Source organism: Marinomonas sp. ef1, assembly GCF_002806845.1.
Classification (GTDB): domain Bacteria; phylum Pseudomonadota; class Gammaproteobacteria; order Pseudomonadales; family Marinomonadaceae; genus Marinomonas; species Marinomonas polaris.
Map to the genome: position 1 here is coordinate 1 of NZ_NHTT01000010.1, position 57,671 is coordinate 57,671.

The window sequence follows — 57,671 nt, forward strand, 5'->3', positions numbered from 1 at the left end:
AAAGAAAATTTAAATTAATGTCATTTAATTCAATTGTGGATCACTTATTAATCCCCCCCCTGAAGCTGACTATTTTATAATCTAAAACTTTAAATATCCTGTTTTATAACGCTCCAATCTATGTTCGGAGCACGCATACCATGAACTCCTTTATAAGCAGGACTCTTTGGCGACTGCCAATTTTCTAGGGCTACAGGATCTAAACGATAAATATCAACTTCCAATGGATGGCATGTTGATAAAGGGTCTATACCGTCTCGTCCTAAGAAATCCACAGATAGATCTCCGCCCGGACAGCAAGACATCGCACACAACAAATCGATCTCCGCAAAAAATTCGAGATAATCTCCTTTTTGGGCAGGACACGGCTTCATAAAATACTGATCATCTTCGTTTAAACCAGTACATTGAAAGACGTTCAACACATCATGTACATCAAACTCTGTTAATCCATGAGGAAGTACTGCACGAACCAAATTAGAATGACAGTGAAAATCAAAGTCTTCCCCAGTTAATAGGTAGTTGATATAAGGATCACAACGCGTACCGAGTAAGTCATGTACTCGCCCGCCATCTTCATCCTTACCATAATCTTCTAGTGTGTCTTCTATAATAGTTGCCATTGGGCGTAAGAAAGGTAGTGTCGACCATAGTCTGTCATGTGTACTTACATGTGCACGCTGTAGTTGGCGAGTTCTGGAAGCCCACATCCGCTCCCTTGGATCATGTAGATTCCACATATTAAAGTCACCAACCTGCGGCCCATCTGAAACGCGGATACGAAATACATGCCCCGCTGGCACTTTCCAAGCTTGACCAAATCGCATTGGAACCTTGATAGTTTCGACCAAAGTTCGCTTCGCCTGACCTTCTTTTAAAGAATCGTAAAACACTTTATCAACAGCCAATTTTGAGCCTTCACCTGACCTGTACGCTGCTTCTACATTCGCCATATTGTCTCTCCAAATTAAGTTTCTATTTGACTTAGACTAGAGAAAGCGGAAACTCAAAAAAATGGACATTTATTTTAAGTACATGACAAATATTCAAGAGTGAGTTATGAGCCTCCCCTACACAGCATTACACACTTTTCATTTAGCGGTTCGCTTCGGTAGCCTAAAACAAACGGCAGATTATCTGAGCTTGACCGAATCTGCCGTTAGCCATCAAATCAAACGCCTTGAAGCGCAGCTAGGTTACGCCCTCTTTTATAAATCCGGCCGACAATTAAAAGTCACACCAGAAGGCATAAAACTCTCAACAGAATTAGCTCAGCCCTTCGATCATATTGACAAAGTACTATTGACGAAAAAGCAAAACACGCACACCATTACTCTATATTGCCTACCTTCACTTCTCGAATCTTGGTTATTACCAAGATTACTCGCATTCAAAAAAGCTAATCCTAATTACGATTTAGCAATTCGATATTACTCCTCCGCACCTGACTATCTAGATGAATACAGTTTGCGCATTGGCAGCCATGAAAACTCTGACTCCACCCCCCATTCACTCACACCAATTTTTTCGGGTGAAACGCTACCAGTCTGCAGCCCGATATATTTAAGCCAGCATCCAAATCTCCTATCTCTTAATGGGTTATTAAAAGCAGATCTCTTACATGATCACTCAGATGCTAGCTGGCAAGATTGGTTCTCCCTGCAAAGCAAGCAACTGATTCAACCAGCAAAAGTGATTTACGAAGATTTTCACTTACTCAAAATGGCTACGCTGGCGGCACAAGGAGTGGCCTTGTGTCCTGAAACACTCATCCAGCAAGATCTGTTAAAGGGGACATTAGTCTCACTTTCTCATCAGAAGGGTAATATTGGCCGTTATTATGCTATCGAACAGAATCGTTACGCTCATGCCAATACCCATTTACTTATTGAGCACTTGCTCAAATCATAGACACAAAAAAAACCCTTTAGCTTTTCAGCTAAAGGGTTTCATCAGTACTAATTTATCGAATTAGCCTAACCATTTACGTGCGTTCTGGAACAAACGCAACCATGGTGCTTGCTCTTGCCATTCGCTTGGATGCCAGCTGTGCTGAACCGTACGATAGACACGCTCTGGGTGAGGCATCATAATAGTCACTCGACCATCTTCAGATGTTAAACCCGTTACACCTTGCGCAGAACCATTCGGGTTAAATGGATAACGTTCGGTTGCTTGACCGTAGTTATCAACATAACGCAACGAAATCTGATTCGCAGAAGCCAGTGTCGCCATATCTTGGTCATCACGGTATTCAGTTAGACCTTCACCATGAGCAACCACGATAGGCATACGAGAACCTTCCATACCAGCAAGCAAGATAGAGTTCGATTTTTGAACTTCTACTTGTACAAGACGAGCTTCAAACTGAGAAGATTGGTTACGAACAAATTTCGGCCAATGTCCCGCTCCAGGTATTAATTCGTATAAATTCGACAACATCTGACAACCATTACACACGCCAAGCGTGAAAGTATCAGGACGAGTGAAGAAGGCTTCGAATTGCTCACGAGCTACTGGGTTGAAAAGGATAGACTTCGCCCAACCTTCACCAGCACCCAATACATCACCGTATGAGAAACCGCCACAAGCTACCAAACCACTAAACTGATCCAGCGTCGTACGACCAGACAAGATATCACTCATGTGAACATCCACTGGAATGAAGCCAGCTTTATGGAAAGCAGCTGCCATTTCAACTTGACCGTTTACGCCTTGCTCGCGCAAAACAGCAATCTTAGGCTTAACACCAGAGTCAATAAATGCAGCAACAATGTTTTCATTTTGATCGAAACGAACGTCAGCAGATAAACCTGGGTCTTTCGCATCCAACAGACTATCAAATTCTTGCTGTGCTGAATCAGGATTATCACGCAATGATTGAATACGGTAACTGGTTTCAGACCAAACACGCTGCCAATTAATACGAGATTCTTCAAGCACAGTTTCACCTGCGAAACGAACACAAATGTTATCGTCACCAGACAAAGTAGCAATAGAAGCAACAGCGACACCTACTTTTGCATAAGCAGCAATAATAGCAGCAACATCTGATTCATTAACTTGAATCACTGCACCCAACTCTTCGCTGAATAACACAGGCGCCACTTGAGCACGATTAGAAACAACTTCATCAAGGTCGATATTCAGACCCAAATGACTCGCGAATGACATTTCAACCAAAGTTGCAAACGCACCACCGTCAGAACGATCATGGTAGGCCAACAATTTGCCTTCAGCATTAAGTGCTTGGGTTGTATCGAAGAAACCAGCCAATGTAGCCGCATCATCCACATCTGGCGCTTGTTGACCCAGTTTGTTGTAAACCTGAGCAATAACAGAACCGCCTAGACGATTTTTACCAGCACCCAAATCAATCAATAACAAACGCGTATCGGCTTTGTTTTGTAACTCTGGTGTTAATGTCTTACGAACATCTGTCACTGGTGCAAACGCTGAGATAACCAAAGAAAGCGGAGATATCACGGCTTTTTCTTTGCCATCTTCTTTCCATACGGTCTTCATCGACATAGAGTCTTTACCAACTGGAATGGCAATATCCAATGCTGGACACAATTCCATACCTACTGCTTTTACAGTTTGGTAAAGCTTTTCATCTTCGCCTTCGTGACCTGCAGCGGCCATCCAGTTTGCAGACAACTTAATACTACTACGCTTAGTAATGTGAGCTGCAGCCAAGTTAGTTAACGCTTCACCAACGGCCATACGACCAGATGCAGGTGCATCTAACAGCGCAATTGGCGTACGCTCACCCATTGTCATAGCTTCACCTGTGTAGCCTTCTAAAGAGGACGTTGTTACCGCCACGTCTGCTACAGGCACTTGCCATGGACCAACCATTTGATCACGAGCAACCATACCCGTGATTGAACGGTCACCAATGGTGATCAAGAAGTTTTTGCTCGCTACCGTTGGCAAACTCAATACGCGATTTGCAGCCTCAGCAAGGTCCACGTCAACAGCAGTAAAATCATCACCAGCAATAACCGCTTTTGTTGCTTCACGGTGCATTTTAGGTGGCTTGCCAAATAAAACAGACATTGGCAAATCAACTGGATTGTTATCAAAATGTTCATCAGCAACTTGCAGATGCATTTCTTCTTTCGCCTCACCAACGATGGCAAAAGGACAACGCTCACGCTCACAAATCGCGGTAAATTCTTCAACTCGATCTGGAGAAACCGCCATAACATAACGCTCTTGCGATTCGTTACACCAGATTTCTAGTGGAGACATGCCAGGTTCGTCGTTTAGGACCTTACGCAGATCAAAATTACCACCGCGCTCGCCGTCTTTTACCAATTCAGGCAAAGCGTTAGACAAACCACCAGCGCCCACATCGTGGATAAAGCTGATTGGGTTTTTGTCGCCAAGCTGCCAGCAACGGTCGATCACTTCCTGACAACGACGCTCCATTTCTGGGTTGCCACGCTGTACAGAAGCAAAATCAAGATCTTCATTGCCATCGGCAGAAGCCATGGAGGATGCCGCACCGCCACCAAGACCGATCAACATTGCAGGGCCACCAAGTACGATTAACTTAGCGCCAACTTTGATCTCTTGTTTTTCAACGTGTTCACGACGAATGTTACCGATACCGCCCGCCAACATAATTGGTTTATGGTAACCACGCACTTCTTCTTGAGAGGCACCTTGAATTTTTTGTTCGTAAGTACGGAAGTAACCCAATAGGTTTGGACGACCAAACTCATTGTTAAATGCCGCACCACCAATAGGACCTTCGATCATAATATCCAAAGGCGTTACGATACGAGACGGTTTGCCGTAATAGCTTTCCCATGGCTGTTCAAAACCTGGGATTTTAAGATCAGATACTGTGTAACCACTCAAACCAGCTTTTGGTTTGGAGCCAATACCAGTCGCGCCTTCGTCACGAATCTCACCACCAGACCCCGTCGCCGCACCTGAGAAAGGCGCAATGGCAGTTGGGTGGTTATGGGTTTCTACCTTCATCAAGATATCGATGTGCTCATGACTAAAGCCGTATTCACGAGTCTCAGCTGATGGGAAGAAACGACCACCAAAGTGACCTTCCATCACAGCAGCGTTGTCTTTATAAGCAGACAAGGTGCCATGAGGATTATGTTCGTGAGTGTTCTTGATCATTTTAAACAAAGAGCGCTCTTGCTCTTCGCCATCAATTGTCCAAGACGCATTAAAAATTTTGTGACGACAATGCTCTGAGTTTGCTTGTGCAAACATCATTAGCTCTACATCGATTGGATTACGACCCAACTCAATGAAAGACTCGACAAGATAATCAATTTCGTCATCCGCAAGAGCAAGACCTAGCGTTTGGTTTGCCTCAACCAACGCGGCACGGCCGCCACCTAACACATCAACACTTGTCATTGGTGCCGGTTCTGCATGAGAAAACATGTCAGTAGCGTCACTCAATGCCGGAAGTACGCTTTCTGTCATGCGGTCATGCAACATAGCAGACAACAAATCTAGCTCTTCAAGCGCCAATGGCGCCGAGCTATGAATAAAGTATTCCACGCCACGTTCAACGCGGGATACGGCCGCAAGGCCACAGTTATGAAGGATATCGGTTGCTTTCGATGACCAAGGTGAAATAGTTCCTAAACGAGGAACCACTAAAACACTTTGATCAGATGAACTGACTTGGGAGGATTTAGGACCGTAGGCCAAAGCGCGTTGTAGAACAGTTTCCTGTTCAGCAGTAAGCGTTTTATTATCAGCCAGCTCCACAAAATGGAGAAATTGAGCATCAACATCTGTGACAGATGGGATAGATGCTTGCATATTGGCTAATAACTTTGCCTTGCGAAACGCTGATAGCGCTGCGGAACCATGCAGAGTTAGCATGTTGAGTATTGCCTCACTTGGTAGTTTTGGGGAAATGGTGCGGGTATTTTAAATCAATGAGGCAAATAGAGGCCAGCAGAGTATGAAATTTCTACACAAAATGATGGAATTAATTGCCTAAGTAGCCTTTTTTGCCTGTTCCTTGAGCTTCTTTTTTTGTTCACGGCGATATTGAAAGAACTGGGTAAGCTGAAGAGAAGCCATTTCAGCCAATACGCCAGACTCAACTTTCACTTTGTGATTAAGAAATGGCGCTTCAAAAAAATGCCCCTGACTGTCCACAATACCGCTTTTGGGTTCCGTCGCAGCATAAACCACTCTATCAATACGTGCATGAACCATAGCGCCCGCGCACATAGAACAAGGCTCTAATGTGACATATAAAGTCGCACCAGGCAGCCGATAGTTATTAATGGTTTTACAGGCCATACGAATCGCCTGAATTTCAGCGTGAGCGGTAGGATCACAAAGCGAAATCGGTGCATTATAGCCTTCACCGATAATTTCATCATTGAGTACGACAATAGCGCCAACCGGAATTTCATTTTCTGATGCCGCTTTTGCAGCCAGTGCTATCGCACGCTCCATCCATTCTTGATCTGTCATTATTGATCTACCTCAAGGCTGCTATGCTTTATCTAAGACATAATCGCCTTTTATACATAATTGCCTTTCATACCTGATCCGCTCTACACTGAGCATTAACGCTGAAATAGATATAGGGAGACTTCTTCATGCGCACTGTAGCTGATTTGATGATTACTAACTTAATTACACTGAGAGAAAACGATTCTTTAGCGAAAGCCAAAGCATTGATGCAAGAAAAAAATATTAGAAACATCCCCATCGTAAACGACGAAGGGGAATGTGTTGGCATGCTAACGCAGCGTGAATACTTACGTCATGCCTTTCACCTAGTTAGCCAATTTGGCACCCAGCAAATATCTAAGAAAGAACAACAAACGCCAATTGCAAACGCCATGAACAAGGACATACTAACAGTAAGCCCTGACACAGATTTAGACATGGCTGCCGAGTTCTTTATTGAGAATAAATATGGCTGCCTACCAGTAACTCAAGACAACAAACTCGTTGGCATCATTACACCAGTCGATTTCGTCAAACTTGCGCACAAGATGCTAACTGAATCTAAATAAATTAAGCACTTTCAAGCTGTTGATTAGAACCAGAGGATGCAACTTGCGCCTCTTTTTCTAAACGCACTTCCATCGCTTGCAAGCCAAAATCCGTAGTAGATAACACAAAACTAACCGACTGGCCTTTTCTTAAGCTTTTATGACCATCACAAGCAATCGACTTGTAATGAACGAACACATCGCTGTCTTCTTCTCTCTTAATAAAACCCACGCCTTTAGCGTCGTTAAACCACTTAACTTTCCCAGTTAATCTTTCCATCTCTATCTCGCCTCTTTTTTATTTTTATTAAGTAAGCGCAAGGTCAGAAGCCAAAATAGACTTCCAACCTTATGTTTTTACAACGCGAATTTACAAAGATCCAATACTGATCTTTTGCTCTTCCAACTTAGTTACCGCAAGTTGCAAGTCATCACACTTAGCTCGTTCTTTCTCAACCACTTCAATAGGCGCTTTCGCCACAAAGCTGTCATTAGAAAGTTTTCCTTGAATGCGTTGCAATTCTTTTGACGCTTTATCAATTTCTTTTTGCAAACGCGCAAGCTCAGCCTCTTTATCAATCAAGCCAGCCATTGGCACTAGCACTTCCATATCACCAACTAACGCAGTCGCTGACATTGGCGCTTCATCACCCGCATTCAACCAAGTGACAGACTCTAATTTAGCCAGTGTTTGTAAGAAGGTTAAGTTCGCATCTAAACGTGCTTTATCTTGCTCAGAACCATTACGGAACAAAATAGTAAGCGGCTTAGAAGGAGAAATATTCATTTCACCACGGATATTACGAATGCCTTCGATAACACCTTTTAGCCATTCAACATCAGCTTCTGCTTGTTCGTCTTTTTTTGCCTCATTAGCCGTTGGGTATTCACCCAACATAACCGTCTCGCCTTCAACACCTGCAAGCGGCGCAACACGTTGCCAAATTTCTTCGGTCAAGAATGGCATCATTGGGTGAGCAAGACGTAGGAAAGCTTCCAATACTCGAACCAAAGTACGACGCGTGCCAGTCAATTGCGCTGCAGTGGCATTTTCATCCCAAAGTACAGGCTTAGACAATTCCAAATACCAATCACAGTATTCGTGCCACATAAATTCGTACAATGCCTGAGAAGCCAAATCGAAACGATGCGTATCGAAAGCGCGGTTTACGGCATCTTCTGCATGCTGCAAGCGAGAAATAATCCACTTATCAGCAAGAGACAACTCAACCTCTGAGCCATTCTGTCCACAATCTTGATCTTCTGTATTCATCAAGACATAACGCGTAGCGTTCCAAATCTTGTTACAGAAGTTACGGTAACCTTCAAGACGATTAAGATCGAACTTAATGTCTCGGCCGCCAGACGCCAATGAACAAAGCGTAAAACGCAGTGCATCAGTACCGTAGGCTTGAATACCTTCTGGGTAGGTTTCACGAGTATTCTTTTCGACTTTTTCAGCCAAGCGTGGCTGCATCATGCCGTAAGTACGTTTTGCAACCAAAGATTCGATATCAATACCATTGATTAAATCCAATGGATCGATAACGTTGCCTTTGGATTTCGACATTTTATCGCCGCGTTCATCGCGAATAAGGCCAGTGATATAAACCGTTTTGAAAGGTACTTTGTCAGTAAATTTCAAGGTCATCATGATCATTCTGGCAACCCAGAAGAAAATAATATCAAAGCCGGTTACCAACACGTCCGATTCACTAAACTCAGCAAAATCTTGCGTTTCTTCTGGCCAGCCTTGTGTTGCAAAGGTCCAAAGTGCAGAAGAGAACCAAGTATCTAGTACGTCTTCGTCTTGAGTTAATTCAACATCAGCCGCTAGGCTGTATTTGGCACGAACTTCCTCTTCACTCTTACCAACGTAGTGTTTGCCATCCGCATCGTACCAAGCTGGGATCTGATGTCCCCACCACAGCTGACGAGAGATACACCAATCCTGAAGATCACGCATCCAAGCAAAGTAAGTGTTTTCCCATTGCTTAGGCACAAACTGAATATCGCCATTTTCAACTGCTTCGATCGCAGGCTTTGCCAATGACTCAACAGCGACATACCACTGCTGTGTTAGGTAAGGTTCAATAACCGTATTACCACGTTCACCGCGTGGTACTTTTAATTTGTGATCAACGACTTTCTCAAGCAAGCCAAGCGCATCAAAATCAGCAACAACGGCTTTACGTGCATCAAAACGATCCATACCGCGATATTTTTCAGGCGCTACATCATTAATGGCCGCATCGTCGGTCAAAATATTGATCAATGGCATGTCGTGGCGTTTGCCTACTTCATAGTCATTGAAGTCATGGGCTGGTGTAATTTTCACACAACCCGTACCAAATTCTTTATCTACATATTCGTCAGCAACGATTGGAATACGACGACCAACCAATGGCAATTCAACAAACTTGCCAACAAGGTCTGTAAAACGCTCGTCATCTGGCGCTACAGCAACAGCAGCGTCACCAAACATGGTTTCTGGACGCGTCGTTGCGACAACAATGTAATCTTTGCCATCTGTTGTTTTCACGCCATCAGCAAGTGGGTAACGGAAGTACCACATGAAGCCATTTTCTTCTTCAGAAACTACTTCAAGATCAGAAATTGCCGTATGCAATACTGGATCCCAGTTTACAAGGCGCTGACCACGGTAAATGATGCCTTCGTCAAACAGACGCACAAACACTTCTTGAACCGCAGCAGACATGCCTGGGTCCATAGTGAAACGTTCTTTATCCCACGCAACAGAATCGCCTAAGACACGCATCTGGTCAGAAATAGTGCCGCCAGACTGACCTTTCCATTCCCAAACTTTTTCAAGGAACTTTTCACGACCAAGATCATGACGAGTAATATTTTGAGCCGCTAATTGGCGTTCAACCACCATTTGAGTCGCGATACCCGCATGGTCACAACCCGGCTGCCATAAAGTACGACTGCCTTTCATACGCTCACGGCGAATCATGGCGTCCATCAAGGTATGCTGAAACGCATGCCCCATGTGCAAACTACCAGTGACGTTTGGAGGTGGAATCATGATAGAGAATGGAGAACCGTTGCCCTGAGGGGAAAAGTATCCGCCCTCTTCCCAACGTTTATAAATAGGCTGTTCAATACTCTGAGGTTGGTAGGTCTTTTCCATTATGATGTCTTAAGGCTCTTATGTAGCGATCAATTGTAAGTTGAGGAATTATAACGTGTCATAACAAGATAAAGAATAACACGTGGGTAATTAAGCCGTCTGCAAACACATTAGACAGCTATTAATTTGTATTACTCTTTTTGAGTTGTACCGGCTGCATGCAATGCCTGCATCACTTCCGACACCAACTCTGGTAAACGTTTTTCAAGTACATCTGCAATAGTTTTAGCAATCAACTCTTGCGATAAAGCCGATTCAGCAACCACTTCGTTCAGCGTAACGACTTCATCTAGTGACGGATTTGACGATTCATCTTTAAAATCATTCTGATAGGCTTCCTGCGAAACACTGCCATCAAGTATATCTTGCGGCTTAGCATCCTGCTCTTTATGCTCACTAAAAGACTGTTCTAAATGCGCTTCTTGGCTAGAGGAAAGTGACTCTCTCTCAGCGACAATATCCATCAAAATAGGAATGTCATCTTGATTCCGCAGAGCAGACATCAAGGTTTCTTCATCTGGTTCAAGAACACCATCATCATAATGAGTGGCTAAATCTGACATAGGAAAAACCAATATTAAGAAAGCAAAATACAAGAGTTAAGCGACATTACATACTTAACCCATCATTTGAAGCCCTCAACTTTCGCATTGAAAAACACAAAAGTCCACCCTCTCCAAATGAAGATAATGAACACAACACAGAGCGAACAAAAATAACACCTTGATCGGACTAATCTTTCCCCTTAGAAGACTGCACAAAAAAAGCAGCAACCATTAATGATTACTGCTTTTATAAACGCTATGCGTTAGTAAGAAAACGAGTTAGTTACACTTTACCGAGCAAATAACGAGTCAACAAAGCAACTGGACGACCACTTGCTCCTTTACTTGCGCCACCAGCCCAAGCTGTACCAGCAATATCCAAATGCGCCCAAGGATAAGAACCAGTAAAGCGAGACAAGAAGCAAGCAGCTGTTACAGAACCCGCTTCTGGACCACCGATATTACCGATATCAGCAAAGTTGCTATCCAGCTGCTGCTGATACTCTTCATCAAGAGGCATTTGCCAAATTTTATCAGCTGATACTTGGCTTGCTGTTTTCAGTTCTGATGCTAGATCATCATTGTTCGCGTACATACCAGAGTTAACGCTACCCAAAGCAACCACACAAGCCCCCGTCAGAGTTGCAATATCAACAACCGATTTCGGCTTGAAGCGCTCAATGTAAGTCAAAGCATCACAAAGCACTAAACGACCTTCGGCATCGGTATTCAAGATTTCTACCGTTTGACCAGACATAGTCTTCACAATATCGCCAGGTTTAGTTGCACGACCACTTGGCATATTTTCGGCTGCAGCAATAACAGCTGTGAAATTAAGCTTTGGTTTTAGCTCACAAATCGCCTTCATTGTGCCAAAAACGCTAGCAGCACCACACATGTCGTATTTCATCTCATCCATTTTCGGACCAGGTTTCAAGGAAATACCGCCTGTATCAAAAGTAATACCTTTACCTAGGAGAACGTGAGGCGCTTCACCTTCTTCACCACCGCGGTAGTTCATAACGATTAAGTAGCTTGGCTGATCACTACCATGACCAACTGACAACAAGCAATGCATGCCTAGTTCATCCATTTTACTTTCGTCTAGTAACTCAACACCGATACTGTATTCTTCACCTAGCTGCTGCGCTTTAGATGCTAAGTAACTTGGCGTACACACGTTACCAGGAAGATTTCCTAGTTGACGAGCAAAGGCAGAACCTTTCGCCGTAGCCGTACCAATTGCTAAAGCCGCTTCATCTGTGCCCTCTAACAACAAAGATGTTACTTTTGTCGCTTTCTCAGCATCGTCTTTTTTGAAGCCAAGGAAGTTATAAAAACCTTCATTCAACCACTGAGCAACCAAAGCCAACACATCAGCCTGAGAACGGTTTTTCAATACTAAACCAGCACTTGCAACCGCAACCGAAGCGAATGGCAAACCTTTAATTTGAGCTGCTACGGCTGCAATGACTTTACGAGCTTGCATATCACTCAACTGAGCATCTTTACCAATACCGACTAATAATACTGCTTGAGCGAAGTCTTGCGACATACCAGGCAATAATAGCGTTTGCGCCACACTACCTTTAAATACACCAGTTTCACGCAATTGAGAGACTTGCCCATTGGCATTCTCATCAACCCAAGCGGTTGACTCTGAAAAGTCACCTTCACTTGGAACAAATGCAACAAGCAAATCTGCTTGCACTGTGGATAAGCGATCAAATAACGCCATATTCATGAAAAAACCCTCAATAAAATAACTTCAAGACATTTACACAAGGTCACCAGCTAAGCAAAGACAAGGCAAAAATACGATTTATTAGCCATAAATCGACACTTTAAGACCATTTTTAACGTTCTATATTACAAGTAGCGTTGTCGTGCAAAGGTCTCATTTTAAAAAAAACTGGATAATATACTTCTTACCACGAGATAATGGGGGCTTTAGATGTGTAATCAACTCTACGCTTAAAAAGCAGAATCCATCCAGAGGTGACTTTGAGACTATTCAGATACTTAGCGAAAGAAGTGCTGGTGTCAACAGCTGGCGTTACGCTAATTTTACTACTCGTCATTCTAAGCGGTCGATTTTCCTTTTATTTGGGCCGTATCGCCGACGGAAAAATGACCTTCGAGTTTCTATTCGTGATTCTAGGCTATCATGTTCCCAGTTTCGTCCAGATGATCTTGCCATTGGCTTTTTTCTTGGCGTTATTACTTTCTTTTGGGCGCCTTTATATAGAAAATGAAATGTCGGTACTTTTTTCCAGTGGCATCAGCAAAGTAAAACTTGCAGGTTATACTCTTGGTATCGCCTTTCTTGTCGGTTTAGTCAGTGCCTCCATTAATTTTTGGCTCGCGCCATACAGTGAGTACAAAGCAGCTGAAGCATCGCAAGCTCAAAACCAACTATCAGCTTTTGATTTTCTCATCCCCGGCCGCTTTGAAGGCAGCGGCCAACGTACAACCTACATCGATAGCTTCACTAAAGAAGGTTGGATGAATCAAATATTCCTTTCTGATGTAGTACGTAAAAAAGACACAAACATTCCAATACAAACATTCGCAGCCAATGCAGAACAAATCCGCATTAGCTCTGAAGGCAATCAAAACTACCTTGTGTTCAAAAACGGCACTCGCTACGAGGGCAAACCCGGCACAGCAAATTATCGCATCACACAGTTTGATACCTACGCAATACGCATGGAAAGCAAAGATGAAAGCATCATTGATGACCCTTACACCCAAAACACTCTCAGCTTAATTAACAGCGATAAACTCTTAGAAAAAGTTGAGCTCCAATGGCGTATTTCGTTGGTTCTCATTATTCCTATTCTTGCTATCATTGGCCTCTCACTAAGCCAAGTAAATCCAAGGCAAGGTCGCTTTTTCAAAATGCTACCCGCAATTCTTTTGATGATATTGTACATCGCTCTCCTCATTTGGGGGCGAACATCACTGGAAAAAGGCAAACTCCCCATCCAACTTGGCTTATGGTGGATACATGGCATATTCATACTCATCGCTGCCGTGCTTTTTGCACAGTACAATCAAGTATTTGAGCGTCGCAAGACCAGACAACCCAACGCAGCGGACTCAAGCGAGTAACCAATATGACTAAAATAGATAAATACATTGCTAGCAGCGTTTTATGGGCCTTTTTAATTGTCGCAGTGGTACTACTTGGATTGGATTTTGCGCTAACTTTTATAGAGCAAATCAAAAAAGTAAACGATAACTACACCATACAATCGTTATTACAGGTCATCCTATTTCGCCTACCAGGAAAACTAGCGGAATATATTCCAGTTGCCTCATTGATCGGCACTTTAATGGGACTAGGCACATTAGCTGCAACATCTGAGTTAACCGTGATGCGCGCCGCGGGGATGCCGATTTGGCGTATTGGCTTTGCGGCATGCCAACCAATATTGCTGGTCTCTCTACTAGGAATGGGGATTTCAGAATTTGTCGCCCCCATGGCCGAACAAAAAGCCAACTTGATCGAAAAATTCAAAGGCCAAGAAAGCGGAACCTTCTCACTAACGGGAGGCGTCTGGTTAAAAGCGGACAACAGTTTTGTCTACATTGATGCCGCAGACGATATGGGTAAGCTATATGGCATACAAATTTTCTCGCCTGATGGCCAGAAACTGAAAAACATAATAACAGCAAGTAGCGCACAACATACTGAAGGTTCCCAATGGCAATTAAATAACGTGACAGAAACAATCTTCGCATCCGATCATGTAGAGAAAAAAAGCATGGAACACGCGAACTGGAACGTTAGCATTACACCAGAGCACTTGTTTTTGGCATCACAAGAACCAGATGCTTTGTCTTTAAGTCAGCTTAAAAACTATCAAACTTACTTAAAGCAGCAAAAGCTCGATGGCGCTCAGTATGAATTGGAGTTTTGGATTACGGCATTGCGGCCAATCGCCTCGTTGGCACTAGTGCTAGTTGCACTATCGAGCGTCTTCGGACCACTTAGGTCCTCCACAATGGGTGGTCGAATATTCACAGGGGTCATAATAGGCCTGGCATTTCAAAATGCGCTCAACCTATTTGGTCGTATGAGTGTCGCCATTAACTTCCCACCAGTCATCGGTGTTAGCATTCCAATTGTTATCTGCTTACTAGCAGGCATCATATTAGTAAGGCGCAGAGGTTAGTTAGACTCGGCACCTTACTCTTAAATAAAAAAACAATCTCAAATCAAAACGTCATATCTGTAACTAAGAAGCCATGAAGCGAGCAATCCTCGCTAGCGCTTCTTGCAATCTAGCCTCATCACAAGTGTATGCAAAGCGCACGTATTTATGAGCGTCTTTGATACCAAAGTCAGCCCCTGGCGTGAGTGCCACTTTTTCCTGCTCAAGTAGTGCTAAACACCAAGCCATAGCATCCTGCGTCACGCTCGACACATCAACATAGATATAAAAAGCCCCATGCGCTGGCGCAACTACTGGCAAACCTATCGCCTCTAAGCCTTCCAGCAAAACCAATCGGCGAGCATTCAATGTTTGTCGACGTACTTCGCACACAGCTAACACATCTGGAGAAAACGCTCGCACTGCTGCATATTGAGAGACACTTGGCGCGGCAATAAATAAGTTTTGCGCCAGTTTTGTCGCGCCTTCAATTGCCCATTCAGGCACAACTAACCAGCCCAATCGCCAGCCAGTCATAGCAAAATACTTCGAGAAGCTATTAATCACAAAGATATCGTCAGCAATAGACAATGCAGAAAAATCCTCTCCCTCATAAACTAAACCTTGATAGATTTCATCTACCAATAAATGGCCACCAAGCGCACTAACCTTTTCCCAAGCTTCCGATATATAAGACTTACTGAGTACCGCGCCGGTCGGATTAGAGGGAGAAGCAAGCCAAAGCCCAGTCGTATTTTCGCCCCAATGATCAGCTAAAGTGCTCAAATCCATTTCAAAACCCTCTTCAGGTTTTGTTTCGATCAACTTTGCTTTTGCGCCAGCCTGAATCAAAAAATGTCGATTACATGGATAGCATGGATCAGGCATCACCACTTCTTCACCGGAGTCCACCATCAACGACGCCATTAGTAGCAAAGCCCCTGAGGCTCCGGGTGTAACAATAATTCTCTCTGGCGAGACAGTAACCTGATAGCGACTAAGGTAATAATCACTAATAGCGCGCTTAAGTTCAGGCAAACCAGTTGCCGAGGTGTAACCTGTTTTACCTTGCTGAATCGCTTCCACACCAGCGTTAGCAACAGCTTCCACAGCAACAAAATCTGGCTCACCAACTTCAAGGTGAATAACATCTTCACCTTGAAGTTGTAGCTGTTTGGCCCGAGCCAATACTTCCATCACCTGAAACGGCGAAATTTGCCCAACTCTTGTTGCTAACTTATGCTTTTCCATCCCGTTTTCTCTACCTTTATCGACCTGTTTCAAAAATATCGCGACATTTTGCGCAAAAAATGTGGTTAACGAACACATTATCTGGTAAGTTTCCGCCCGAAAATAAATCACCTAATTTTATTGGTTACAGGCTACCACAATGGAAACCTGCGAAGTGAGGCAATGCGTATGCCAAATATGAACCCTGAGTCATTAATGAAAGACTTCACTCCTTATGTTGCTAAGGATGGCGAAGAATACATGAACGAGAACCAGTTGGCGCACTTTAAAAGCATCCTACTCAACTGGAAGCAAAATCTTATGGAAGAAGTTGATCGTACTGTTCATCATCTTAAAGAAGAAGCTGTGAACTATGCCGATCCAAACGACCGTGCTAGCCAAGAGGAAGAGTTTAGCCTAGAACTTCGCGCTCGAGATCGCGAACGTAAATTGGTTAAAAAAATCTCTCAAACTATCGAGCTTATCGATGCTGACGATTATGGCTTTTGCGAAGAATGTGGCATCGAAATCGGCATTCGCCGCCTAGAAGCTCGCCCGACAGCAACAATGTGTATTGACTGCAAAACACTAGCTGAAATCAAAGAGAGACAAATCGGCGGCTAACACTGTGTATTTAAGAACAGTGCTTAAAAACAGTGCTTAAAAACAGTGTCTAACCACGACAGCGCCGTTTCGAATATCTATCGTGGCCGTTTTGCACCTTCGCCAACCGGCCCACTCCATTTTGGCTCGCTAGTCAGCGCATTAGCGAGCTATTTGGATGCAAAAAAACAGCAAGGCAGCTGGATTATTCGCATTGAAGATGTGGATGGCACACGCTGCAAGCCTAGTTTTTCCGAGCAAATCACCGAGACACTCAACAGTTATCAGCTTTTTTCCGACGAACCAATTCGAATTCAAAGTCAGTACATTCATATTTACGAACAACTACTGTCTGAATTAAAAAAGCAACAGATCATATTTCCATGTAATTGCACACGCCAGTCTCTCGCTCAATATAATGGTAACCACCCACTTGAATGCCAAAGCTCGACTAGCAAACCTCATTCATGGCGACTAAGAACCAGCACGGCTGTTTATCAATGCCAAGATAGCATTCAAGGCACTTTACTGTTTACGGATGATCTAAAAAACAATTGTCCGATTTTAAAAAGAAAAGACGGCTTTTTTTCTTACCAACTTGCCGTTGTAGTTGACGACCACTTACAAAAAATCAGCCACCTCGTAAGAGGTGCAGACTTAATAGAAACCACAGCACAACAACTTTACCTTTACGATTTATTTGGCTGGACGCCGCCAAAAATTTGCCACATCCCGCTAATTACTAATCATTCCGGCGATAAAATCAGCAAACAAAATCATGCTAAAGCAATTGAAAACAACCATCTTCCAACACTATTACGCGCACTCCACTATCTAAAAATTGATTTAGTGTCGCCCTCTTCCATCACGGAGGCGTTATCGCTAGCCATCGAAGCATGGGACTCAAGCAAATTAAAAGGAATAAAGGACCTACCACTCGAAGAGCAAGACCTGCATTTCATCTAACGCCCCACAGCCATCACCTAAACAAATGCCATTTAGTTCGCCTTGATTCAGATAGAAGTGCTCTCGACCAATAAGCTTGCATGTGTATAATCGTTACACTAGTTACAAGAGGTGACAATTCATGCACAGCATTATGATCATTTGCCCAGACAACTCACCACTCAAAGAATCAGAAAAATGGTTGTCTCGATATGGCTTTCAGGTAAATACCAGCAACACATTAGAGCAAGCCAACCGATACTACGAGCTGTCTGAATTCCATCTATTGCTGATCGACCAAGAAGCCATTAACCACCTTGCCGAAAGTAATATAGAACTCCCTAGCATGCCACATCGCATCGTACTTGATGCAAAAGCCAGTTTGAGCACAGGTGTTAGCAGCATGGCGCAAGGGGCGCTTTATTACCTCCCCCTACCAACTGACTCAGAAACACTACTAAAACACGTAGTAAACGCACTAGAACAAAACAAACAACCAGCGCAGCCATCAAAACAGACAACCCATGTACTTTTCGCCAACACAGCAGAAGAGGCCAAAGAAGAATCAGTTGCACTAGGTTCAGCTGGCAGCGGCATCATCGGTCGATGCCCACCAATGCAAGAACTCTTCAGTGACATGTATAAAATTGCAGGAACCCATGTCACCGTTCTTATCAGAGGGGAGTCAGGGACAGGTAAAGAGCTAGTTGCCAAAGCGTTGCACAACCTAAGCCAACGCCACAACCACCCAATCATCAGTGTAAACTGCGCTGCCATCCCAGAAAACCTAATAGAATCAGAGCTTTTCGGTCATGAAAAAGGCGCCTTTACCGGAGCAAACTCATCTCATGATGGCCTCATTTTCGCCGCCGACAAAGGCACATTATTTTTAGATGAAATCGGTGAATTGCCGCTAGAAGCGCAAGCAAGACTATTGCGAGTCTTACAAGAGGGCGAGATACGCAAAGTAGGCGCAACGCAGTCGACCAAAGTAAATATCCGACTTATTACCGCAACACATAGGAACCTAATAGAGATGGTCAAACAGGGACTTTTCCGGGAGGATTTATACTATCGTCTTTACGTGATGGAACTGCTTCTACCGCCGCTGAGAGACAGAGATGATGACATTTCCATGTTGGCGCAGATCCTTCTTGAGAAAGCTTGCCTGAAACACAACAAGCCAATTTACAAATACAATCAAGCTTTCGACAAAGCCATCCGCGCCCATAACTGGCCTGGAAACGTACGAGAGCTAGAAAATGCTATAGAAAGAGCCGTAATTCTTAGCCCTCTTGAAAGAGTCGAAGCAGCCAACCTAAAACTAGCTGACCAGCAGAAGCAATCAAGCACCACAAACATTTCGCGATTGACAGAACACGACTTAATGGCCGGCACAACGCTAGATGACTACTTCAAACATTTTGTTCTTACGCACCAACACAAGATGACCGAGACACAGCTTGCACATTCTTTGGGCATATCAAGAAAAAGCTTGTGGGAAAGAAGACAGAAACTGGCAATACCCAAAAAAGTAACAAACTAAAAGTAACACTTGCTACCAAAATACCCAAAAAATAAACACGAAATTGTAAGGAAAGTGTACAAAAATATATCAAAACCCAACAAAATCAGCACTTTATTGTTTTTGGCACAACAAATGCCTTATATATGACACAACGATAAGAAGATTGACCAAGAATAAAAATAAGTTAATCGTCGTATGTAGGTTCTTAAAAATAATAATAAAATCTAGGAACACTGTAGCCTCTTCAAATAAAAATAAAAACTTGAGGCTATGGATGGAAAATCGCTTTGGATAATTGATCTTTTTAGATATACAAGCCTTCGGGCAATGAAAACAATGCAATAATAAAAATAAAACCTGAGTAGAACTGCAGAAGCAGCACCCACTTTGTTTTCGGAACTAGTATCTTCATGTATCCAAAGCGATTATTTTATTTACTGATTAGTAAATATTCAATCGCTTCAGTTATCTCTTCTATATCGACATACCCATTTTGCTCAAACAATACCATTATCCGTGTAACTTTAGTTCATCACGTGTAGAATGCCCTTTTCGTTAACTTTAAAATTTGTTGTCTAATGCTTACAGGATTAAAATCTCTGGTACGTAAAGCTACCTCACTGTTTGCCTCTCCAAAGGCACAGACTTACCCTATTATCATCCCTCGCAGCGATCATAGCTTATCTCGACAGAATTTAAGCCCAAATGCCGTAAAAGTATTGTATCGCCTAAATAAAGCGGGTTTCGACGCCTTTCTTGTTGGTGGCTGTGTTCGAGATCATCTTATTGGCATTGAGCCAAAAGATTTTGACGTTGTTACTAATGCCACTCCCGAAGAAGTTCACACCATTTTCTCAAACTCAAGACTCATTGGCCGCCGCTTCAAATTGGTCCATGTAACGTTTGGGCGCGAAATCATCGAAGTCTCAACATTCAGAGCAAATTCAGCTCAAGACGACAATGACGATGACGATACACAAAACACTTCTTTAAAAGGCAAAGACTCGGCACGATCCGCTCACGGTATCGTATTGCGTGATAATGTCTACGGCAATATTGAAGAAGATGCAGAACGCCGCGACTTCACATTTAATGCCTTATATTACAATGTGCAGGACTTCAGTATTCACGATTACTGTGGTGGCTTAAAAGACATTGAACACAAACAGATTCGCATTATTGGTGACGCTCGTCAGCGTTATCAAGAAGACCCAGTTCGTATGCTGCGCGCAATTCGTTTTGCTGGAAAACTAGGATTTGAACTAGAAGCTGAAACCGCAGCCCCTATTAAAGAAATGGCACATCTGCTGGATCACATTCCACCAGCGCGCCTATTTGAAGAAGTATTAAAACTTCTTGGTAGCGGCAATGGTATTGAAACATTCCACTTGCTGCGCCACTACGGCTTGTTCCGTTATTTATTTCCAGACACTGACGCATTACTGCAAAGCGGCTGGAAACGTAATGACATCGACCCAGAAGCTTTTATCCTTCAAGGTCTAAAAAACACCGACGATCGCATCCAAAGCGGTAAAACCACAGCGCCTTATTTCTTATACGCCGTATTACTGTGGCCAAGTGTGGCTCTTCGTCATGAAGAATTCCAAGCGCAAGGCATGCCTGCAACGCCCGCATTGCACCAAGCTGCCAATATGGTATTAGACAACCAAGTCGCATCAACCGCTATCCCACGCAGATTCTCAACTCCAATGCGTGAAATCTGGGACATGCAGTACCGACTACCAAAACGCTATGGCAAACGTGCTTTCTTATTGCTTGAACATCCTCGCTTCCGTGCCGGTTTCGACTTCTTACTTATTCGTGAATTAAGTGGTGCAAACCTAGATGGACTAGGCGATTGGTGGGAAAAATTCCAGCATGGAACAGAAAGCCAGCAAAGAGAGCTCATCAAAAGCATAGACTTATTTACTAAAGACAACGAAGGCCCGAAGAAACGCCGCCCTCGTCGTCGTAGAAAGAGTAATGGCAACGCGACAAGCACAGCTCCACAAAGTGAAACTTTTGACGAGTAAGAGGATGCGTCTTGATACACGCTTATATTGGCCTCGGCAGTAATCTTGAAAATCCAGTGGCGCAACTTGATCGCGCCATTGACGCCCTAAAGAAACACGACGATTTAAAAAATCTTCGTGTTTCTTCTATTTATGGCAGCAAACCCGTTGGCCCACAGGATCAACCGGACTATATTAATGCCGTTGCGACATTCGAAACTAATCTCCCCCCTATCATCCTACTTGATTTATTACAAAGTATAGAACAGTCACAACGTCGAGTAAGAGAACGCCATTGGGGACCGCGCACCCTAGACTTAGATCTGTTATTGTACGGACAAGAAACAATACTGTTACCAAGGCTAACCGTGCCACATCCCTTCATGCTAGAACGAGGGTTTGTCATAAAGCCGCTTAGCGACCTAGCGCCTGATATGCTCTTAGCGAATGGAAAAACCGTTACCGAGCAATTACAGCAACTTGATACCAACGATTTGGTCTTTATCAAAGAAGAATAAATTATGTATTCAGATAACTCTCAAAGAAAACTCACCAAACCAGTTACTTTATCCACGCTTAAAAAAATGAAAGCAGATAAAGAAAAAATTACCTGCCTAACAAGCTATGACGCATCATTTACCAACGTCATGAATGTCGCGGGGGTTGAAACTATCTTGGTTGGGGATTCTCTAGGCATGGTCATACAAGGCCAAGACAGTACATTACCCGTTACCATCGAAGACATGTGCTACCACACCGCGGCAGTAAAACGAGGCAACACCAACGCTTTCATCCTCGCGGATATGTCTTTTATGAGTTACAGCAAGCCAGAACAAGCGCTTGATAACGCAGCAAAGCTAATGCAAGCTGGTGCCAACATGGTCAAACTTGAAGGCGGCAGCTGGTTAGCAGATACCGTGAAACTGCTCAGCCAACGCGGTATTCCTGTTTGTGCACACTTAGGTCTGACACCACAGTCCGTACATAAATTCGGCGGCTACAAAGTACAAGGCAAAAGCCAAGACGCCGCTGACTTATTACTACAAGAATCTTTAGACCTTGTTGCTGCGGGAGCCGATATTCTTCTGTACGAATGCATCCCAACAGAACTCGGCAAAACACTGACAGAAGCCGTTTCTGTGCCGACAATCGGCATTGGTGCTGGACACCATACCGATGGCCAAGTCCTGGTCATGCACGACATGCTCGGCATCAACCTCGGCCATACACCAAAATTTGTTAAAAATTTTTTAACTGACGGTCGTAATGTAACCCAAGCCTTTGAAGCCTACGTACAAGAAGTTAAAGACGTCACATTTCCAGGACCAGAGCACGGATTCAAATCATGAAAACATTCCATACCGTGGCTGAGCTTCGTACCGCACTTAAAATAGAACGCTTGAAAGACAAAAGCATTGTGTTTGTCCCAACCATGGGCAACCTGCATGACGGCCATATGTCACTGATTCGCAAAGCGAAAGAAGAAGGTGAAATCATTGTATCTTCTATCTTCGTTAACCCAATGCAGTTTTCGGATCAAAGCGATTTAGAACGCTACCCAAAAACCTTGGAAGAAGATAAACGCGTTCTTGAAGCCAACGGCTGCAATTACCTGTTTGCACCAGATGCACTAGAAATGTACCCAGACGGCAAACGCAGTCAAACACAAATCGAAGTGGTCGGCATTTCCGACATTCTTTGTGGTGCTTCTCGCCCAGGGCATTTTGTTGGCGTTTCCACAGTTGTGACAAAATTATTTAATATTGTTCAGCCAGACTGCGCCATATTTGGTAATAAAGATTTTCAACAGCTTAAAGTCATTCAAGACATGGTACGTGACCTAAGCTCTAACGTACGTATCATAGGTGTTGACACAGCTCGTAACGAAGATGGCCTTGCCATGAGTTCGCGTAATGGCTACTTAACAGAAGAAGAAAGACGCATCGCCCCAACAATTTATCAAACCTTGTTATGGGCAAAAGAAGCGCTAATTGAAAACCGTGCGAGTCACGAGGACATTTGCGAACAAGCTCAGCAGAAGCTTGAAGCAGCTGGTTTCCGTCGTGATTATTTCGAAATCCGCGCACAAGAAAATTTACAAACACCATCAGAAGAAGAGAAGCGCCTCGTCATATTGACGGCGGCATATCTAGGTAAAGCACGCTTAATTGATAACTTGCGTGTAGAGCTATAACTTTGATTTCTAGGGAGATTGTAATGGGCTCACCCACAGAATTGACAGCTTGGCAGAAATTAACAGAGCACAAACAAGAAATGGCATCTGTTAACATGAAGTCCTTGTTTGCAGCAGATCCAAAACGTGCCGAAAAATACACCACACAAGCGGCTGGCTGGACATTGGATTACGCAAAAAACCGCGCCGATGAAAAAACTCTTGGACTACTAACAGACTTAGTAAAAGAAGCGGGCTTAGAAAAAGCAATTAAAGGCATGTTCAGCGGTGCGCACATCAACAACACCGAAGATCGCTCTGTATTGCACATCGCCCTACGTGCTAGCCAAGCGCAAGACTCACTAATGGTCGACGGCGTTAACGTACTAGAAGAAGTTCGCAGCACTCTTAAGCAAATGGAAAAATTTGTTGCACAGCTACACAGCGGTGAATGGAAAGGCTACACAGGCAAACGCATTACCGATGTCATTTCTATCGGTATCGGCGGCTCTTACCTTGGCCCTAAAGTTGTCGCTGAAGCCTTAACGCCATACGAAAAAGACGGCATTAAAGTACATTTTGTGGCGAACATCGATGGCTCAGACATCACTGGCAAACTGAAGCTAGTGAACCCTGAAACCACCATTTTTGTTATCTCGTCTAAAACCTTCGGTACCTTAGAAACCTTATCTAACGCTAACGCGGCGCGCGATTGGTTCCTAAGCAATGGCGGCTCACAAAGTGACGTTAGCAAGCACTTTGCTGCTGTTAGCTCCAACGTGAAAAAAGCTGTGGACTTCGGCATGGCGGAAGAAAACATCTTCCCTATGTGGGACTGGGTTGGCGGACGTTACTCTCTTTGGTCGGCAATTGGCTTGCCAGTTGCTATTGCCGTTGGCATGGACAACTTCTACGAATTGCTAGACGGTGCTCACCAAATGGACGAGCACTTCCGCACAGCACCGTTTGAAGAGAACCTACCGGTTATCATGGCCGCACTTGGCGTGTGGTACATCAACTTCCACAACGCACAAACTCACGCCTTAATTCCTTACGATCATTACCTACGCGCCATGCCTGCTCACATCCAGCAGCTAGACATGGAAAGTAACGGTAAATCGACGCTATTGAATGGCGATGGTGTAGAAACAGACACAGGCCCAATCATCTGGGGTGGCGCTGGCACCAACGGCCAACACGCTTACCACCAGTTATTGCATCAAGGCACACGTCTTGTGCCTGTGGACTTTATCGTCCCATTGGCGTCTCACAACCCAATTGGCGAACATCACGCACAATTGTTTGCTAACTGCTTAAGTCAGTCACAAGCTTTGATGGTTGGTAAAACACTTGAACAAGCGCAGCAAGAACTTCGTGATTCAGGTGCGACAGACGAGCAGATAGCCACTATCGCGCCACACAAAGTGATTCCTGGCAACCGCCCAAGCAATACTCTACTAACGGATAAAATGACACCAGCGACCATTGGTGCCTTGATCGCCCTCTACGAGCACCGTACTTTTGTACAAGGCACGATTTGGGGCATCAACTCATTCGACCAATGGGGCGTAGAGCTAGGCAAAGTATTGGGAACAGACATCTACAACCGCCTTGTTAGCGACAGCGACAACAGCGCACTAGATGCTTCTACTCAAGCACTGATCAAAGCGTTCAAGAAAGCTCAGGCTTAACCGCTAAACTTTCTGCAGTTGAACTAAAAACACCAGCCTCGGCTGGTGTTTTTGTTTTCTTAGTACCAATAAACAAATCGTAGGGCATCATAAGCGACAGCGTAATGTGCCGAAGAAAGCGAAGCTTTCATGTAAGTCGCGGTTTCAGCCCGACACAGAATTTGGCTCATGACACCAAATCGTAGGGCATCATAAGCGCAGCGTAATGTGCCGAAGAAAGCGAAGCTTTCATGCAAGTCGTGGCTTCAGGCCGACAACCTCTCTACATGACACCATCATCAGCCCGACACAGACTTTGGCACATGACACCAAGCCAAGCGGCGTTTCTCTTCACTTTTCAATTCTAGGTAAGGCCGCCTACCTCATCAAAACATCACTTGGCTTTCTTATGTCTCTAACTCATCTATAGAGTCAAGCAGTGCTTTAGCATTAGCTCGTGAACTCAGCAAATAGGTCGTTTCTTGCATAGACTGATAATCCGCCAATGACATCATCACAACCGACTTACCACTTTTATGCGTAACAATAACTGGCGCGTGATCATCACAAACCTTCTTCATTATTTTCGCTAAATTGGCTTGCGCTGCTTCACAATCCATCGTATCCATACTCAACACCTACTATTAATCAAACCCAATCGAATGTAGTCAAACACCAAAAACAAATCAACAACCGCCTGAGAAACGGGCATTATTGTAGGTCGCGGCGGCTTCGACCCGACAGGAACTCACATAACACCGAGCCAAGCGGCGTTTCTCTTCGAAACTACCGCCTACCTCATCGAAACGTCGCTTGGCTTTTTCTTATCTGGTCATTGAAAAATGATTAATAGAATAAGCCTTATCCTGGAAAATCCAATACAATATCTACAAAAAGATTAAACTTAAGCCCCTGAGGTTGCATGCTATTGATGAAACACTATATTTATGGTCGTCACATCGAACGACATAAATAACACTCAAAAATTGATACCACAATAACAATAGATTCAGATGACGCCAATAATACTGAGTGAAAAGTCTCAACCTGCACATAAATTCAGATGAAATTTTATTAAAAATAGAAATATCAAATAAGTTATTAAAGTGTAAGAAATAATATACAAGGATGATCATGACAACAAAGCTAGTCAAAAATAAATTTGCCAGAAAAATATCTTCTAGACTAAGGCTTCAGCTCAAACGAAAGCATATAGACAAAAAAAGTGCACCAAACAGAAAAAGCCCATGGTCTACAGGCCTGCGCCACGCGAAATCACGAATCATAAAAGTAACAGCTCCTAGAAGAATAAACATATACAATGATAAAGATGCAGTTAAAACCATTCACTTTATTAATGAACTAAAATCTTCTGTAAAAGAAGCCTCTAAGAACCCAGATACAACCAAAGTCATGGTCTGTTTTGAGCAATCATATGGCACCGAAGCAGCTGCTGCAGTTTACTTATACGCTCAACTCAGTAGACTGACAATGCGCTACCCAAATGTAAAGTTCAGCATCCAACGCCCCAAACACACCAGCAAACCTGAGAAAATAAAATCAACATTAGATGAAGTGCTAAACAGATTAGGAATATATAAGCTATTAGGACTCAGCCTTGGCAGACTAAAAGAAGGTCCAAGCGTAAAATGCTGGAACATATTCAGCAGCGACAAGGTTGACATGGAAGGTGTCATGGAAATTCTCGACTATACTCTAGAAAATCATGACAAAATAGAAGACAAAGTATATCGAGGCTTGAGTGAAGCCATCAGTAACGCTGCTGATCACGCATACTCGTCAAACATAAAAAGCGATGCAGACCTATCACTACAAAAATATTGGTTTTTATCTGCTGTTTATGACAATGAGCTGTATGTTATTGTCTGTGATCTTGGACATGGGATCCCCTATACACTCGGACACACGCAAACGACAAAAAACAAAAACATATTAAATAAGCTTTTTGATATAATAAGTCGTGAAGATAGTACAAATAAGCATAAAAATGTGTCAAAAAAGAATCATGCCAATATGATCCATGCAGCAACACTAGTCAAAGAGACACGAACAAAGCTAGACTATAGAGGTAAAGGTGGGGCAGATCTAAGGCGCATCGTAAATGATAACGAAGGTGCAGAAATGACGATAATTTCAAGGAAAGGTCGTTACAGCTATGGAATTAAATCCAAAAAGGCATCATCTAAGAAAGAAAGAAGGCATGCAATAGACGGAACAGTAGTTGGTTGGTCAATACCTCTAACTGGAGAGAAACAATGATGATCGAAATAAAAGTAACTCAGTATACTAGGTTCCCAGGCCCTCGCTATAAGAAATTAGGTAAGGGTAGCGGAGAAGAGTTCAGAGATGAATTTTTATGGCCTAGCTTAGAAAAAGACAAACAACTTATCGTCGATCTAGACGGTGCTGTGGGTTATGGATCTTCTTTTTTAGAAGAGGCGTTTGGTGGACTAATCAGAGAACATAATTTACGAGCAGATGATGTAAGCTTCCTAATGGGGCACATAAAGTCTGAAAACGACCCAACTCTAGTTGATGAGATAAGAGGATATATGCAGGATGCATTGAATGCCAAATGAGCCTCTTGGGAACTTCTTCACCATAGCAATAGTGGCGCCATACGCTATACCATTAATAGGGTTTCTAGTTATACCCTATTTGACCCATAGCTATGCATCATTACGCGAGCGACAAAGCAGACTTCACTCGATAATAAATGAGTTGCAGAATACCTTTGATGAAATAAATCAAATATTTTTTGAAAGTGTTTTAGCAAACAAAACAACCCCTGAAGAACAAATTGCTGATGCAGTAAGAGAACAGCAAATAATAATACATCTAGAAAAAATAAATGTTATTTGCAAACGCGCGTCTAAGTTTTTAAAAAATGTAAAACCAACATTTCATCAAAAAGAAGCATCTATCATTAGAAGAATTGCAACAAATGACCAGAGAAGAAAATCAGAGTTTTTGACAGAGTCTAGCCGTCAGATATCTGCTTCTCAAAACGACATAATTGAAGCCCTTAGCGAGGCCCATGTTATTAGTTTTTTTAATATATTTAAGTAATAATTTAAGCTAATTCAATAGATTATTTATACCACCAAAACTTTACACCTTCAAAGACAATAAGACCAGATACCCACTTCTAGCTAATACAAGTATTCTTTTTCAACCAACTCATAGTTTGCAATAACTTTAGAGTAGTCAAAGCTATTTTGAGCCGAATAAACCCATTATTCGGCTCAAGGATTTTATTTAGTCGCCGGCGGAAATTATCAAGATACAAATACCATCTTTTCAGTGCTATTCTTTCACTTAATCGAGGAGGACATAAAATGACTCATGTAAACAGAAGCATTGTTGAAGATGCATTGTCACTCTCAATGAACGAACGTGTAGAACTTGCCGAAAAGCTACTTGAAAGCTTAGATACACCGAATGCTGAGCTAAATGCTATTTGGGGGCAGGAGTCAGATGCTCGCATTGAAGCATATGAAAAAAAGCAGCTAACCTCTAAGCCCTTGTCTGAAGTGCTAAGAAAATATAAATGAATGTAGAATTTTTAGACATAGCCGAAAGGGAACTCGATGATGCCTTCAAATACTATGACGGCATTTATAAAGGCCTAGGGTTAAGGTTCATTGCTGAGCTAGAGTCGTCGATAGAACGAATACAAAAACCACCAGAGCAATAAATTCACGGTCAGTATTAGTAACAAGACAAATTCAAGAAGGAGCGTAGAGAATTAAAATGGTCGATTTCACCAATGGTAAATGGATTTTTGAGCCAAAATTTAGTGAAGTGAACACAGACTCAGTCTCTATAACAACTGAGCCAAACACAGATCTCTGGCAACGCAGTTACTATGGCTTTCGTAATGACAATGCTCCCGCATTACAGATCGAGTCTGAAGAAAATTTCACCTTTACCGCCAAAGCCAATTTCACTTACCACACTCAATTTGATCAATGTGGTCTTATTATCTACCTCGATAGTGAGAATTGGTTCAAAGCTTCCATTGAATACGAAAACGAAGCATTTTCAAGACTAGGAAGTGTCGTAACGAATTCTGGCTACTCAGACTGGGCCACCTCAGATATTCCCTTACCAAAAGAAATCTGGTATCGCTTAAGCCGTCGAGGAGCTGATTTCCTGATTGAGTCATCATTTGATGGTATCGTTTTCAATCAAATGCGCGTATTTCATTTGCACCAGCTTGGTGAAACGACTGTCGAGATGGGCAAATGCAACCCGCCACAACCCGCAGAGAAATCGGTGAAATTCGGTGTGTATGCGTGCAGCCCTCAGAATTCATCTTTTACCGCTACGTTCACCGATATGAGTTTAGAGCCTTGTAAGTGGCTAGCTCACTCCGCCTAAACAACGTCAAAGATAAAGCTTAGAGAATCAGGATGTTGCCAACTGTCTTTCATCACGTGAGCCGATATTCGGCTCACGTTTGTATAGGCGCTTTGCAACCTGTCGGGCTAAAGCCACGACCTACCGGAGAGTATTGTCACAATTTCAAAAGTCCCTAAGAAACCGCCTTAACCAACCACGCTTTCATCTCTTCTAAGTCGTTTTTATGATCTGGAAAATTCTCAATAACCGAGTCGATACATGCCGCAATGGCGTCTGGTCGGTAAGTCACGCCGACGAGTTTTTCTGCAAGCAGCTCAATTGGATCTGGGAATAGGCTGTCGGTGAAAGTTTGCGCGGCGGTAATTTGCGCGTTGCTCAGGTCTAGATGAATCTCTACGCCGCCCCATTTGAAGCGTTCGTCTAACGTGTGGGTAAATTGCGGTGATTTGCCAAAGTTCCAATCCCAGCTTTGTTGCTGGGCGAATTTTTCAACAAAGCCGGGCAAGTCAGGCAAGGTTTCAGGGGAAATTTCCTCTATGACAGGTACTTCGCCAAAGTATTCACAAAACGCTTCAACAATGGCGTCACATACAAGCTGGTGATCAATAGTCTGATACAAGCTATTTAGATTGCTGACTCGTGAACGTACGGAGGTGATGCCTTTAGACTGGAGCTTTTTCAGATCTGGGTTTAGGTAATTGGCTAAGCGACTTAAATCCGCATGTAACAATAAAGTACCATGATGAAAGCCACGATCTTTGGTTTCTTTGTAGGCGGAGCCTGAGAATTTACGCATCTCTTCACCTTCGCCCACCACTAAGTCATTTCGGCCATTGGCGTAACCTTCAATACCTAGCTTCTTCAAGCCTTGCAAAACAATATCGGTGGAGACTTCTTTGTTGTACTCAGGCTTGCCCGCCATGAAGGTGAAGTTAGTATTGCCCAAATCATGAAAGACCGCTCCGCCACCACTTTGGCGACGAGCAAGGTGAATTTTATCTTGCTCCATCTTGTTGATATTGCATTCTTTCCAAGGATTCTGAGAGCGGCCAATCACCACGGTGTCCGCATTACACCATAGGAACAACACTCGCTGATCTGCTGGCATGGAGCGAAAAATACAATCTTCCACCGCGAGGTTGAAGTGAGGATCATTGGAATGGGATAGTAGAATTCGGCTAGCCATGGCACTTTCTCGTTTAAGTAACTGTAAATCAGTGCACCCGATGTTAATAACATCTGTTCTTACTTACAACGACTTCGTTAGCAACAAAGACAACAGAACTAAGGATGAAGAGTTATTCTTTGAATAAATACCCGATAAAAAAAGGTAAATAATAAAAAGGGGAATCACTGTGAGTGATTCCCCTTTTTAAATTAACGCTTTTAAATAAGTGTTTAAAAATGAGTACTTTTAAAGTCTAAATTTAGCGACTTCTTGGTTTATTTGTCGTCCCAAGTCATGCAGTTTTTTAGCTTGTTCGGCGGCAAGTTTACTTGCTTCCGACATCTCATCACCAACACCTCGAATGGTTTCAGTATTGCGGCTAATTTCGAGTGTAACGGAAGATTGTTCTTCAGCAGCAGTCGCTATTTGTGCTGCCATATCATTGATTTGATTAATGGACTCAAGAATCTGACCTAAACTTAAGTTTGCTTCCTCTGCATCAGAAACGCTCTGGTTAGCCATCTCCTTACCTTTATCAGTTGCTTTAACAGCGCTTTCTGCAGCAGCTTGCAAAGACTCTATCATGCCTTGAATTTCTTGAGTTGAGCTATGAGTACGTTGCGACAAAACCCTTACCTCATCAGCTACCACAGCAAAACCACGACCTTGTTCACCTGCCCGAGCAGCCTCAATCGCTGCGTTTAGTGCAAGTAGATTGGTTTGCTCAGATATGCCGCTAATGGTTGATAGAATAGAGTTGATACTCTGTACATGCTTATTTAAATCGCTAATTATTTGGCTTGCTCGACCTACTTCTTCGGCTAAGGTTTCTGTCGAACGCTGACTTTTCTCAACTTCTTTGCGACCTTTTTCACTTACGGTGACACAGCTTCTTGCCGAATAAGCAGTTTGCTCTGCATTAGACGATATTTCTTGGGTAGCTGCCGCCATCTCAGTCACGGCAGTCGCTACCATGTGAATTTCACTTTGATGGCGCTGCAACCTATCGTTTTGCTGATCTGAAACTTTCGATACACCACTTGCTTCAGACAACAAGTCCTTAGACGTATCACTCAACCGGCTAATGATGCCATGCAGTTGTCCGACAAACCGATTGAAACTCGTTGCCAATTGACCAATCTCATCGCCACTTTTAACCTCTAAACGAATCGTTAAATCACCATTACCATTAGCAATTTCATCTAAGTTTTTAGTAATAGCACTGAGATTTTTCAACATCATTTTCAATAACAAAGACATGATAATCAAAATAACAGCCAAGATAATAAAGCTGATGATAACTTGGCTTATAAGCTGACTGCGTACTGGAGCAAATAATGTCTCTTTATCCATTACTAAAATAAGAGACCAATTTGAATTAGGGATAGCTGTCACATAAATAAGACGGTCACGGCCGTCTAATGACATATCTTGAAGCGTACGTTTAGCAACAATTTTTTCTAAAAGAGTACCTGCAAAATTTTCATTTAGTTCTGAGGCTTTTTTACTTTGTAGTTTTGAATCCGGATGCGCAACTATTTGGTCACTTTTATCAACCACTATGGCATAACCGTCACCAGGCACTTTGAGTTTATTAACAAATACCGTGAGTTGTTCCAAGGTAAGGTTGGCGCCAATAGCACCGATAAACTGGCCATCTTTTTTTACTGCTTCGGATAATGTGACAACGTATTCATTGGTACTAGCGGAAACAAATGGCGAAGCCAAGAATCGACCATTAGCCTCTTTTGCACCCTTATACCAACTGCGCACTCTTGGGTCATAATTAGGTGGGTTTAAGTTAGGGTCATTACGGTACATTTCCCCCTTTTCGTTACCATAGTAAGTAATCGAGAAGCCTAAGCCCTCTCTGACTTGATCTAACAATATATAGGGTTGAATGTCGGGGTATTCTGAAATTGTCTTGGCAAGCTTGCTTACCGCATTTTGTCTATCTTTCAGCCAGTTCCCAACGTTATCACTAAATACTTCGGATACTAGATCAACTTCCTCTTCCAGTGCTGACTCAATATTCTTTTGTAATGTAGTAACACTCTGAATAACTAAAGCAACAAAAAATACAAAGAAACAAATAACAGTAATGATAAGAATTTTTTTACGTAATGAGAAATTTTTCATAATACCAACCCATCGATTAAATCAAGGATCAAAACAACATGCTTGCACATGTGCCAATTATATTTATTTTAATTTTTAAGAGAAATGAAAATTACCTTATATAAAACATCAACTAGTACTATCGCCCAATAGGCACCAAAATTCATCATAGGTTAAGAAATAAACCGAAGTCAAAACAACTTAGTTAATTATTGTGAAATAATAGCCAAGCTTTGTGTCCAAATGATTACGACCAACCTATAAATTCAAGCCATAAAAAAACCACGATGCTTTCACATCGTGGTTTTTAGAAGCAAGCCTTTAATACCTATTATAGGTATTCGACTTTCTCGATTTCGTAAACAACTTCACCACTAGGAACTTGAATGGCAACTTCGTCACCTTCCTCTTTCCCAATAATGGCTTTCGCGATAGGTGAAGCGTAAGAAATTTTCTTCACTTTCACATCCGCTTCATCATCGCCGACAATCTTATAAGTAACCGTTTCTTCGGTATCTACATTAAACAGTGTTACTGTCGTGCCGAAAATTACTTTAGACGATACAGGCAAAGATTTAACGTCAATCACTTGTGAATCTGCAAGTTTACCTTCGATCTCTTTAATTCGACCTTCAGCAAATCCCTGTTCTTCACGAGCGGCGTGATACTCTGCGTTTTCTTTTAAGTCGCCATGCTCACGCGCGGTTGCGATATCCGCAATCACGCGAGGACGGACGACAGTTTTCAAGTGATTTAGCTCTTCTCGAAGACGAGCTTCACCTTCTACTGTCATTGGTACTTTTTTCATTATTTCCCCAAGTGCAAATCTTGCAGTCTTCTAACTTTCGTTTCACCTGTTAGGCTAATCGCCATACTCGTTGCTTCAGCACCAGCCAATGTCGTAGTGTAACAAACCTTGCGCTGTAAAGCTGTACGACGAATAACAGAAGAATCTGCAATCGCTTGCGTACCAGACGTAGTGTTGATGATGTAATCAATTTCGCCATTTTTCATCATATCAACGATATGAGGACGACCTTCATTCACCTTATTCACTTTGCGAACTTCAACGCCGCGCTCAGTTAGGTATTTAGCTGTGCCTTCGGTACCGACAAGGTCAAATCCTAGTTCAGCCAAGCGGCGAGCAACGTCTACTGCACCTTCTTTGTCCATATCGCGAACACTGATAAAAGCACGACCTGATGTAGGCAATTCAGTACCGCCACCAAGAACCGCTTTACCAAACGCTTCAGCGAAGGTATCACCCACGCCCATCACTTCGCCCGTAGATTTCATTTCAGGCCCAAGAATCGGATCGACACCCTGGAACTTGTTGAATGGGAAAACGGCTTCTTTCACGCTGTAGTAAGAAGGAATGATTTCTTTGGTGAAACCAAGCTCTTCCAGTGTTTTACCTGACATAACCAATGCAGCAACTTGCGCCAAAGAACGACCGATACACTTAGAAACGAAAGGCACAGTACGTGATGCACGAGGGTTAACCTCAATTACGTAGATTTCGCCATCCTGAATCGCAAGCTGAGTGTTCATCAAACCGACAACGCCAAGTTCTAGCGCCATGTTTTTGATCATCTCACGAATGTCGTCTTGCACTTCTTTAGACAAAGAATATGGTGGCAAAGAACATGCTGAGTCACCTGAGTGAACGCCCGCTTGTTCGATATGTTGCATGATGCCGCCGATAACCACTTGATGGCCATCGCAGATACAGTCGATATCAATCTCAATCGCTGCATTCAAGAAGTGGTCTAGCAGAACAGGGCTGTCGTTAGACACTTTCACCGCGCTGGTCATGTAACGCATCAATTCTTTTTCGTTATAAACGATTTCCATCGCACGGCCACCCAATACATAGGATGGACGCACCACAAGTGGGTAGCCGATAAGTGCGGCTTTCGCTGCAGCTTGATCAACACTACGCACTGTCGCGTTGTGAGGCTGCTTGTAACCCAAACGTTGGATCATGCTTTGGAAGCGCTCACGATCTTCTGCACGGTCAATAGACTCAGGTGTTGTACCAATGATTGGCACACCTTCGTTTTGCAAAGCACGAGCAATTTTCAGTGGTGTTTGACCACCGAATTGAACGATTACGCCTTTTGGTTTTTCTTTACGAACGATTTCTAACACGTCTTCAAGCGTTACTGGCTCGAAGTACAAACGGTCAGATGTGTCGTAATCAGTAGATACAGTTTCAGGGTTACAGTTCACCATAATGGTTTCGTAACCGTCTTCACGTAGACCTAACGCTGCGTGTACACAGCAGTAGTCAAACTCGATACCTTGACCGATGCGGTTCGGGCCACCACCAAGGATGATGATTTTTTCACGATCCGTTGGCGCCGCTTCACACTCGTCTTCGTACGTTGAGTACATATACGCTGTATTAGTGGCAAATTCTGCTGCACAGGTATCAACACGCTTGTAAACTGGATGAACGTTCATTAAGTAACGACGCTCACGCATAGACTTTTCAGTCACACTTAACAAGCTAGCAAGACGCGCATCAGAAAAGCCTTTACGCTTCAAACGACGAATTACGTCGTAAGTCATGTCTATCAGACCTTTGTCTGCCAACGCTGCTTCTTCTTTGATCAAGTCTTCGATTTGCACCAAGAACCAATGATCAACACCTGTTGCTTCGTAAACTTCGTCGACTGTCATACCAGAACGGAAGGCATCACCGATGTACCAAATACGGTCAGAACCAGGAGATTGAAGCTCGTAAGCCAATTTCTCTTTGCTGTTTTCTTCAGCAAAATCCAACTGAGGATTGAAGCCATCAGAACCAACTTCTAAGCCGCGCAATGCTTTTTGCAAAGACTCTTGGAAAGTACGGCCAATCGCCATAACTTCACCAACCGACTTCATTTGCGTGGTTAGACGATCATTCGCTGTTGGGAATTTTTCGAACGTGAAACGAGGAATCTTAGTTACAACGTAGTCAATTGCTGGCTCGAAGCTCGCTGGAGTTTGGCCACCAGTGATGTCGTTTTGCAACTCATCAAGGGTGTAACCAATCGCCAATTTTGCTGCGATTTTTGCAATTGGGAAACCTGTCGCTTTCGATGCCAAAGCAGACGAACGAGATACACGAGGGTTCATCTCGATAACCACAAGACGACCTGTTAGAGGATCCATACCGAACTGTACGTTGGAACCACCCGTTTCTACGCCGATCTCACGTAATACCGCCAAAGAAGCGTTACGCATGATTTGATATTCTTTATCCGTCAAGGTTTGTGCTGGCGCGACAGTAATGGAGTCACCAGTGTGAACACCCATTGCGTCGAAGTTTTCAATCGCACAAACGATGATGCAGTTGTCTTTTTTGTCGCGGACAACTTCCATTTCGTACTCTTTCCAACCGATCAAAGATTCATCGATTAGCAATTCGTTGGTTGGAGACAAATCCAAACCACGAGTACAGATTTCGTCGAACTCTTCCATGTTGTACGCGATACCACCACCGGTGCCACCCATGGTGAAGGAAGGACGAATGATACAAGGGAAGCCTACTTCAGCTTGAACTTTAAGCGCTTCTTCCATGTTGTGGGCAATACCCGCACGTGGACACTCAAGACCAATCGCACGCATCGCTTTATCAAAACGGCTACGATCTTCCGCTTTGTCGATAGCATCAGCTGTCGCACCGATCATCTCAACATTATATTTTTCTAGCACACCGTGACGCTCAAGATCCAACGCACAGTTCAATGCAGTTTGACCGCCCATCGTCGGTAGAACCGCATCTGGACGCTCTTTTTCAATAATTTTTTCTACGGTTTTCCATTCAACTGGCTCGATGTAAGTCGCATCCGCCATCGATGGATCTGTCATGATGGTCGCTGGGTTTGAGTTCACCAGAATAACGCGAATACCTTCTTCACGCAGCGCTTTACACGCTTGCGCACCAGAATAGTCAAACTCACAAGCCTGACCGATAACAATAGGGCCTGCACCTAAAATTAAGACGCTTTTTATGTCAGTACGTTTTGGCATAATATTTCGCTCCGCTCCTACTTTTAGGCTTTAGTGGCTTTGATGTTTTCAATGAACTGATCAAACAACGGCGCAACATCGTGTGGCCCCGGGCTCGCTTCAGGGTGACCTTGGAAGCTGAATGCACTCTTATCTGTACGCGCGATGCCTTGCAAAGAGCCATCGAACAAAGATTTGTGAGTCATCACAAGGTTAGCTGGCAAGGTGTCTTCGTCTACCGCAAAACCGTGGTTTTGGCTGGTGATCATCACAGTGCCTTTTTCGATAGCTTGTACCGGATGGTTTGCACCGTGGTGACCAAACTTCATTTTCTTGGTTTTCGCGCCAGAAGCCAAAGCCAAAAGCTGATGTCCAAGACAAATACCAAAGACAGGAATCTCTGTTTCTAGGATTTCTTTAATAGCTTGAATCGCGTAGTCACATGGCTCTGGGTCACCAGGTCCATTGGATAGGAATACGCCATCTGGATTCATCGCCAAAACGTCACTTGCTGGAGTTTTTGCTGGCACAACAGTTAAACGGCAACCGCGCTCAACCAACATACGAAGAATGTTGCGTTTCACACCGAAGTCATAAGCAACCACGTGGAAATCGAAAGATTCTGGCGTAGAGTGGCCCTTCACAAGATCCCAAGTAGACTCAGTCCACTCGTATGCTTTCTCTACCGTTACTTCTTTCGCTAGATCCATGCCTTTCAAGCCTGGGAAAGCTTTGGCAGCAGCAACCGCAGCCGCTTCATCTAGGCTTTCACCTGCCATGATGCAACCTGCTAGCGCGCCTTTTTCTCGTAGAATACGTGTCAATTTACGAGTATCAATGTCGGCAATACCAACCACGCCTTTGCGCTTCAAGTAAGAATCTAAAGATTCTTGTGAGCGCCAGCTGCTAGCAACCAAAGGAAGATCACGAATAATCAAACCTTCACACCAAATTTTGTCGGATTCTTCGTCTTCAGAGTTAACGCCAGTATTCCCGATGTGGGGATAGGTCAAGGTGACCATTTGTCGAGCATAGGAAGGATCAGTAAGAATTTCTTGATAACCGGTCATCGAGGTGTTAAATACTACCTCGGCCGTTGAGGAGCCATCTGCTCCGATCGACACCCCTTTAAAAATAGTGCCGTCTTCCAGAGCCAGAATCGCTGATGTTGCCAAAGGAACCTCCCATTTAGAGACTATCAGGTTGCAAAAAAGCGAGATAAACCGGCGGCTCATCTCGCTTTTAAGAAATTGCGTTTTTGCCGTTCTTCCAATGATGGATAACCAATGGATCTCGCGTTCAAAAAATCTGCCTAATTCTACTCTTATACGGCTTTTGCGTCCACCGAATTGCCGAGAAAACAGGCAAAAACACGGAATTTGAACGCATTTTTTCTTGACTTCTTAGTCAAGAATAAAAATAGAGCAAAATAACCTCTTAGCACAACAATCCATCAGCTACATTTTTGGCAGCGTCGTAACCATTTAAGTTACCTAATACAGTTAATGAAAAAACCATAGCTGCGGCAGGCCCTTTGCCTGTCAAAATGTTACCATCCATTACTACAGGTTCATTGGCAATGTACTCAGCACCAATCAATCCATCTTCAAAACCTGGGTAACACGTCGCTTGTTTATCTACGACAAAACCATGAGTACCAAACACTACCGCCGGTGACGCACAAATAGCCGCTAATAAAGCATCTTGGATGTCATGTTTTTCCAATATATCGATTAGCAATTCACAATCACGTAAATGCTCAGCACCTGGCATTCCACCAGCCAACACCACGGCATCAAAGATTTGCTCGCCAACCTCGGTTAATAAAACATCGGCTTCGAGTTTCGTGCCGTGCGCCATAACAACCTGTTTGGTCTCGTGAATACTCGCCACAGTGACTTCCACGCCACCACGTCGCAACACATCGATAATCGTAATGGCTTCAATATCTTCATTGCCGTTAGCAATAGGAACCAATACCTTGCTCATACCTTACCTCTTTCAGATACATTAAATTCATAAAAGCTTTCATGCGACTACTGCGTTTAAAAACTTTTCTATTTTTAGCGTAAACAAACATGCCGCTTCGTGGCCTTGTTCTGTTTGTCCTTTTTTTTCTATTTGATAATAATTTTTTCGGCGACCAACTTGTTCGAACCCTAACGATTCGTACAGCGAAATGGCTCCTAGATTCGACTCGCGCACTTCCAATAACAGCTCACTGACATCTTGCTGCGCGACCGCTTCTGACCAAACTATCATCAACTGTCTGGCTAGCCCCTGTCTACGGACAGAGGAATCAATCACAATTAATTCTAATTCGGATTGATCAAGCACCACCGAAGCAGTTAACCAACCAACGATCGATTTTTGCGTCGCATCACCTAATTCAACAACCCAATTTTTGCGCGTTTGTAATGCTTCAGCGACCAAATTTTCACCCCAAGGGTGAGGGTTAGACAAGGCATCAAGTTGAATAATAGGTAGTAAATCTGACTGAATCGCCAGACGAATAGAAACAGAAGGAATCATAAAATTAAACGCCTCATCAAAGGCAAAGAGATTAACGGAAAAAGCTTGATTGCATCGCTTGCCATGCGTCCTTGCGCAGTTCAGGAATACGATACAATTCAGACAAACTTACGATGTGCGCAGTAGGATATTGTTTTAAAAGGCTTTCAGGCGGTAAATCTTCCACCAACTGAGTAATTTGTGCACCAGCCAGCACTAGCCATGGAGTATCAGGAAAATCTTTTACCAAACGGCCCACATAGCTTTCTAACGCGCCAAACAGCCAATCGGTACGATTCAAGAAGTACGGATTGCGCAATTGCCCCGGCCAACTAAACGCACTGCCCTGCCATTCATCAATCGGCTGTTTTAACAAGGCTTGCCCCATTTTTAACGCCAAACGCTCAATGTCTTCTGCTTGGGAAAATACTTGAGGTACATCACTTAGAATCAAAAGCTTATTAGACAAGGCGTAAGCATGAATATTCAATCGCGTAATTTGGGTGTTCAGCGTTGGATCTGGCTCAACCACAATATCGACAGCCAATTCTTCAATTGGCTGCAAATCTTCGACGATAATTTCCGGTCCCGCATTTAACTGCTCACGAAGGTTATGAACCAAGGGCTCTTTTTCTTCAGGCGATAATTTAGGCATTGGAGCGGGCACAGGCTCAGCAGATCTAAATCCGGCTGAAGGCTGATCGCGATAAGAGTCTGCAAAGGAAGAGTTGGACGGCGCGTCCATATCAATAGGCCAAGGCTGTACTGGCATGAAAACCGTACCCGAAACACTGTCCGTGACAGACTCATTTTTCTCAATAGACAACCAGGACACCACGCCCATTTGCGCTAAGCAATGGGTTTGAAAAGCCTGTTGAGGTGGTAATTCGCGGGACATAGTAACCTTAATCGCAGCCTAAAAAATGCACATTCATCGATTTAAATACTGGTAAGCAAATATACTCGCTTACGCCACCAGATGCCACTTGATGGCCTAAAGCTTGCTAGAGATCTTTGCACTATGGCTGTGTATAATCACAACCAATTTAAAGCAACCCTATAAAAGGTATGAAAACATGGTGTCTCTGTTATCTCGTTTGATGGTTATCGCTGCCGTTTCGATCAGCAGCTTCAGCTTCGCCGACAGCTTGCCTGACCTTAAAGGCCGTACTATTTTAGCCGTCACCGAAAATGCCTACACACCACTTAACTTTGTCGATCCAGCAACGGGCGAAGGCATTGGTTGGGAATACGACGCCATGAACGAAATTGGCAAGCGTCTAAACGCTAACATTGAATGGCACCTAAGTAGCTGGGACACCATGATCCAAGCCGTCAAACAGGGCCAATACGATGTCGGTATGGACGGCATCACAATTAATGAAGAACGCGCCGCGCAAATTGACTTCACCATTCCTTACATGACCTCTCAACAGTTCATGTTGGTTCGTGCCGATGAAAAACGCTTTAATGATGCCAAATCCTTTGCCGCTAACCCCGACTTACAATTTGGTGCACAAGCAGGCACAACCAACTTTTATGTGGCCGTTTACGATGTGCTTGATGGCGATGAAAACAACCCTCGTATCACCTTACTAGACACCTTTGGAGCATCAGTTCAAGCGCTGAAATCTAGCGATGTCGACAGCGTACTAATGGACGCCGCGTCTGCCCGTGGTTACATCGGCGCCAATCCTGGTGCATTCAAAATTGTTGGCGGCCCGTTGGGTTCTGAAGATTTTGGCTTCATTTTGGCTCCGGGTTCAGACCTTGTTAAACCGATCAATGCGGCAATCGAAAGCATGAAAAAAGACGGCACCTTAGAAGCGCTAAACAAAAAATGGTTCTTCGACTATAACCGCTAAAAAAACCAGTCAATAGAAACAACAAACTCACAGCAACGGATCTTATACTTTTATAGCGATCCGTTTTTTATTGTTAACCACCACGGAACGGTCTTGCTATGAATGTATTATGCCCTTTAAAAAATCCCTAGAACGCACGCCTTGGTGGCTCGTCACCATCATTATTATTGCTCTGGTTCTGCTATGGAACATGGTTTCCGACCAAAGCTACCAACGCATAGCCGGCGCACTAAGTGAAGGCTTACTCACCACAATCGGCGTAACATTCACCGCATTTATACTAGCAAGTTTTCTTGGGCTATTAATTGCACTGGCAGGATTTTCTCGTCATCGCATACTTCGTGAATTCGCCCGTTTTTATGTAGAAATCTTCCGCGGCGTGCCCGTTCTCGTACTACTGTTCTACATCGCCTTTGTCGGCGCACCAGAAATGGTAAAATTCTACAACTGGGCATTACAAATGCCGATTGAAGCGGGCTGGATAGAAGAAGCTCGCACACGAGACTTTACTCTTCTATGGCGCGCCATTATTGCCCTTGCGATTAGTTACAGCGCCTTCATTGCAGAAGTCTTCCGCGCAGGCATTCAAGAAGTGGGCAAAGGACAAATAGAAGCCGCAAAAGCATTAGGCTTATCAAACTGGCATCGCTTCCGCTTGATCACCCTTCCCCAAGCCATGCGTAAAATCTTACCTCCCCTTGGCAACGACCTCGTAGCCATGATCAAAGACTCCGCACTCGTCTCGGTATTAGGCGTGCAAGACATCACCCAACTTGGCAAAGTCTTCAGCTCCTCCACCTTCCAATTCTTCGAAACCTACAACGTCGTCGCCTTCATGTACCTCGTACTCACACTCAGCTTATCGTTAATGATACGCGCCTTTGAAACGCACCTAAGACGCAATGATCATCATTGACTCAAGGCGACGCCACCCTAACCTTCCCCTTGGAAGTGATAAGGGGAAGGAACAAAGACATATCCGCAAACGCCCCAAACATAATGAGCGAATAACATTCCGACGAGGTAGGCGGTAGTTTCGAGGAGAATGTTATTCGGTCGATGATCACAAAGGCTTAGGCCTTCTAAGCTTAACCATTAAACACGGGGATAATGTCTCTGCCGTATTTGGCGATGATTTCTTCTTCGTCGCCGCTGTCTAGGTAAATGTTGAACTGCGTGGTTCCCGCTGTTTCTAGGTCTTTAATCTTGGCAATATGATCCTCGACGGTTCCCAATACACAGAAGCTTTTCACTATGTCTTCGGTGATGAAATCCAAGAATGGGTTGTCGCTTTGACCGTGTTTGGAGTAATCATAACCACGGCGTTTTTCGATGTAATCCGTTAAGCTTTTTGGCACTAAACCTGAATCACTGCCATATTGTTCAACGATATCTGCCACATGGTTACCCACCATGGCAGGGAACCATTTGGTGTGTTCGATACAGTAATCCATATCACCAAAGTAAGCTGGCGCAGCGGCTTGGACTTTGAAGTTAGACATATCACGACCTGCAGCTTCACCAGCGTTAATGGCTTGATCTTTAAACCATTTCACCAAATCAGGATCACCAATTTGCAAAATCAAACCATCGCCAACTTCACCAGCGGTGGCTAAGGCTTTCGGGCCATAAGCGCCAATCCAAACTGGTAATTCGTAGCCTGTCGCCCAAGGCAGTTTAACGGGTTCAGGACATTCGCCATATTCCACTTCTTCACCACGAACCATGGCTTTTACCTTGGTGGTAAATTCCGCAAGGCGCGCTAATGTCGCTGGTTTTTTGCCCATCACTCGCATGGAAGAATCACCACGACCAAGACCGATGTCGAAACGACCATTACTTTGATGCGCCAAGCTCGCGTATAAGCTGGCGGACAAAGACCAGTCACGAATATTCGGGTTAGTCACACAAGGACCAAAACGCATGGTTTTGGTGTGCTCCATACACATTGCCATGGCCACAAACGACTCACGCCAAAGAATGTGAGAATCGTAAAACCAGCAGTAAGTGAAACCAGCCGCCTCCGCCTGACGAACAAGATTTCGTGCGCGATCTGGGCTGACGAAGCCTTTAAACGTAATGCCAAATTCCATAATGTGTTCCTCTTGTGATTGTGCTTTTTTAATATTTTTCAAAATTTGAAACTGTGTTTGACAAAGTATTGATAAGCGCTTTAGAGCACTCTCTACGATGTGCTGAGCAAAACCAAGACGAGGCAAAAACAGACGAAAAAGCGGAGTCTATAAGTTATAAATGAGCATTTTGAGTCTGTTTTTAACAAAGTATTGGTGCGCTCAGTAATCGCACCTAATGATCTGGTGGACAGATACGAACTCCCGCATGACTAAACGGCACCTCTTTCGAAATATTCAAACGAATCAAAATCGGCGTTAGCGCTTCAACGCAACGAGCGCTTTCAGCTAACCCAGCGTTGTAGGCTTTGGTGCCCATTTTTTCGATTAACGCCATGACACGTTTTTTGGCATCAAGGTCATTGCCGCACACCAAGATGTCGCAGTTGATGCCACGAGATAAGTCATTCAAAGTCACTGCCGACACGTTATGTAAGGCGCCAATAACAGGAATTTCGTCGCCTAATAACAACTGAGCCGATTCTGTCACCGAGCCAGCTGCTGGCATCACCACGGCCTTTGGGTTACCCGGAGCCAATGGCACAACGATGTCGACCAAGGTTTTGCCAACGAGTAATGGTGCTAATGCTGTCAAGGTGGCATCGTGACCACTATAGGGAACCGATAAAATCACCAGATCGTCTGCGGCTTTGGTCGCGTCTTCCATCGACAAGCCCGTAATGTCCGCCTTACAATCCTGTTCCGCCAAGGTGGCGATAAGCTGCTGTGCGGTTTCTGCTGCCTTGGCAGGATCACGAGAGCCCAATACCACGCTGACGCCAGCCAATGCTAAACGCAGGGCCAGTCCTTTCCCTTGCGGGCCGGTTCCGCCAATGATGGCGACTTTATTGTTTGCTTCGTCTTTCATCTAAAAAGATCCTCGTTGTGAGCACGAATCAGGTCTCGGCTCGAACTGTCGGTTTTTGGCCAAGATAGGCCGCGGAATACAATCACTGGCGACTTGGCGCTTTTTTCCATCAGTAAGCCAGATGCTGCAGCCAGTTCATCCGCAAAGGCTGGCGCGGTGACACTCAAAGGTCGTCCAAAGGCATCCAGCTCACCCAACATGTGCATCACGCCCGGCACATTCGCCAAGCCAATCGCCACGTTGGTTTGCCCCAATCGCCAAGGACGACCAAAGGTGTCGCTGATCACCACGCCCAAATCACAGCCAAAATGGGCTTCTAATTTGTGACACAGTAATTGCGCACTTTTGTCTGGGTCCTCGGGGAGTAAAATCAGTTGACCGGGATGGTCGGCATTGGATTCATCCACCGCCGCATTGGCGCAGATGTAGCCATTTTTATGTTCTGCGATCAGCACGCCTTCTTCTTGATCAGGTCGTTTCATCGCTCGAACAATACGTGTTGATTGCGAAAGAATAACTTCAACTTTACGCGGGTCTTTATTAACGGTTTTCGCCAACTCGATGGCTTCTTCACTGGGCGTAATGTCTTCCAAATAGGCACAAGCACCCTCGCTTTTAGATACCACTTTGTGAGCAATGACCAAGATGTCGCCAGCTACCAAGGTTTGATTTTGCGTAGTTAAGGTATCAATAATTTTTTGTGCTAAATCGTCGCCCTGCTGAAAATCCGGCAAGCCCATCAAGCGGAACATACTCATTGAATCAGGCATAGTGGCGCTCCTTAATGAGCGATTTTTTCATCAATGAGGAACCAGTGTCGCGCCATGCTTTGAAGCGTTCAGGTTGACGAATCACGGCAACTTTAAGGTCTTCACTCTGATCGATATCCAACGCGAGATTGGCAAGATGCAAACTACGACAAACCAGTCGATTATTCGCGGCGTTAGCTTTGTGGGCAGACGCCGAATCACAACCATATTCAAAATGAATCGCATCCGGAGGCGATGTTAATAACGCATTAGTACCGCCGTCTTTGGCAACGGCAATCACTACTTGCGCGTCATGAATTGCCGTCATCAACGTGGTGATTTCTTTAGGGTCCAAAACCGCAATGTCACTAGGAACAATAAGTTGGCTGTCGTAGCCGGATTTTTTCACCCAATCACAGGCAAAATCCAACGCGCCGTTTAAACCCTTTTCCCCATCGTCAAACAAGGTGTTTGCTTCATAAGATTGAGCAATACTAAGTACTTCAAGGGATTCACTCACCACCAGCACGTCTAACATGGGGAAATGTCGCTGAAAAAATGCCAAGGTGTTTTCAAACAGTGTCAGGGACAAGCTTTCACGAGCCGCATCCGACAAACTGCCAACCAATCTTTGTTTGGAACGCTTGGGCGATTTCATCGGAATCACTACGCAAAGCTTATCGATTAAGTGATAAATGCTTGGAGAATACGTTGCAGAATGATGTGTCATTAGGCCGCCCTCTGCTTTTTATAATATAAGGCGAACTCGACCACTTGCGTGAGTAACGCCGTTTTTTCCTCAGGTGTTTTCATCAGAGTTGGCGTTACCAGTACATCCAGACCTTGCGCTTGCAACCATGCGGTATCTTGCTGATCCACATCGTCAATCACCATGCCATGCAAAAATGAACTGTAACAGTCAAAGATGCCTTTTGAATCGATGCTTTTCCCTGCACTTTCGAGCATTTTATCCGCAGGGCCTTTTACCGTTTTTCCGCCAATTAAAGGTGAAACAGCAATGACATAAGCGCCGCTTTTTTCCACTGCTTGCTGAATTTCCGGCACAGCGAGAATGGCACCAATGCTGACAATCGGATTGCTCGGCGCGATGATAATTAAGTCACTGTTAGCAATTTGTTCTAAGGCTTCACGAGTCGGCTTGGCGTTTGCGATGCCTTGATACTCGATATCTAGCACGTCGGACTGACAATGCTCGCGCACAAAGAACTCTTGGAAAGACAACCAGCCTTGTGGCGTCTTCACTCGGGTTTGCACTACATCGTTGGTCGGCAACAAAATCGGCACGCTAACGCCATGACGCTTCGCCAAACGTTCGGTAATCTCGCTAGCGCTGACGCCTTGGTGTTTTAAATTCGTTCGGTAAATATGCGTGGCTAAATCCAAATCACCCAAGGTCATCCAAGTGTCTTGTCCTAAGGCTTTTAACTCAGTCAGTACTTGGTGAGTTTCGTTCTTGCGTCCCCAACCTTGCTGGCGATCGATCTGATCGCCCAAGGAATAAATCAAGGTATCGATATCTGGTGAGACCCAAAGACCGTGAAATTCATCGTCGTCAGCAATGTTACCAATGATCTTGGTCGAGCTGGCGTATTGGCTTTTTGCCAAACCTTCTGCGGCTTTGGCACCACCAACCCCGCCAGCCAACAAGGTGATATTTAAACCTGTCATTACGCCACTCCCTGAATCGCAATGCGGTTCGTTAATGCTAAGCTGGCGCCATTCCCTTCAACTAAATAGTCCTTTACCACTTCATATTTGGTACTGCGCTGTACCGCATGCAAACCCGCCGCTTGGATATTAGCGACCATATCTTCTGGGAAGACTTCTTGACCATGCTTAGCACCAGCCGCGCGGGAAATGCTTTCGTTCATCAAGGTGCCGCCCAAATCATTAGCGCCTGAGCGCAGCATTCTAGCGGCCACATCTGGGCCCATTTTCACCCATGAGGCTTGGATGTTATCGATATGACCTTGCAGCATCAGGCGAGCAATGGCGTGCATTTTGAAATGCTCGTCTTGGGTTGGGCCAGGGCGAACCTTGTCTGGGTTGTCGTTGTATAAACGGGTTTCGTAATGGATAAAACCCAGTGGAACGAACTCGGTAAAGCCGCCGGTTTCTTTTTGAATATCGCGTAATAATTTGAGGTGATTTGCCCAATGAATCGGCTGATCCACGTGACCATACATAATAGTCGACGTCGTCGGCACACCAACAGAATGAGCGGCTTTGATAATGCGCACCCACTCTTCTGTGGTGAGTTTATTTTTGGTCAGTTGTTTACGTACTTCGGTATCTAAAATCTCTGCCGCTGTGCCCGGCATAGAACCCAAACCAAGGTTCTTTAACTCGGTCAGAAAGACTTCTGGCTCAAGACGGCCTTTTTTGCAGCCATACCAAATTTCAAATGGCGAAAAGGCGTGAATATGAATTTCTGGCACACGTTTTTTCACCGCAATAATAAGGTTACGGTAATAATCTGCGTCTATGTCTGGATGCAATCCACCTTGAATACAAACTTCTGTCGCACCGCGATTCCAAGCTTCTTCGGCTCGATCTGCAACTTGCTCAACGGTGAGAAATTCCGCTTCTTTATCGCCTTTTTCTTTAGCGAAATTGCAAAATCGGCAACCCATGTAACACACGTTAGTGAAATTGATATTGCGCGTAATCACAAAGGTTCCGACATTGCCGACGCGTTTTTCACGCACTTTATCAGCGGTGTCTAACACCGCTTGGGCTTCTGCACCTTGCGTAGCAAACAGCACACAGGCGTCTTCGACATTCAGCTCTTCGCCCAATAAAGACTTATCCAAAATAGTTCGAACAGATTCACTTACTTGGGCATTGTTTGACGTTAAAGGAAATAGGTTCATGCGATAACTCCTCCACTCACTTGAGCTGCACGGCTAACCAGCGACGCGACTCGTTGCGTTAAATTAGGTGTTAGATATTTATTGTCCTGATGCTGAAAGCGGTCATAAATGGTCAGACGTTCTGCCAGCGAATAACCCAAACCTTCACAAGCTTGTGCCACGCTACTGATCTGCGGCCATGCTCGTTCTGGGTTAATGAAGTCTTTGGTCAAAGGCGAAATACCGCCCCAATCATTGATACCTGCATTGATGTAACTGCCATATTCGACTTCCAAATTTGGCGGTGCTTGTATGCTGATGTCATCGGGCAAGATCAAACGGGCAACGGCGATGGTGCGCTTCATGTCGTCTAAATTGGGTTCTTGATAATCGGCCATTGCCGTGCCTGCTTTGGCGCGAAAGTTCTGAATGATGACTTCTTGAATATGCCCATAGGTAAGATGGCGATCACGAATGGCGATGAGGCTGTTTACTCGGTCTGTCCAGCTTTCACCAATGCCAATCAGGATTCCCGTAGTGAAGGCGATATCAAGTCGACCCGCTTGCTCTATGGTGTCGAGCCGACGTTTTGGGGTTTTGTCTGGACAAGCATAATGGGCTTGACCTTTCTTGAGTAAATCGTTGGACACGTTTTCAAGCATCATCCCCATGCTGGCGGCGACGGGTTTTAGGCGTTTCAGTTCGCCGAACGACAAGGCACCCGCATTCACGTGAGGTAATAAGCTAGTGTGAGTTAACACGCTTTCGCATTGGTCATGCAGATAATCTAAGGTGCTGTCGTAACCTAAATGGGCAAGCATGTCGCGAGCCTTCTGATGACGTTCTTCTGGACGCTCGCCCAAGCTGAACAAAGCTTCTTTGCAATCTAATGCTGCGCCTTCTCGTGCAGTTTTTAACACTTGCTCCGGCGTCATATAGTTAGCGTGAGGCGAATCTGGCGATTGCACAAAAGTGCAATAACCACAGGTGTCACGACACATATTAGTTAAAGGTATAAAAACCTTTTTTGAATAAGTTAGCTGTTTGCCCCAAGCGTTATCACGCGCTTTAGCGGCTTCTTGGCAGAGTGCGTACAAGTCTGGCCCAGTAGCAAACTCATAAGATATGGCTTCAGAATCAGAGATCATATTCACTCCACGCTTTAGTGATTAAATGAGGTTTTATTAACTTTTTTACCATTTGGTATAAAAATTAATAGCAATCATTTTGCGCATAGTAAATTGTTTTTATTAGTGCAAAACACGCACTGATAAAGGGCTAGCGTTCTAAAGTTTAGTTAAGCAAAAAGTTAACCAAAAGGTTAAGGTGATGAAAAGTGGCGTTTTTTTACACAATTCAATTGATCATAAAAAACGCCATTTATTGAAATAACCGAAGAAAAAATCTATGAAATTATTTTTAATTATTTTTTTTGGCACCAAGAGCGCGCACAACGAAATCCGTCACCGCTAATTCTGCGCGTTCAAAATCATCTTCATCCAAACGATGTTTGCCTAATAGCACTTCCATTTGTACCGAAAAATCAGCATAGGTTTGTGTCGCCGCCCAAATAGTAAAAAACAAATGCTCTGGGTCTATATCGTCGACTAATCCCTTATTTATCCATGACTTAAACAAAATAACATCTCGATCAAATTGAGGTTTTAAGTGGCTAATCAGGTACTCTTTTAAGACGGGTGCACCGCTGATGATTTCATGAGCAAAGACCTTAGAACCATTCGGATACAGTCGTGAAAGCTGCATTTTTTCATGCACATAACAACGAATAATCGCTTCAGGTGTGTCGCCCTGAGTTTCTAGGAAAGACAGCTTCTCTATCCATATATCGAGCATCTCTTTTAACACTCGTTTGTAGAGTAACTCTTTGTTTGGAAAGTAATAAATAAGATTTTGCTTAGAAATAGTTGCGGTTACCGCAATCGCTTCCATCGACGAACCACTGTAGCCTTTTTCTGCAAATACCACTTCAGCAGAACGCAATATACGTGACTCTAATTCTTCTCTATTAATTGATTGTTTTGTGCGTTTCGCTTTCTTCTCAACCAAAATCCAATCTGCCTTAAATAAAAAATGTATTCTTTTTCAATCTCATAAGACGCTGTTTTTATTAAACATTATCTTTTTCACAGCTTTTAAAATAGCACAGTCAGATGACTCTAACGAGTCTTTCTCTGCAAACTTGATTAAAACTTGGCCTGCTTATTGCTGACCTGAAAGACAAGTTGTTGATCTTTTTTTATCAACGTTTTTTACCTTTTGGTAAAGGTATTGGGAGCAAGAGTAGGAGCAAGCCATGCAAGACCTTCGTATCAATGAGCAGCGCCTTTGGGACACCCTAATGGAAATGGGCGACATTGGCGGTACAGAGAAAGGCGGTTGTAACCGTCTTGCAGGAACAGACTTAGACAAACAAGCCCGCGACCTTTTTGTTTCTTGGTGTGAAGCCTGCGGCTGTACCGTTGAAGTCGATAAAATCGGCAATATCTTTGCTCGTCGCTCTGGCATAAATAATGATTTACCCGCTGTCGGGACCGGCAGCCATCTTGACACTCAACCTACTGGCGGTAAGTTCGACGGTGTCTTTGGCGTTCTTTCTGGTGTTGAAGTATTACGTACGCTTCATGAAAACAAGATTGAAACGCCCACGGCAATGGAATTCTCCGTCTGGACTAACGAAGAGGGCTCGCGCTTCCAACCTGCGATGCAGGGCTCAGGAACCTATGTTGGCCGCTTCGATCTGGAAACCGAATTAAACAAAACCGACGTCAATGGTATTCGTCTCGGCGACGAACTTGAACGTATTGGTTACTTGGGCGAGATGGAATTGGGCAGCCGACACATGGGCGCATTTTTCGAAGCTCATATCGAGCAAGGGCCAATTCTTGAAGACGAAGAAAAAGCCATCGGCATAGTCCGACTAGGCCAAGGTATTCGCTGGTACAACATTGAGGTAGTTGGTCGCCCTTCTCATTCAGGCACCACACCAATGCATCTTCGCAAGGACGCTATGTTAGCGGCTTCTGCCATTGTTACCGAAATGAACACCATCGCGCATCGTCATGAAAATGGCTTGGGGACGGTGGGTTTTATGCAAGTCTGGCCAAACTCACGCAATACGATTCCGGGCAATGTGAAATTCAGCGCCGACCTTCGTAATCCTAAACCTGATGTATTGCTCACCATGCACGAAGAGCTATTGGCGTTTTGCAAAGAAATCGCTCTCGACCATGGTGTAGAAGTTAACGTCGATCCATTTTGGTATTTCGCTCCCGTGGAATTCAACGCTTCCGACGATGTAAAAGCAGCTACAGAAAAACTCGGTTATAGCCATATGGACATTTACGCCGGTGCGGGTCACGACGCCTGTTACATGGCAGATCTTGTTCCAACTGGAATGATTTTTACGCCTTGTTTGAACGGCATCAGTCACAACGAAGCGGAATACAGCTCGCCTGAAGAATGTGCTGCCGGAGCCAATGTACTGCTGCATGCCATGCTCGAAGCCAGCGAACGCATTGCTAAAGAGCATCAATAAAATTCGAACATTAGAAGAATACAAGAGAAGAAAAAACGCGGGCTGAGATTCATAAAGGCAGCTCAACTTGAATGAAGACCTATAAATACATCAACAAATAGAAGAGGTGGCAAAAATGACCAGCAAGTCTGTTAAACAAGGTGAGTTTTATGAGTTGGAGGTCGATGGCGACCTCCAACAAAGTCCAGCGTATAACGACGATTTAGCGCCAACCAAAGTAAAAGATCGCACTTGGAGCAAATGGAATATTGCTGCGTTATGGGTGGGTATGTCTATCTGTGTGCCGACTTATACTTTGGGTGGTGTTCTAACCGCCTACTTCGGACTATCGGTAATGGAAGCGCTATTTACCATTCTCGTCGCTAACATAATATTGCTGGTCCCACTGACATTGAATGCCTACCCAGGCACTAAGTTCGGTATTCCTTTTCCTGTGTTATTGCGCTCATCATTCGGCATGATTGGATCAAACATTCCGTGCTTGATTCGTGCTCTGGTGGCCTGTGGCTGGTTTGGTATTCAAACCATGTTTGGTGGCTTGGCAATTCATTTATTCTTGTCTGCCGTATCCGATGGTTGGGCAAGTTTAGGTGGCGTTGGCGAAGTGATCGGTTTCTTCATTTTCTGGGCTCTGAACATGTACGTGGTAATCCGCGGCGCAGAATCTATCAAGTGGATGGAAACCTTATCCGCACCATTGTTATTAATCGTAGCCATTGGTCTGATGTTTTGGGCGAGCGACAAGGTATCTTTTACTGAGCTGCTTGCAACACCAGCGAGCCGCCCTGCCGACGCTGGCTTTATGGGTTACTTTCTTGGTGGTCTGACTGCTATGGTGGGCTTCTGGGCAACCTTGTCATTGAACATTCCCGATTTTAGCCGCTATGCAAAATCGCAGAAAGATCAGGTTATTGGTCAAATCGTTGGTTTACCTATCACCATGTTTTTCTTCGCGGCATTAGGTGTGGTGCTAACGGCTGCATCTACAACGCTGGTTGGTGAAACAATTTCTGATCCGATTTCTTTGATTGGTAAAATCGACAGCCCATTCTGGGTTGCTGTTGCAATGATCTTGATCGTCATTGCCACGCTTTCAACGAATACTGCAGCCAACGTGGTTTCTCCAACCAACGATTTCCAAAACATCGCACCAAAACTGATTAATCATACTCGTGGCGCTTTGCTAACTGGCTTCATTGGCATTCTGCTAATGGGTTGGGAACTACTCAAAAAATTAGGTTTGTTGGAATCGGATGTCAGCGTAGAAGGCATGTACTCAAACTGGCTACTGGGTTATTCAAGTCTACTTGGCCCGATCGCTGGCATCATGATTGTCGATTACTTCTTAATCAAACGTCAGCATTTAGATTTGGTCGCACTTTATACGCCAAACAGCCTTTATCCAGCGTTTAACAATGCGGGACTAATCGCCTTTGCAGTACCAGTTGCTATCACCTTAATTGCGCTCAATATGCCGGCTCTTGGTTGGTTCTATAACTACGGTTGGTTCACTGGTGCATTCACCGGCGCCATCGTGTACTTCGTACTTGCCAACATGCAAACCGCTTCTGCAACTCAAACTGACGCGTTGCAATCTTAATTCTATTTGGTTTTGTCGGCGGTGCTTTCGGGCATCGTCGATGTTTTTAATTCATCGGCTTTTGCACATCTGCAATCATCTGGAGGTGTGCAAAGCGCTCTCTTAAAAAAGGATGCTATATGACTCTACTAATCAAAGGTGGAACCATAGTCACCCACGAAGAAACCTTTAAAGCAGACATTCTTTGTAAAGACAATAAAATCGTCGAGATCGGCGACATCAGCGTGCTGCCAAAAGACGTTGAAACCATTGACGCCACAGGCAAACTCATCATGCCTGGCGGCATCGATCCACATACTCACATGCAGTTGCCTTTCATGGGAACCGTAGCAAAAGATGACTTTGCTTCCGGTACCGTCGCAGCTCTCGCCGGTGGCACAACGACTATTATTGATTTTGTGATTCCCAATCCTCAGCAGTCTTTATTAGATGCTTATCATCAATGGCGCGGCTGGGCGAAAAAGGCCCATTCAAATTACAGTTTCCATGTGGCGATTACTTGGTGGGATGACACAGTCGCGGAAGAAATGAAAATATTGGTAAAAGACCATGGCGTGAATAGCTTCAAACACTTTATGGCCTACAAAAATGCCATCATGGCCACCGATGACATTTTGGTTGCGAGTTTCACAAAATGCTTAGAACTCGGTGCAATCCCAACGGTTCATGCGGAAAATGGTGAATTAGTTTATCACCTGCAAAACAAACTCATGGCTGAAGGCATGACTGGACCAGAAGCCCATCCGCTATCTCGTCCTTCTTCTGTAGAAGGCGAAGCCGCAAACCGTGCAATTAGTATTGCCAACACGCTTGGCGCACCAATCTATCTTGTCCATGTCTCCACAGAAGAAGCCGTCGATGCCATTCGCTACGCCAAAGACCACGGCCAAACTGTTTTTGGCGAGGTGTTAGCAGGTCATCTCACCGTAGACGAAAGCGTTTATCAAAATCCAGATTGGGCCACGGCTGCGGCTCATGTTATGAGCCCACCATTTAGACCCAAACATCACCAAGATGCGCTTTGGAAAGGCGTTCAAGGCGGCACATTACAAACCACCGCCACCGATCATTGCGCCTTTTGTGCCGAACAAAAAGCCATGGGCAAAGACAACTTCACGCAAATTCCTAACGGTACAGCGGGCGTGGAAGAACGCATGATGGTGCTATGGGAAAAAGGCGTAAACGAAGGCAAAATCACCATGAATGAATTTGTCGCCCTAACGTCGACCAACACAGCCAAAATCTTCAATATGTATCCAAACAAAGGCTGTATTCGCGTCGGCGCTGACGCCGACTTAGTGATTTGGAATCCTGCCGCGACTAAAACGATTTCCGCGAAAACGCATCACTCGAAAATCGAACACAGCATTTTTGAAGGCATGGAAATCCACGGTGTGCCAGAAACCACTATCTGTAATGGCAAAATCGCTTGGCATGACAATGTGCTAATCGCGGAATCTGGCAATGGTAAATACATAGATCGTCCAGCTTACGCGCCTTTCTACGAATCATTAAGAAAGCGCAGAGAACTGAATAAACCCAAAGCGGTTGCGCGTTAAAAACAGACATTAACGAAGGAAGAAACAGCGGTACTTAACTGATTGAGCGAATAACATTTCGACGAGGGAGGCGTTAGTTTCGAGAAGAAATGTTATTCGGTCGATGAGAGACATCGCAGAACAAAGATCCAGACCTTCCCCTTGAAAAAAGAGGAAGATACTGAGTATTTTCGGCGGTTAAAAAATGAAAGTAACCAAAGCCTGTAACACGATAAAAGACATAATGCCTGCTAGCACATCGTCCAGCATAATACCGAAGCCGCCGTGGATGTTTTTATCGACCCAAGAGATAGGCCAAGGTTTCAAAATATCAAACAGGCGAAACAATACGAAGCCCAGCACAATATAAAACCACCCCGCAGGCGCTAGCCACATGGTAATCCAGAAACCAACAAATTCGTCCCAGACGATACCAGCATGATCGTGCACGCCCATGTCTTTCGAGGTTTTACCACAAAGATAAATTCCGACCAATGACGTCACCACCAGCACAGCAAGATACGCCATCGCGCTTAAATCTTGTAGAAACCAAATAAACAAAGGCACCGCAGCCAATGTTCCAAAGGTTCCCGGCGCTTTTGGTGCCGCGCCAGAACCAAGGCCAAACGCCAAAAAATGTATCGGATTACGCCATACCGACGCTGGGGCAGAATTCACCATGAAACCATCACCTAAAATTAAAAGTTAAAAATGCTTTGTGAGCGTCGTCATCGCCCCTAAAAATGTTGCCAGCCGGTTATCTCACCATCATAGCCCTGAATAACAAAGCCTTCCGTGACAATCTCACCTACCTTGGTACAAGGTAAGCTTAGCGTTTGCGTGATCAAGGCAATCTCTTCTGCTTGATCTTTCGGCGCGGTAAAACATAGCTCGTAATCATCGCCACCGGTTAATGCCAATGCCACAGCAGATTCAGGCTGCCAGCGACTTAACTCAGCGGAAATCGGCACACGACTCGCGTCGATATTTGCCCCGACGCCAGACGCTTTAAGTATATGCTGGATATCTTGAGCAAGGCCATCGGAAATATCCATCATGGCATGAACTACACGCTTCAGCGCCATGCCGACAATCAGCCTTGGCTGCGGTCGCCAGTAACGATCATAAAAATAATCAAAGCGCTCACTCGATACTTGTAACTCACCCGTGACAATCGGCACAGCGGCAGCGGCATCGCCTAGCAAACCTGTGACATAAATATCATCACCAACCTTTGCCCCACTGCGCTTTACCGCCATGTCTGCTTCCACATAACCATGCACTTGCAGAGTAATCGTTAATGGACCTTTAGTAGTATCGCCGCCAACCAAAGCCAAACCAATTGGCTCGGCCAGTTCCGCCATACCTTGCGCCAAACCCGCTAACCATTGCGGATCAGATTCAGGAATCGTCAGCCCCAAGGTAAAAAACGCCGGTTTCGCACCCATCGCGGCTAAGTCACTGACGCAGCTTGCTACTGCACGATAACCAATATCCACAGGATCTGCATCGAACGGAAAGTGTCGCCCTTCAACCAAGGTATCCATTGAAAACACCAGACTCTGACCTGGCGGCACTTGCACCTGAGCACAATCATCACCAATACCCAACAAAAGATCCCCGCGCCCCTGTGTACTTGCCATCACAGACGCTTGAAAGATGTTTTGTATCAACTCGAATTCTCTCAACAGAAGATCCTTGCTTATCTCGATTAAAGGTCAACCAAAGGCATTCGCCTATCTATCAAGGCAAGCCAATTTAATGACAAAGAGGATACCGTATTGTCAGCGGGATGTCAGAAACAAAGCAGGAAGAAATCACTAGAGCCAGAAACAAAACAAGGCAGACCGCTTGACGCAGATCTGCCTTGTTTATCGTAAATCGTCAGTTAAACGCTCGCAGTATTACTCGTCTTCTGAACGCTTAGCACGCTGTTTAGGCGTTGGAATTACTTCTAGGTAAAAAGACTTCCAGTGCTGGCTTTGTGCAGAACTAATATTGGCATTGATATCACCTTCGTGAATCGCTCGTGCCTTGTCCGCGACTTGACCAAACTTACAGTTAAATCCCCAAAAGTCCGCGCCTTCTGGCAATGCCTTATTACGCTCTGCTTTGATGTATTGCTTAACTTCGTTTTTCGCTTCTTCAATGAGACGTTGGTATGGTTTTTTTGGGTGAGATAAAACAAAGTTCTTTTTCATTATGATCCTAAAAATGTTGGGTAAGGCAGCGTAACAACCACCTTGATACCGTCTATGATAGCGGGTTAAGAATAAACCAGCCATCAATAAGAGAAATGTTTCGAAACAAATCGTTATTTGTTGGCTTTAGCCAAGGCTGAATATGAAGACATAAAAAAGCCCCGTTATTAGCAAGTAATAACGGGGCTCTTAGGTATCTATTAGTAATAGGTTCTATTACTTGTTCGACACTTTATTCGCTTCTCGGCGAGCGGCGATTTCTTCGCGGCGCACGCGCTGTGCTAGTTTGTCTAGAATGCCGTTAACATATTTGTGGCTTTCCGTCGCGCCAAAGCCTTTTGCTAGCTCTACGCTTTCGTTGATCGCAACGCGGTATGGCACATCTAAACGTTGAGACAACTCAAATGCCCCAATACGCATAACGGCCAATTCGATTGGGTCTAGTTCGCTTAATGGACGATCTAGTAGTTCTTCAAACAAAGCATCCAGTTTTTTAGCACTTGCCGTAACGCCTTGTAGCAATTCGCGGAAGTAGACTTTATCGCAAGAATCCATGTCTCGGTCTTGGTCCATCACGAATTGGGTTTCTATCTCGCTAACGGCAGTTTTGTTCATCTGCCACTGATAGACCGCTTGTAATGCCAAACGACGTGAAGCACTGCGCAATTGCGAACGTGAAGGCTTCTTATCCTTACGTTTTGGTGCTGGAGTTTGGTCGTTTGTTGTTTCCACTTCGCTCATTTTTTGCCTCAATTGTCCAGACTACGCTGCCTTATGGGCTGACGCTTTTGTCTGTTTTAAAGTACCCTTGGTTGTTAAAGAGCTATATTAGATACTGCATTTGGACAGTATCTGAGTCATATCGACCAAAGGTACGAATATACGGGTTGTCTTGGGCGGCGATTATAGCAACATTTATTCTAGGTTTCTCGGCAAAGTTGGCGAAATATCAGCAAGAAAAAACAATTTCCAGGGATTTTCAAAAAAAAGCCTGAGAAAGCAATGACTCAGCTTTTGGCTATTCGTCAAAATCGCCTTCAAAATCTTCATCAAGGTATTTTGGTATATAGACCAAGC

General features: G+C 44.3%; 53 protein-coding genes (1 of these 53 running past the window's edge). 23 read left to right on the forward strand and 30 right to left on the reverse strand.

Features of this window, described 5'->3' with window-relative positions; translation table 11 throughout:
* Positions 1 to 89: 89 nt before the first annotated feature.
* A complete protein-coding gene (locus CCS02_RS14615) occupies positions 90 to 953 on the reverse strand; it encodes an urea carboxylase-associated family protein (protein WP_072842301.1) in 864 nt (287 codons plus the stop codon).
* 106 nt (positions 954 to 1,059) lie between these two features.
* Between CCS02_RS14615 and CCS02_RS14620 the strand changes: the two genes are divergently transcribed.
* The gene (locus CCS02_RS14620; protein WP_100636961.1) at positions 1,060 to 1,911 is read left to right on the forward strand and encodes a LysR family transcriptional regulator; all 852 of its coding nucleotides are present in this window, start codon (positions 1,060 to 1,062) and stop codon (positions 1,909 to 1,911) included.
* A 60-nt stretch (positions 1,912 to 1,971) separates the two neighbouring features.
* Here CCS02_RS14620 and purL read toward each other — a convergent pair whose 3' ends face one another.
* Both purL and tadA read right to left on the reverse strand, forming a co-directional pair.
* A complete protein-coding gene (gene purL, locus CCS02_RS14625; RefSeq protein WP_100636962.1) occupies positions 1,972 to 5,871 on the reverse strand; it encodes a phosphoribosylformylglycinamidine synthase in 3,900 nt (1,299 codons plus the stop codon).
* Between the two features lie 117 nt (positions 5,872 to 5,988).
* Positions 5,989 to 6,477: a tRNA adenosine(34) deaminase TadA gene (gene tadA, locus CCS02_RS14630; protein WP_100636963.1), complete on the reverse strand. Its 489-nt coding sequence runs from the start codon at positions 6,475 to 6,477 to the stop codon at positions 5,989 to 5,991.
* A 128-nt stretch (positions 6,478 to 6,605) separates the two neighbouring features.
* Here tadA and CCS02_RS14635 point away from each other — a divergent pair, with 128 nt between their 5' ends.
* Positions 6,606 to 7,028, forward strand: coding sequence for a CBS domain-containing protein (locus CCS02_RS14635; RefSeq protein WP_084122655.1), 423 nt, complete (start codon positions 6,606 to 6,608; stop codon positions 7,026 to 7,028).
* Position 7,029: 1 nt separating this feature from the next.
* On the opposite strand, the gene CCS02_RS14640 is transcribed toward CCS02_RS14635, so the two are convergent.
* From CCS02_RS14640 to CCS02_RS14655, 4 genes are all read right to left on the reverse strand, one after another.
* Complete coding sequence (locus CCS02_RS14640) at positions 7,030 to 7,287, reverse strand: cold-shock protein (RefSeq protein ID WP_100636964.1); 258 nt, start codon at positions 7,285 to 7,287, stop codon at positions 7,030 to 7,032.
* Positions 7,288 to 7,377: 90 nt separating this feature from the next.
* Positions 7,378 to 10,161 carry a valine--tRNA ligase gene (locus CCS02_RS14645; protein ID WP_100636965.1) on the reverse strand — a complete coding sequence of 928 codons (2,784 nt, stop codon included), beginning with the start codon at positions 10,159 to 10,161 and terminating at the stop codon, positions 7,378 to 7,380.
* 131 nt (positions 10,162 to 10,292) lie between these two features.
* Positions 10,293 to 10,724, reverse strand: coding sequence for a hypothetical protein (locus CCS02_RS14650; protein WP_100636966.1), 432 nt, complete (start codon positions 10,722 to 10,724; stop codon positions 10,293 to 10,295).
* A gap of 265 nt (positions 10,725 to 10,989) precedes the next feature.
* Positions 10,990 to 12,450 (reverse strand): leucyl aminopeptidase, encoded by a 1,461-nt coding sequence (locus CCS02_RS14655; RefSeq protein ID WP_100636967.1) that lies wholly within the window; start codon positions 12,448 to 12,450, stop codon positions 10,990 to 10,992.
* A gap of 254 nt (positions 12,451 to 12,704) precedes the next feature.
* On the opposite strand from CCS02_RS14655, the gene lptF reads away from it, so the two are divergent.
* Both lptF and lptG read left to right on the forward strand, forming a co-directional pair.
* Positions 12,705 to 13,820, forward strand: a complete 1,116-nt coding sequence (lptF, locus tag CCS02_RS14660) for an LPS export ABC transporter permease LptF (RefSeq protein ID WP_084122657.1) — start codon at positions 12,705 to 12,707, stop codon at positions 13,818 to 13,820.
* A 5-nt stretch (positions 13,821 to 13,825) separates the two neighbouring features.
* Positions 13,826 to 14,887, forward strand: coding sequence for an LPS export ABC transporter permease LptG (gene lptG, locus CCS02_RS14665; protein ID WP_100636968.1), 1,062 nt, complete (start codon positions 13,826 to 13,828; stop codon positions 14,885 to 14,887).
* Between the two features lie 63 nt (positions 14,888 to 14,950).
* Here lptG and CCS02_RS14670 read toward each other — a convergent pair whose 3' ends face one another.
* Positions 14,951 to 16,117, reverse strand: a complete 1,167-nt coding sequence (locus tag CCS02_RS14670) for an aminotransferase class I/II-fold pyridoxal phosphate-dependent enzyme (protein WP_100637052.1) — start codon at positions 16,115 to 16,117, stop codon at positions 14,951 to 14,953.
* 168 nt (positions 16,118 to 16,285) lie between these two features.
* On the opposite strand from CCS02_RS14670, the gene dksA reads away from it, so the two are divergent.
* From dksA to pgi, 8 genes are all read left to right on the forward strand, one after another.
* Positions 16,286 to 16,720: an RNA polymerase-binding protein DksA gene (gene dksA / locus CCS02_RS14675; protein ID WP_012071672.1), complete on the forward strand. Its 435-nt coding sequence runs from the start codon at positions 16,286 to 16,288 to the stop codon at positions 16,718 to 16,720.
* 45 nt (positions 16,721 to 16,765) lie between these two features.
* The gene (gluQRS, locus tag CCS02_RS14680; RefSeq protein WP_100636969.1) at positions 16,766 to 17,665 is read left to right on the forward strand and encodes a tRNA glutamyl-Q(34) synthetase GluQRS; all 900 of its coding nucleotides are present in this window, start codon (positions 16,766 to 16,768) and stop codon (positions 17,663 to 17,665) included.
* Between the two features lie 121 nt (positions 17,666 to 17,786).
* A complete protein-coding gene (locus CCS02_RS14685; RefSeq protein WP_100636970.1) occupies positions 17,787 to 19,190 on the forward strand; it encodes a sigma-54-dependent transcriptional regulator in 1,404 nt (467 codons plus the stop codon).
* Positions 19,191 to 19,750: 560 nt separating this feature from the next.
* Positions 19,751 to 21,205, forward strand: a complete 1,455-nt coding sequence (gene pcnB / locus CCS02_RS14690) for a polynucleotide adenylyltransferase PcnB (protein WP_100636971.1) — start codon at positions 19,751 to 19,753, stop codon at positions 21,203 to 21,205.
* A gap of 14 nt (positions 21,206 to 21,219) precedes the next feature.
* The gene (gene folK / locus CCS02_RS14695; protein WP_198432064.1) at positions 21,220 to 21,702 is read left to right on the forward strand and encodes a 2-amino-4-hydroxy-6-hydroxymethyldihydropteridine diphosphokinase; all 483 of its coding nucleotides are present in this window, start codon (positions 21,220 to 21,222) and stop codon (positions 21,700 to 21,702) included.
* 3 nt (positions 21,703 to 21,705) lie between these two features.
* On the forward strand, positions 21,706 to 22,533 hold the full coding sequence (panB, locus tag CCS02_RS14700) for a 3-methyl-2-oxobutanoate hydroxymethyltransferase (RefSeq protein WP_100186779.1): 828 nt from the start codon (positions 21,706 to 21,708) through the stop codon (positions 22,531 to 22,533).
* Positions 22,530 to 23,378: a pantoate--beta-alanine ligase gene (gene panC, locus CCS02_RS14705; RefSeq protein WP_100186778.1), complete on the forward strand. Its 849-nt coding sequence runs from the start codon at positions 22,530 to 22,532 to the stop codon at positions 23,376 to 23,378. The genes panB and panC overlap by 4 nt, the downstream gene beginning before the upstream one ends.
* A gap of 23 nt (positions 23,379 to 23,401) precedes the next feature.
* On the forward strand, positions 23,402 to 25,048 hold the full coding sequence (pgi, locus tag CCS02_RS14710) for a glucose-6-phosphate isomerase (RefSeq protein ID WP_100636972.1): 1,647 nt from the start codon (positions 23,402 to 23,404) through the stop codon (positions 25,046 to 25,048).
* Between the two features lie 386 nt (positions 25,049 to 25,434).
* Here the strand turns inward: pgi and CCS02_RS14715 are convergent, their stop codons facing one another.
* Positions 25,435 to 25,656, reverse strand: a complete 222-nt coding sequence (locus CCS02_RS14715) for a type II toxin-antitoxin system Phd/YefM family antitoxin (protein WP_100636973.1) — start codon at positions 25,654 to 25,656, stop codon at positions 25,435 to 25,437.
* A 505-nt stretch (positions 25,657 to 26,161) separates the two neighbouring features.
* On the opposite strand from CCS02_RS14715, the gene CCS02_RS14720 reads away from it, so the two are divergent.
* The 6 genes from CCS02_RS14720 to CCS02_RS14745 all read left to right on the forward strand — a co-directional run bounded on the left by CCS02_RS14720 (position 26,162) and on the right by CCS02_RS14745 (position 29,431).
* Positions 26,162 to 27,307 (forward strand): hypothetical protein, encoded by a 1,146-nt coding sequence (locus CCS02_RS14720; protein WP_100636974.1) that lies wholly within the window; start codon positions 26,162 to 26,164, stop codon positions 27,305 to 27,307.
* Complete coding sequence (locus CCS02_RS14725) at positions 27,304 to 27,627, forward strand: STAS-like domain-containing protein (protein WP_198515388.1); 324 nt, start codon at positions 27,304 to 27,306, stop codon at positions 27,625 to 27,627. Before CCS02_RS14720 ends, CCS02_RS14725 begins: the two co-directional genes overlap by 4 nt.
* Positions 27,617 to 28,117, forward strand: a complete 501-nt coding sequence (locus CCS02_RS14730; protein WP_100636975.1) for a hypothetical protein — start codon at positions 27,617 to 27,619, stop codon at positions 28,115 to 28,117. The genes CCS02_RS14725 and CCS02_RS14730 overlap by 11 nt, the downstream gene beginning before the upstream one ends.
* A gap of 269 nt (positions 28,118 to 28,386) precedes the next feature.
* On the forward strand, positions 28,387 to 28,602 hold the full coding sequence (locus tag CCS02_RS14735; protein WP_100636976.1) for an addiction module protein: 216 nt from the start codon (positions 28,387 to 28,389) through the stop codon (positions 28,600 to 28,602).
* Positions 28,599 to 28,745, forward strand: a complete 147-nt coding sequence (locus CCS02_RS14740; protein ID WP_198515389.1) for a hypothetical protein — start codon at positions 28,599 to 28,601, stop codon at positions 28,743 to 28,745. The genes CCS02_RS14735 and CCS02_RS14740 overlap by 4 nt, the downstream gene beginning before the upstream one ends.
* Positions 28,746 to 28,801: 56 nt before the next feature.
* Positions 28,802 to 29,431, forward strand: a complete 630-nt coding sequence (locus CCS02_RS14745) for a DUF1349 domain-containing protein (protein ID WP_198515390.1) — start codon at positions 28,802 to 28,804, stop codon at positions 29,429 to 29,431.
* 154 nt (positions 29,432 to 29,585) lie between these two features.
* Here the strand turns inward: CCS02_RS14745 and CCS02_RS14750 are convergent, their stop codons facing one another.
* The 8 genes from CCS02_RS14750 to CCS02_RS14785 form a co-directional block, all read right to left on the reverse strand.
* Entirely contained in the window at positions 29,586 to 30,599 is a 1,014-nt protein-coding gene (locus tag CCS02_RS14750; protein ID WP_100636978.1) for a lipoate--protein ligase, read from the reverse strand.
* A 228-nt stretch (positions 30,600 to 30,827) separates the two neighbouring features.
* Complete coding sequence (locus CCS02_RS14755; protein WP_100186770.1) at positions 30,828 to 32,720, reverse strand: methyl-accepting chemotaxis protein; 1,893 nt, start codon at positions 32,718 to 32,720, stop codon at positions 30,828 to 30,830.
* A 310-nt stretch (positions 32,721 to 33,030) separates the two neighbouring features.
* Positions 33,031 to 33,507, reverse strand: a complete 477-nt coding sequence (gene greA / locus CCS02_RS14760) for a transcription elongation factor GreA (protein WP_072842347.1) — start codon at positions 33,505 to 33,507, stop codon at positions 33,031 to 33,033.
* Positions 33,507 to 36,722: a carbamoyl-phosphate synthase large subunit gene (carB, locus tag CCS02_RS14765; RefSeq protein WP_100636979.1), complete on the reverse strand. Its 3,216-nt coding sequence runs from the start codon at positions 36,720 to 36,722 to the stop codon at positions 33,507 to 33,509. Before carB ends, greA begins: the two co-directional genes overlap by 1 nt.
* Positions 36,723 to 36,745: 23 nt before the next feature.
* Positions 36,746 to 37,876 carry a glutamine-hydrolyzing carbamoyl-phosphate synthase small subunit gene (carA, locus tag CCS02_RS14770; protein ID WP_100636980.1) on the reverse strand — a complete coding sequence of 377 codons (1,131 nt, stop codon included), beginning with the start codon at positions 37,874 to 37,876 and terminating at the stop codon, positions 36,746 to 36,748.
* Between the two features lie 262 nt (positions 37,877 to 38,138).
* Positions 38,139 to 38,690, reverse strand: coding sequence for a DJ-1 family glyoxalase III (locus tag CCS02_RS14775; protein WP_100186768.1), 552 nt, complete (start codon positions 38,688 to 38,690; stop codon positions 38,139 to 38,141).
* A gap of 39 nt (positions 38,691 to 38,729) precedes the next feature.
* Entirely contained in the window at positions 38,730 to 39,233 is a 504-nt protein-coding gene (locus CCS02_RS14780; protein ID WP_100186767.1) for a GNAT family N-acetyltransferase, read from the reverse strand.
* A 31-nt stretch (positions 39,234 to 39,264) separates the two neighbouring features.
* Positions 39,265 to 40,110 (reverse strand): hypothetical protein, encoded by an 846-nt coding sequence (locus CCS02_RS14785; RefSeq protein ID WP_100186766.1) that lies wholly within the window; start codon positions 40,108 to 40,110, stop codon positions 39,265 to 39,267.
* 178 nt (positions 40,111 to 40,288) lie between these two features.
* Here CCS02_RS14785 and CCS02_RS14790 point away from each other — a divergent pair, with 178 nt between their 5' ends.
* Positions 40,289 to 41,077 carry a transporter substrate-binding domain-containing protein gene (locus CCS02_RS14790; RefSeq protein ID WP_100636981.1) on the forward strand — a complete coding sequence of 263 codons (789 nt, stop codon included), beginning with the start codon at positions 40,289 to 40,291 and terminating at the stop codon, positions 41,075 to 41,077.
* A gap of 109 nt (positions 41,078 to 41,186) precedes the next feature.
* Positions 41,187 to 41,993, forward strand: a complete 807-nt coding sequence (locus CCS02_RS14795; RefSeq protein WP_100636982.1) for an amino acid ABC transporter permease — start codon at positions 41,187 to 41,189, stop codon at positions 41,991 to 41,993.
* A gap of 172 nt (positions 41,994 to 42,165) precedes the next feature.
* On the opposite strand, the gene CCS02_RS14800 is transcribed toward CCS02_RS14795, so the two are convergent.
* The 8 genes from CCS02_RS14800 to CCS02_RS14835 form a co-directional block, all read right to left on the reverse strand.
* Positions 42,166 to 43,170, reverse strand: coding sequence for a TIGR03842 family LLM class F420-dependent oxidoreductase (locus CCS02_RS14800; RefSeq protein WP_100186763.1), 1,005 nt, complete (start codon positions 43,168 to 43,170; stop codon positions 42,166 to 42,168).
* Positions 43,171 to 43,384: 214 nt separating this feature from the next.
* Positions 43,385 to 44,077 carry an NADPH-dependent F420 reductase gene (gene npdG / locus CCS02_RS14805; protein WP_100636983.1) on the reverse strand — a complete coding sequence of 231 codons (693 nt, stop codon included), beginning with the start codon at positions 44,075 to 44,077 and terminating at the stop codon, positions 43,385 to 43,387.
* Positions 44,074 to 44,847 carry a coenzyme F420-0:L-glutamate ligase gene (gene cofE / locus CCS02_RS14810; protein ID WP_100636984.1) on the reverse strand — a complete coding sequence of 258 codons (774 nt, stop codon included), beginning with the start codon at positions 44,845 to 44,847 and terminating at the stop codon, positions 44,074 to 44,076. The genes npdG and cofE overlap by 4 nt, the downstream gene beginning before the upstream one ends.
* Positions 44,840 to 45,556 (reverse strand): 2-phospho-L-lactate guanylyltransferase, encoded by a 717-nt coding sequence (gene cofC, locus CCS02_RS14815; protein ID WP_100636985.1) that lies wholly within the window; start codon positions 45,554 to 45,556, stop codon positions 44,840 to 44,842. Before cofC ends, cofE begins: the two co-directional genes overlap by 8 nt.
* Complete coding sequence (cofD, locus tag CCS02_RS14820; protein WP_100636986.1) at positions 45,556 to 46,515, reverse strand: 2-phospho-L-lactate transferase; 960 nt, start codon at positions 46,513 to 46,515, stop codon at positions 45,556 to 45,558. Before cofD ends, cofC begins: the two co-directional genes overlap by 1 nt.
* The gene (cofH, locus tag CCS02_RS14825) at positions 46,515 to 47,720 is read right to left on the reverse strand and encodes a 5-amino-6-(D-ribitylamino)uracil--L-tyrosine 4-hydroxyphenyl transferase CofH (RefSeq protein WP_100636987.1); all 1,206 of its coding nucleotides are present in this window, start codon (positions 47,718 to 47,720) and stop codon (positions 46,515 to 46,517) included. The genes cofD and cofH overlap by 1 nt, the downstream gene beginning before the upstream one ends.
* Entirely contained in the window at positions 47,717 to 48,847 is a 1,131-nt protein-coding gene (gene cofG / locus CCS02_RS14830; protein WP_100636988.1) for a 7,8-didemethyl-8-hydroxy-5-deazariboflavin synthase CofG, read from the reverse strand. Before cofG ends, cofH begins: the two co-directional genes overlap by 4 nt.
* Positions 48,848 to 49,118: 271 nt before the next feature.
* Positions 49,119 to 49,766: a TetR/AcrR family transcriptional regulator gene (locus tag CCS02_RS14835; protein ID WP_100636989.1), complete on the reverse strand. Its 648-nt coding sequence runs from the start codon at positions 49,764 to 49,766 to the stop codon at positions 49,119 to 49,121.
* A gap of 247 nt (positions 49,767 to 50,013) precedes the next feature.
* Here CCS02_RS14835 and CCS02_RS14840 point away from each other — a divergent pair, with 247 nt between their 5' ends.
* The 3 genes from CCS02_RS14840 to hydA all read left to right on the forward strand — a co-directional run bounded on the left by CCS02_RS14840 (position 50,014) and on the right by hydA (position 54,414).
* The gene (locus tag CCS02_RS14840; RefSeq protein WP_100636990.1) at positions 50,014 to 51,255 is read left to right on the forward strand and encodes a Zn-dependent hydrolase; all 1,242 of its coding nucleotides are present in this window, start codon (positions 50,014 to 50,016) and stop codon (positions 51,253 to 51,255) included.
* 115 nt (positions 51,256 to 51,370) lie between these two features.
* Complete coding sequence (locus CCS02_RS14845; protein WP_198515391.1) at positions 51,371 to 52,855, forward strand: NCS1 family nucleobase:cation symporter-1; 1,485 nt, start codon at positions 51,371 to 51,373, stop codon at positions 52,853 to 52,855.
* Positions 52,856 to 52,974: 119 nt separating this feature from the next.
* On the forward strand, positions 52,975 to 54,414 hold the full coding sequence (gene hydA, locus CCS02_RS14850; protein ID WP_100636992.1) for a dihydropyrimidinase: 1,440 nt from the start codon (positions 52,975 to 52,977) through the stop codon (positions 54,412 to 54,414).
* Positions 54,415 to 54,591: 177 nt separating this feature from the next.
* Here the strand turns inward: hydA and CCS02_RS14855 are convergent, their stop codons facing one another.
* From CCS02_RS14855 to ribD, 5 genes are all read right to left on the reverse strand, one after another.
* A complete protein-coding gene (locus CCS02_RS14855) occupies positions 54,592 to 55,074 on the reverse strand; it encodes a phosphatidylglycerophosphatase A family protein (protein WP_100636993.1) in 483 nt (160 codons plus the stop codon).
* 56 nt (positions 55,075 to 55,130) lie between these two features.
* On the reverse strand, positions 55,131 to 56,081 hold the full coding sequence (gene thiL, locus CCS02_RS14860; protein WP_100636994.1) for a thiamine-phosphate kinase: 951 nt from the start codon (positions 56,079 to 56,081) through the stop codon (positions 55,131 to 55,133).
* 216 nt (positions 56,082 to 56,297) lie between these two features.
* Positions 56,298 to 56,594 (reverse strand): DUF6172 family protein, encoded by a 297-nt coding sequence (locus CCS02_RS14865; RefSeq protein WP_072840746.1) that lies wholly within the window; start codon positions 56,592 to 56,594, stop codon positions 56,298 to 56,300.
* Between the two features lie 216 nt (positions 56,595 to 56,810).
* Positions 56,811 to 57,335: a transcription antitermination factor NusB gene (gene nusB / locus CCS02_RS14870; protein WP_072840747.1), complete on the reverse strand. Its 525-nt coding sequence runs from the start codon at positions 57,333 to 57,335 to the stop codon at positions 56,811 to 56,813.
* 277 nt (positions 57,336 to 57,612) lie between these two features.
* Positions 57,613 to 57,671: the final stretch of a bifunctional diaminohydroxyphosphoribosylaminopyrimidine deaminase/5-amino-6-(5-phosphoribosylamino)uracil reductase RibD gene (gene ribD / locus CCS02_RS14875; RefSeq protein WP_072840748.1), read on the reverse strand. The gene runs 1,096 nt beyond the window's last position; only the last 59 of its 1,155 coding nucleotides appear in the window; the start codon falls outside the window, past its right edge — the gene reads right to left on this strand; it ends in the stop codon at positions 57,613 to 57,615.

Bases quoted from the DNA above. Each gene is read 5' to 3' on its own strand.
- CCS02_RS14615 (WP_072842301.1), bottom strand. From the start codon at position 953: ATGGCGAATGTAGAAGCAGCGTACAGGTCAGGTGAAGGCTCAAAATTG.
- CCS02_RS14620 (WP_100636961.1), top strand. From the start codon at position 1,060: ATGAGCCTCCCCTACACAGCATTACACACTTTTCATTTAGCGGTTCGC.
- purL (WP_100636962.1), bottom strand. From the start codon at position 5,871: ATGCTAACTCTGCATGGTTCCGCAGCGCTATCAGCGTTTCGCAAGGCA.
- tadA (WP_100636963.1), bottom strand. From the start codon at position 6,477: ATGACAGATCAAGAATGGATGGAGCGTGCGATAGCACTGGCTGCAAAA.
- CCS02_RS14635 (WP_084122655.1), top strand. From the start codon at position 6,606: ATGCGCACTGTAGCTGATTTGATGATTACTAACTTAATTACACTGAGA.
- CCS02_RS14640 (WP_100636964.1), bottom strand. From the start codon at position 7,287: ATGGAAAGATTAACTGGGAAAGTTAAGTGGTTTAACGACGCTAAAGGC.
- CCS02_RS14645 (WP_100636965.1), bottom strand. From the start codon at position 10,161: ATGGAAAAGACCTACCAACCTCAGAGTATTGAACAGCCTATTTATAAA.
- CCS02_RS14650 (WP_100636966.1), bottom strand. From the start codon at position 10,724: ATGTCAGATTTAGCCACTCATTATGATGATGGTGTTCTTGAACCAGAT.
- CCS02_RS14655 (WP_100636967.1), bottom strand. From the start codon at position 12,450: ATGAATATGGCGTTATTTGATCGCTTATCCACAGTGCAAGCAGATTTG.
- lptG (WP_100636968.1), top strand. From the start codon at position 13,826: ATGACTAAAATAGATAAATACATTGCTAGCAGCGTTTTATGGGCCTTT.
- CCS02_RS14670 (WP_100637052.1), bottom strand. From the start codon at position 16,117: ATGGAAAAGCATAAGTTAGCAACAAGAGTTGGGCAAATTTCGCCGTTT.
- dksA (WP_012071672.1), top strand. From the start codon at position 16,286: ATGCCAAATATGAACCCTGAGTCATTAATGAAAGACTTCACTCCTTAT.
- CCS02_RS14685 (WP_100636970.1), top strand. From the start codon at position 17,787: ATGCACAGCATTATGATCATTTGCCCAGACAACTCACCACTCAAAGAA.
- pcnB (WP_100636971.1), top strand. From the start codon at position 19,751: ATGCTTACAGGATTAAAATCTCTGGTACGTAAAGCTACCTCACTGTTT.
- panB (WP_100186779.1), top strand. From the start codon at position 21,706: ATGTATTCAGATAACTCTCAAAGAAAACTCACCAAACCAGTTACTTTA.
- panC (WP_100186778.1), top strand. From the start codon at position 22,530: ATGAAAACATTCCATACCGTGGCTGAGCTTCGTACCGCACTTAAAATA.
- pgi (WP_100636972.1), top strand. From the start codon at position 23,402: ATGGGCTCACCCACAGAATTGACAGCTTGGCAGAAATTAACAGAGCAC.
- CCS02_RS14715 (WP_100636973.1), bottom strand. From the start codon at position 25,656: ATGGATACGATGGATTGTGAAGCAGCGCAAGCCAATTTAGCGAAAATA.
- CCS02_RS14720 (WP_100636974.1), top strand. From the start codon at position 26,162: ATGACAACAAAGCTAGTCAAAAATAAATTTGCCAGAAAAATATCTTCT.
- CCS02_RS14725 (WP_198515388.1), top strand. From the start codon at position 27,304: ATGATGATCGAAATAAAAGTAACTCAGTATACTAGGTTCCCAGGCCCT.
- CCS02_RS14730 (WP_100636975.1), top strand. From the start codon at position 27,617: ATGCCAAATGAGCCTCTTGGGAACTTCTTCACCATAGCAATAGTGGCG.
- CCS02_RS14735 (WP_100636976.1), top strand. From the start codon at position 28,387: ATGACTCATGTAAACAGAAGCATTGTTGAAGATGCATTGTCACTCTCA.
- CCS02_RS14740 (WP_198515389.1), top strand. From the start codon at position 28,599: ATGAATGTAGAATTTTTAGACATAGCCGAAAGGGAACTCGATGATGCC.
- CCS02_RS14745 (WP_198515390.1), top strand. From the start codon at position 28,802: ATGGTCGATTTCACCAATGGTAAATGGATTTTTGAGCCAAAATTTAGT.
- CCS02_RS14750 (WP_100636978.1), bottom strand. From the start codon at position 30,599: ATGGCTAGCCGAATTCTACTATCCCATTCCAATGATCCTCACTTCAAC.
- CCS02_RS14755 (WP_100186770.1), bottom strand. From the start codon at position 32,720: ATGAAAAATTTCTCATTACGTAAAAAAATTCTTATCATTACTGTTATT.
- greA (WP_072842347.1), bottom strand. From the start codon at position 33,507: ATGAAAAAAGTACCAATGACAGTAGAAGGTGAAGCTCGTCTTCGAGAA.
- carB (WP_100636979.1), bottom strand. From the start codon at position 36,722: ATGCCAAAACGTACTGACATAAAAAGCGTCTTAATTTTAGGTGCAGGC.
- CCS02_RS14775 (WP_100186768.1), bottom strand. From the start codon at position 38,690: ATGAGCAAGGTATTGGTTCCTATTGCTAACGGCAATGAAGATATTGAA.
- CCS02_RS14780 (WP_100186767.1), bottom strand. From the start codon at position 39,233: ATGATTCCTTCTGTTTCTATTCGTCTGGCGATTCAGTCAGATTTACTA.
- CCS02_RS14785 (WP_100186766.1), bottom strand. From the start codon at position 40,110: ATGTCCCGCGAATTACCACCTCAACAGGCTTTTCAAACCCATTGCTTA.
- CCS02_RS14790 (WP_100636981.1), top strand. From the start codon at position 40,289: ATGGTGTCTCTGTTATCTCGTTTGATGGTTATCGCTGCCGTTTCGATC.
- CCS02_RS14795 (WP_100636982.1), top strand. From the start codon at position 41,187: ATGCCCTTTAAAAAATCCCTAGAACGCACGCCTTGGTGGCTCGTCACC.
- CCS02_RS14800 (WP_100186763.1), bottom strand. From the start codon at position 43,170: ATGGAATTTGGCATTACGTTTAAAGGCTTCGTCAGCCCAGATCGCGCA.
- npdG (WP_100636983.1), bottom strand. From the start codon at position 44,077: ATGAAAGACGAAGCAAACAATAAAGTCGCCATCATTGGCGGAACCGGC.
- cofE (WP_100636984.1), bottom strand. From the start codon at position 44,847: ATGCCTGATTCAATGAGTATGTTCCGCTTGATGGGCTTGCCGGATTTT.
- cofC (WP_100636985.1), bottom strand. From the start codon at position 45,556: ATGACACATCATTCTGCAACGTATTCTCCAAGCATTTATCACTTAATC.
- cofD (WP_100636986.1), bottom strand. From the start codon at position 46,515: ATGACAGGTTTAAATATCACCTTGTTGGCTGGCGGGGTTGGTGGTGCC.
- cofH (WP_100636987.1), bottom strand. From the start codon at position 47,720: ATGAACCTATTTCCTTTAACGTCAAACAATGCCCAAGTAAGTGAATCT.
- cofG (WP_100636988.1), bottom strand. From the start codon at position 48,847: ATGATCTCTGATTCTGAAGCCATATCTTATGAGTTTGCTACTGGGCCA.
- CCS02_RS14840 (WP_100636990.1), top strand. From the start codon at position 50,014: ATGCAAGACCTTCGTATCAATGAGCAGCGCCTTTGGGACACCCTAATG.
- CCS02_RS14845 (WP_198515391.1), top strand. From the start codon at position 51,371: ATGACCAGCAAGTCTGTTAAACAAGGTGAGTTTTATGAGTTGGAGGTC.
- hydA (WP_100636992.1), top strand. From the start codon at position 52,975: ATGACTCTACTAATCAAAGGTGGAACCATAGTCACCCACGAAGAAACC.
- CCS02_RS14855 (WP_100636993.1), bottom strand. From the start codon at position 55,074: ATGGTGAATTCTGCCCCAGCGTCGGTATGGCGTAATCCGATACATTTT.
- CCS02_RS14865 (WP_072840746.1), bottom strand. From the start codon at position 56,594: ATGAAAAAGAACTTTGTTTTATCTCACCCAAAAAAACCATACCAACGT.
- nusB (WP_072840747.1), bottom strand. From the start codon at position 57,335: ATGAGCGAAGTGGAAACAACAAACGACCAAACTCCAGCACCAAAACGT.